The sequence below is a fragment of the Brevibacillus sp. SIMBA_040 genome, assembly GCF_046535075.1.
GTDB lineage: Bacteria > Bacillota > Bacilli > Brevibacillales > Brevibacillaceae > Brevibacillus.
The window spans coordinates 1-57,671 of the sequence record NZ_JAWRXI010000013.1 but is presented as its reverse complement, the minus strand read 5'-3'; the positions used below and the strand labels follow the sequence as shown (position 1 = coordinate 57,671).

Genomic DNA, 57,671 nt, shown 5'->3' with positions numbered 1-57,671 from the left:
GATCATGTTATCCATATGCTGAATACTGATCTGGCTGCATGTGAAGCCGTCCATCTTTCGGATGACTTCCAAACACTCCTTTCAGGTAAGCCTTCATATTCCATTTTGGTAGACTCCATTTCTTGTGCACGTAAATCGTCATCAATCCATACATTTTGACTCAACCTATTATTTGGGCTACAATTCTATTAATACCATTCGTATCTACAAGAAAGGAGTAGTCCATCCATGAAGAAAAAGTCTCTAAGCTTTATATCTTTTGGATATGGATACTCTACTGCTGTTTTTTTCTAGAATTCATTTTTACGGGAGAAGTCTGTCTAAAAATGAATAGTGAAAATGGCAGATAACTTTAGAATGCGAGGTAATGGAAAATGGAAAATGCAAAAATCATTAGGAAAAACCCTGCAGGTATGTATAGCCCAGTAGGTAACTACACTCATATTACAAAAATTCCACGAAATGCAGAGTTGTTTGTTACTTCTGGTCAAATCGGGGCAGATCAAAATGGTGAGTTACCCGATAATATGAACGCACAAATCGAGAATACTTTTAACAATATACAAACCGTATTACACTCAGAGGAATTAGCAGCAGAGAATATTATCAAAGTAAATATATGGGCTACGCAAAAAATCGATTGGGATTATCTTTATGCAAAATGGGAGGAGTTGTTCGGGAGTAATTATCCGGCAATGACGATTGGTTATCTTTCTGAATTAGGATTACCAGAAATAAAAATAGAAATTGAAATATGGGCAGCTAGAGTCTAAAACTACTTGCACCCCATCTAACCCACGTAAAAGTCATGATTTTTTACGTGGGTTTTTTGCTGATTTTTTTAGGAGGCCAGTAAAAAAAGCGCAACCCTGTTAAGGCTGCGCATAATTGTTTCCTACCTATTAAATGTAACGTTCTCTTCTCTTTGATCAAAAGTGATTGTTGTTTCACTTGGTTTTGTTTTGGCAATCTGCTTTCCATTTCTAAAGGAATGCGTAACGACCGCTTGCTTGCGAATGGCTTCATATTCATTTTCTGCAGACAAGACAATGAAATTAGCTGGTTTGCCTTCCTCAATTCCGTAAGTCTCTTCAATGTGCAGTGTTTTGGCACTGTTTTTCGTGATTAAATCAATGGAATTGACAATTTGCTCATAGCCCATTAATTGCGAAGCATGGATGCCCATATGCAAGACTTGAAGCATATTTCCTGTTCCCAGCGGATACCATGGGTCAAAAATATCGTCGTGGCCAAAGCAAATATTTAGCCCAGCTTCCTGCAACTCTTTTACCCGTGTCAGACCTCTTCTTTTTGGATACGTATCAAATCGCCCTTGAAGGTGAATATTCACTAGTGGGTTCGATACAAAATTAATGGAAGAAAGCTTTAACAGGCGGAATAATTTATACGTATAGGCATCATTGTAAGAGCCCATTGCCGTTGTATGGCTCGCTGTTGTACGAGTACCAATTCCACGTTCGTATGCCTCTTTTGCCACAACCTCAACAAAGCGTGATTGTTCATCATCGATTTCATCGCAATGAATGTCAACTAATCGATTATACTTTTCAGCGAGGTCAAAGACTATTTTTAATGAATCCACACCATATTCTCTCGTAAATTCAAAATGAGGAATACCACCGACTACATCTGCGCCCATCTTCAATGATTCCTCAAGCAACTCGAACCCATTTGGATAGGAAAGAATCCCTTCTTGTGGAAACGCAACAAGCTGAATATCTACGAAGGATGCTAATTCTTCCTTTACTTCCAGCATTGCTTGCAGGGCTGTGAGCTCTGGATCAGTTACATCTACATGTGTACGGACGTGCTGAATCCCTTGAGCAATTTGCCATTTTAGCGCCGTTTTCGCTCTTGTTTTCACATCGTCCCTTGTTAATGTTTCTTTTCGCTGCGACCATCTTTGAATCCCTTCGAACAAGGTGCCACTGATATTCCACTCCGGTTCACCGGCTGTTAATGTTGTATCCAAATGGATATGCGGCTCAATGAACGGTGGGAGGACAAGAGAACCATTCACATCTATCACTTCTTTGCCTTCCACATCTCCGAGTTCCTGCGTCACTTTATTGAACTTGCCGTCTTCTAGTAATAAGTGCCAAAGCCCTTCTTTCCCTCTAAGCTTTGCATTTTTAATTATCATTGATTACACCGCCACTTTCATTTATTTTACTCATCGATGATTTTTCCTGAGGCAGACATTTCATCACAACGACATAAATAATGGCAGACCCTAATAATCCATTGATTGGAGGGATGCCTGGTGCAAATTTTGCAATGACAACTCCACATACCCATGCGACAATTGCAACCCAATTAACTGCTTTGAAAGTCATCGTTTCAAATGGTTGGTATTTTCCACGCTTTAAAATAAAGTAATCTGCGAGTACAATCGCTCCAATCGATGGCAGCGTGGAGCCTAGGATCGTCAAAAAGCCAACAAAGTTATTATAAAGCCACATAGCTGCAATTGTACCGACAATTCCGTTAAAGACAACTACTTTATGCTTCGATATTTTCGTAATATTGGCGAAGCCTAACCCTGAAGCGTATAACGCACTATCATTTGTCGTCCAAATATTTAAGCCGAGAACAATGATCGCAGGGATAATGAGCCCCTGTAAAAACATGATATCCGAGACATCCGCTTTCCCAAAAGCAATGGCCCCTACAGCACCAAACAAAAACATCAGTGAGTTCCCAAGAAAGAACGCAATCACAATCGCCGTCACGGCTGAACGCGATGTCTTGGCAAAACGGGCAAAGTCAGGCGTAAGCGTACCACCACTAATAAATGAGCCGATACAAATGGTTAATGCTGCTGCAAGACCAATTGTCTCAGTTGGTTGATAGGCGAGCAATCCCTGAAGCCCCCCAATTGTTCCAGCTGCATCAACCATAGAATAACTCCCGAAAATAGCAATTGCGGGAACGGCGACAAATCCTAATACGGTTAAAGCCTTCATCCCAAAAATAGCTGACGCTGTCATCATTAATCCTAAAATCGCAATTAAAACATACACATTAATCCCAGTTGCTTTTTCAACGGGAACAGCAAACATCGCAAGTCCGACACCAAACCACCCTACTTGTGTTGTTGCTAATAAAAAGGAAGATAAATACGAGCCTTTTTCACCAAATGCATATTTCGTCAACAAATGGGTGGATAACCCCGTTTTTGCTGCAATATAAGCCAATGAACCTGTATATAGACCCAGGATCAGGTTACCTGTTATTACGATCCAAATAAACTGGACAAACGTTAACCCGCTTCCTAATGTCCCTCCAGACCACATGCTTGCTGAAAAGAAAGTGAAAGAGAGCATGACCGCAAGAATCTTCCAAAATCCATTACGACTCGCCTGAGGCACCGCCTGAAACGAAAATTCCTTATCTACGTTTGACATACCAATTCCCCCCGATAAGTTAGTTGATTAGAAACTGGTACCGAAGGAAACTTCGATTACTTTAGACGATTAGGAAAAATGAAAAAGCCTCTTGCCAATACCTGACAAGAAGCTTTTTCAACATAAATGAACGTTGGATATCCCATAGGCTACCCAAGCAATGATCATTTTTTCCGCTGTCCTTGTCAGCCTCTCTGGACTGAATTAAAGGTACCAGTATGTAATTATCGTATATTATTGCATAAAAATGTTTGTCTGTCATTTGAAAAATTCTTTTTTGTGGAATTGTTTTATGTGGGGTGAAAAAGTGGTGTATGAGATAGATCCGAATCCCGAAAATTTCATAATGAGCAACACACAGTACTTCACATGTGTCGAGTGTGTTTCAGCACACTTTAGAAGATTGCATTGTAGCATCTACCTTCAACTTAGATCTCTGATTTACTACTGTTCGTGATTCTATTCACCGTATTGCGTCTCGGTATAACATTTTAAAAAAGGTCGAAGTACGATTTGTTATATTAAATTAAAGGCAAGCTTCATTATAATCTGATGGAGCTTGCCTTTACCATTGCTACTATCCTTTATATCGTTTCCAATTTTAACAAGAATAGGTTTTTACTTTACCTCTTGCAACTGATGGTCTCTTTGTTCTTTAATAAACCTTGTTATAAATTCAACAATGTATTCAATGTCTTCATCACCATTAACCACAACATTGTTTTTAATGAATTTAATGTACTTGTTGATTTCCTTTTCATCTTCCTTAAACAATGCCAAGAATTGAATAACAAAACCCACAAATGATACTGCAATGTCTAGTATTTTCGAAAACTCACTTGATTTTAAAATTTCCGAGTACGCAAATACTGTGCTTCTGTTAATTCTGTATGTTTTATTTATATCCAGAATTCTTCTAATAGAACATTTGTTAATAAGTCTCTCAAATTCATTCCTAACTTCAGGATAGTCCGTCACTAATGAGGACATATAATATCTGGTCTTACCAACATACTTGTCCATAAATTTTATGAAATGGCTAGCCGCTTTATCAAAATCATCTGCTGTTATTTCGTCCTTGATTCTTTTTAACATCCCAATATATACGGGTGGAAAGGTTTTGTAATCGGCATCTTTACCCATTCTTAAAAATGGTTTAATTCCATCGATACCATTTTTTTTGTAACAATAAAAGATGTCATCTGCATCAAAACTTATAAACTCAACCTTGTAATTTCGAAGTTTCGCAATTGACATTGCTACCAATTCTCTTGTTGAAGGTTTATTTTGCTTGAAATAATGGAAAAACGTATTGATATCAATTAAGTATCTGGGGTTGAACTCTCTGTATACAAGTATTTCTGTATTTAAAAAAGGTACTTTTAGTTGTTCAGATAATGCAATACAGTCAAGAATATCATCTGGCAACAATTGACTCGAATCTGACTTAATTTTAATTCGCACATCAACTGGAACCTCTCTAATATTTAATGATTCGTTTATATGTGTAAGAATATTTTTTGAAGCACTTCTCATAATTTCTGATTGTCTTTTCTTAATAATTGTTATTGCGTTAAACGGTATTAGAACTTCCTTAAAAGAATCTAGTAAAGTCAAAGCACCAGCTTCAGATAATATTGCTAAGGTATTGGCATCAACCAAGATTTTATCGTCAATTTTGTTGGCTTCTTCAAATGCTTTATATACATCTCCACTAGAAACTTGAATATTAGTAAATGGATAATGATTAAACATGAGCATTTCTTCTATTCCAGTTCCTACTAACGTATTATATGCTGCAATTCCAAATATTCCTTGACTAAAGAACCTATTAATTTCGGTTAAATCTCTATCACCAGTTACAGCTTTTAATTTCTTAAGTAGTTCCTCTCCACTCTCGTTAACTGAATGTTCAATGAGCTTAAACCATGTTGGACTAGGATTCTTAGCATGATATTCTCCCATATATTTAAAGGCATCTTCAGTTCTAGCGTTATCCATGCAGAATGCAGTGTAATATTGGTGATATGGCGAATCTAAATCATTCTGAGAATATTCCTTAATCTCTTCAAGTTTGTTAAATGCTTCTACTAGATCGCCTTTCTCCTTTAAAATAATCGAATAATAAATGTAGTATAGTTCAGGCTTATCTAACATCATAGGTTGAACTTGTTCAAGATACCATTCAGCATCATATAAGGAATTGCTATTTAGTTTTATTTCTACTGCTTTCATCAAATCATTGTAATTATTACTAATTTTAAATAACTCATAGTGAGCTTTTGCTGTCTTATCAAATTCCCCTTTAAAGGTAAAATAATTAACTTCTAGGATTAATTTATTTATCGGAGATAATATTTCTAAATTGCTATTCTCATAATCATTAAAGAATTTATCATATTGTTCCATTTTAAGCCAATGCATTAATTTATTAAAAATAACAAAAGGCACTTGGAACCCAATAATACTGTAGTTCCCTTGATCAACTTTTTCAAAAAATTCGTTCAGTTCTTCAGTCAAATTATATTCAAGAAGCAGTACAAGCATATCAAATAAAACAAATGAATTGACTACCACCAGTTTTAGTTTCTGAATTTCTTCAATTACTCTATCTTTTTCATTTCGCTTATAAAGAAACTGTATATAGTTCATCCAGAGAATTTCATCATTATTATCTTTGTTAAATTTCTTATAGTAATGAAGATATCTATCCCATTGATTATCTTCTTTCAATGCATTTAATAAAGCAAGTTGAAGGACTTTAACATCTTGATGGTCATTTTCAAGTGCTGAAACCAGCAATTCAATTCCAGCGGTATAGTCTTTTTTGTTTTCATAGTAGATAGCTTGATACTTTACTTTCTCAAAGTCATCAAGATAACTAAAAGTATCCTCATTGTAGATACCATTGATGACTTCAGCTTCAATAACATGTTTTAAAACATCAGGTTTCGATAAGTCAATGAACTCCTCACAATGACCCCTTATCTCAAGAATAACTTGGTGTTTATTAGTAATAGAAAGAATATTAAATAGATATGGAAGTACCATTCTTGCTATTGTAGGTAAAGTATGGCTATTCCTAGCCTGATATATCGACTCGAATTTGTCCTTTGCTTTACCCAATTGAATGAAATCAATATTATCAAGCGTCGTCGACCCATCATCTTTCATTACCTTTACTGATTCAAAATACTCACAAACTGCGATACCAATTTCTTTGGAAAGGCTTTTGCTGAATTTATTTGATTCAATATAATTTTCTTTTGCATAACTAAAATCCTGATAATTAAACGCTACATCGCCTAAATTTGCATGTATGATCGCTTTATCTTTGATTCCATGTCCATCTTTGTTAAGCAACTCAATTAATAGCTTTCTAGCTTCTTCGTAAGGTATATCTTTATTTGAGGCTTTTAATAAAATGCCTGCAGTTATGGCATTTATATAATTTGTATTTGCTTTAATAGCCTTTTCATTAAGAATAATAGTTTTTCTAATTCTCTTTTGTTATAATGCCAAATAGACAATAAGTAATAATAACGATGAATTTCTTTAATGTCCTCACCTAATGCTTCAATTTTATTTGCCCAATATTTAATCGTTGTTTCATCAGCATCATTGTTTATATGGCAATTCAACAATCCATTGTATATTAAAAATCTCTCATCTTTTGAATAAAATTTAAAATCTGATGATCCTATTAACTCTTCATATTTTTCAATCGCCAACTGATTTTTTCCATCAGATATTAATTCTTCAATGGGATAAATCTTCTCTTTAAGTGCTATCTTAATTTCATCTTTAATAATGGTTTCATACTTAGTATCTGCACTTGCTTCACCGTAACTGTTAAAGTTAAATTGATTATACTGTTTTGCATATATGGAATTTGACATGTCAATGTTTCCACTTATCGTCTTAGGCTTGACATTGTACTGTGTCATTTCCTTTTTATTAATTAAGTTATATAGGAAGTCTTTAATAAATCTCATATTTCACCTCGTTTTATTTCTTATTACTCTCATGCGTATCCTTTTCAATGGTATATTGACTTTTACTCATATCAATTTTCCCAGATTTTGTTTTTGGTTTGATATTAATAACATTCCTCTTTGATACAATAAAAAATCCAGCAACTGCACAAATAACCGTTATCAATATGCCAATCAACGCTTCGTTACTCACTACGAGCTCTCCTTTAAAAATCATATTGCTAAATTTTTATATTAAATACACTTTTAATAATTCTACAAATTGGATATGTAAAAACCAACTATATATTATATTTTTTATTATTTTGTTTTCATCTATTATAATAAATGATTTTCAAATCCATCCCTTTACCCCTACTTATACCATGCAAAGTTCCTTAAATCATCGTAACAGCAGTGTGTCTAACTTTACAAAACTAAATCCCAGCCATCCTTACTGGAGGAGTGCTACCGCCCCAACCAATCTGTGTGAAGTCATACGTCCTTTTGATACGAGGTAGAGAAAATAAGAGAAGTTTATTCTAAATGATCTAAACGATAAACGATTACACTTTTTTACTTTCGTATACCGCTGTCCCTCAATTAAAATATTAGAATTATCGACATACCCTAGCAAAGGCTTCTTGAAAGATCTTGATCCTTTAAAGTAATCTTATACATCACTATCTGCTCTATTACCTAATTTAACTATTAAAAAATAGTAACACAGGAAGAATTAAATGTTCAATTGCCCATGAATTTTTCAATCATATAACGTACAATTTCTGTACTAATTAATCAGTTTAAACAAAAATTTTTCACCCTCACTTATGATAAGGTTCCCCCCGACTAATCCGAAACGCCCGATAAACCTGCTCAAGTAGAACCAGCCTCACCAGCTGATGCGGAAACGTCATCTTGGAAAACGACAACAACGCATCCGCCCGCTTCAATACCTGCTCAGTCAGCCCCAGCGACCCGCCAATCACAAACGCAATCTGACTGCGCCCATGCAGAGCGAGCTTATCCATCTCCGCAGACAGCTTTTCCGATGACCACATCTGCCCATCAATCGCAAGCGCGATCACGTACTGGTCCTGCTTGATCTGCGCTAGGATGCGTTCTCCTTCCTTGCGCTTGACCTGCTCCATCTCTGCCGCGCTCATTTCCTCGGGCGCTTTTTCGTCGTTCACCTCTACGACCTGCAGCTTGCAGTAAGCTGACAAACGCTTGCTATATTCATCAATACCCTCACGCAAATACTTTTCCTTGAGTTTCCCTACGGTAATAATCGTAATCTGCACGTTTTCCTACATTCCTTTCTCTCGCAGTAGCGCGATCTGCCCAGGCACTCCACAAACCCGGCAACGCTTCTCTACCTTATCACCCTCAACCGCCTGTGCCGCATACGTATCAGGCGCTACCTCATAATCATTGACGTACTCGTCCAGCTCCTGGTCAAAATGCTCCATGCAGGCAAACCGCACCGGGAATTCCTCCTGCAGCTCAACCTCTTTTCCTTCTATATAAATGCTTTTCATCATCTGTTCCATGTTGTCCAATCCTCTTTTCCGTTCATTCTCACATCGCTTCCTATTCTACCCCAGTACAAAAAGAAAACAAGCTCCACACTCTCCCCACGCAAAAAAAGAGAGCGCCGATTACAGCTCGACGCTCACAAGGGTGATCTATTTAAAATAGATAGAGGGGGGAACAAAAAATTTATGGAAACGGGACAAAGTCCCGGGGTTGGTACAGATCAACGCTTTACATCCAGTTGAGTTATTGCTGCGGTGTTTTGGTCAGCTTGACTGTCGCGGTTTTCTTCACACCATCGCGATAGTACGTAATCTCCACAGAGTCACCTGGCTTTTTGTTCAAGGTCAGGAACTTGCGCAGCTGCGCGCCATTTGCGATATCCTTGTTATCCAGCTTGGTGATGACATCGTACTGTCTGAGGCCCACTTCGCCTGCTGGAGAGAATTTGCCAACCTCGCCTTGAACGACTACCCCTGCTTGCACTTCGTCAGGCAGATTCAAGGTTTCTTTCCAGTTGTAGCGCGGTACATTGGTCAGGTCGAACGGTTGCACACCCAGATAAGCGCGCTCCAGCTTGCCTTTTTCCATCAGCTCGCTGACGATGCCTTTTACATCATTGATCGGGAGAGCGAAGCCCAAGCCTTCCACACCGGTTTTGGAAATCTTCAGTGTGTTAATCCCGATGACCTGTCCCTGGATATTGACCAAGGCACCACCGCTGTTACCTGGGTTGATCGCGGCATCGGTTTGCAGAACATCCAGCTCCCAGTCGTCTTGACCATCGTCATTGAAGTCCATTGGCATCGAGCGTTCCAGTGAACTAATGATACCTTGTGTGACGGTACGTGAGAATTTCATGCCAAGCGGGTTACCAATAGCGATTGCTGGCTCACCTACTTGCAGTGTGGAGGAGTCCCCCAGCTCTGCTACTGTTGTTACTTTGGCGCCGTCGATCTCCAGTACAGCCAGATCGGCATATGGGTCAGCTCCCAAGACTTTCGCTTCTACCTTTTCACCCGTTGGCAAAGCGATTTCCAGCTTTTGCGCTTGATCAATAACGTGGTAGTTCGTGATGATGTGGGCTTTGCCACCCTTTTTCTCAAAGATAACGCCAGAACCTTCGCCCTGCTCGACATCTTGCGTATTGTTAAACCAATTGCTTCGCGTCCGGCCAATATTGATGACCCCTACCACCGCATTCTCCACTTTTTTCACAGCATCCACAGTGCCCGTCTCTACCTTGACGGATACTGGCTGTGCAAACAGGTTCGCTGCGGGGTTGCTCATCACATTGGTCGCCCCCGGCTTAACCATATTGATATATCCGGAATTGGAGAGAGTCGGGAGCATGAGCAGAACGACCATTCCCCCAATTACCGCCGACGTAACTGACGTCATGATTAGACGACCAGCGCCTCCCGTACGTCGTTTTTTCCGTTCTACGTGAGTCAAATCATCATAAAAACCCATGATTCACACTCTCCTTCCTCTACTAATATTAGGTTTACAGGTTTTTGCTGCTCTTATACGCTTTATCATTGCAGTTCACTTCTTATGGATGATATCTTGTTGCTTCTTCCTTTTGACACCCTTAGTATACGCTCGGGTTTCGGCAAAATCGCGTGAGAAATATGGAAAGGTTGTGGAATGATTAAAAGCCCCCGGAATATTCTTTCGAGGGCCTGGATATGATAGATTAAAAGCTTTTCCTACTTGCAAGAGAAGAAAGGATTGATAGAAATGAAAGAGGTTCAGCTCATTGCCAAGCTGGCAGACCTGCAAGAAGTGGACTACCACAATACGCTTGTCCTGCACGCCCTCATCGAGCTTCTCGTCGAGAAAGGACTGCTGACGCACGAAGAACTGACTACCAAAGTACATGCACTTGATTCGCAATTATCCTTTCAGATCGATTTGGCTTCCAAGCTGTCCGAGACGATCCATTATCGTCAGGTCCAAATCAAACCAATCTCATAGCTCTTCCAGCTTTGTAGGACGATCCGGGTAGGTGTCACGCAGATGCACATCGTTACCTACAGACAAGCCCCGCTCTTCCAGAATGTTTTTCACTGTCAGTCGAGCCAGATCAATCATGTTATTTTCTTTGCTCAAATGGGCCAGGTACACACGCTCAGCGCCACCATTCAAACAATCCAGCAAGGCATCGCCAGCTGCTTCATTGGACAAGTGACCAACATCACTCAAAATTCGCCGCTTGATGCTCCATGGATATTGCGACATGCGGAGCAGCCCAACATCGTGATTCGACTCAAACACATAAGCATCCGCCCCACGTATCGTCTCCTTGATCCGATCACTGACATAGCCCAAATCCGTTGCCACACTCAGCTTTTTCTTCCCTTGGTAAAAGCAGAAGCCCATCGGCTCCGCCGCATCGTGCGAAATGCCAAAAGACTCGATGCCCAAATCCACCAGCTCCTGCTTTTCCCCTACTGCAAACAAACGACGCTGGTCTTCTTTGATCGTGCCGATTTGACCGTCCAGCTCAGACCACGTTTTTTGATTCGCATAAATCGGCAGGCCGTACCGTCTTGCCATCACGCCGACCCCTTTGATATGGTCGACGTGCTCATGCGTGACGAGAATGGCGCTCAGGTCGGCGGGGTTCACTCCGATTGTCTGGAGTGCCGCTTCGGCCTGCTTCCCTGTAATCCCCACATCAATCAGTACAGAGACGCGGTCAGTTGCCACGTAGATGGCATTGCCCGTGCTTCCGCTTGCCAACACACTAAATCTCACCCATCATCCCTCTTCCCGTATCGTTCCCTGTTGCTTCTCTTTTTGAATCTCGTCTTGATTACCGTTGTGATACTACCTGTCTCTCCAGCGCACCCGTAAACGCATTGACATAATGCGACTTCCCATCGTGGATCACGCGCCAGACAGGAGCCAGCGTCTGAACGTCAGCGTCATACGAACCAAAATAACCGAGACTCACACTCTCGATGCGTTCACCTGGTTGGATCACCTGCTTCTCTACCAAAGAACGAAGCGCCGAATAACCAGAGAGAACCTGTCCCTGACGCCCACCTGGCTGCTCTCTGATGTAGAAATAGGTTTGTCTGTAACCGAGAATCGACCCATTATCCAAGTACACTTCCAACGGTGCGACAAACACTGGCATTTTATTGTACATCTGCCAATACAACAGACGTGTTTGATTCGATCGATTCATGTCTGCCGAATACTGATCTCCGTACATCAATCGCTGCCCAATTTGACGCAAGATTTCATTTGGCGTGATCTGCCCGCGAAATTGCAGCGGCGGGTCTAGCTTCGCCGCCAGCGCCATCTTTTCCACCGTCGCTTGAAGACCGGGCAGCTCCTGTAACGAAATAGGATTAATCCCCACATACTCAGCATTTAGGTTCATCATTTCCGGTGTATCCTGTGGGATCTCGGTCGCCAAGGTAATGTTTTGTTGAGTCAAGTATAACTCCATGTTCCATTTTTCCCCTTGAGCCACTTCCTTGTCGCTCCAAAAGCTAATTCTCGCTTCATACACCTGATAGCCGAGAAACAAATCGAGAAGAAGAAAGGCCCAGATGAGGATCGTTTTGGTTCTACTCCAATCCATTCACCTTTCCCCCTCCCTGAGTGGTATTCGCAGGAATGTACATGGTAGGCTGGTTGGCCATTTCTACAACCCAAACGGGCATCAGGTCTACAAATTCATCCTCGACCTCCGTTTGATAGGCCAAATAGGCATTCGTTACTCGCTCGGTATCTCCCAACTTCTTGTCCCTGATCATCTGGTACAGCTCTGGTCCGGACATCACGGTCCACTCTTTGTTCGAGATGTACCTGTCTAAATCTACGAGCGATCGGGTCATCGTCGAAACTTGCCCTGCCTCTGAAGTAATTTGAATCGTATCGATTTGTGTAGTGCCACTCATGCTTACAAACGGATACGCGCCCATATATTGGCGGAACGTGATTAAGTCTTTGTCATTGTAGCTCTTCTTGATCTTTTCAAAGTGATAATCATCGAGCCAGCCCAAATGCTTGTTTATGAAAGTGACGGCCCCTTGGACCTTTTCCTGATCAGACAACTCCTGTGCTCGCACCTGATACGCCGGATCGGTAAAAGTAATCGCTTTTTGCTCGGATCGCAATTGAATCGATCGGCTGCCATCTGTAAAAATAACGGTTTTATCCCGCTCCATGATTTGCCTGACCAACGACTGGTCGATAAAATATGCTTCCATTAGCCGTTCATTCGAGACAGGTACGTAGCTGTAGCGGAACTGCTGCATGCGTCCTTGGTATTTCGGCAAATAGTAAATGTTCCAAAACGGTGCAGCACCTTCCAAAGCGGAATAATTCCGATCTGGACGTACAATTTTCATAATTTGTTCCGGCATCGAGCTTCCTGCGGCCAAGTATGAGTCACGCAAATCCTTTGGAGAAATGGAAGTCCGCGAACGCATCATGCGTCCTTCCTCCGTGGAAAGAAACAGCGCATAGACGACGTCCTCGTCCTTTTCATAGTACAGCCACAATCGGTCAATTCCCTTCATCCGGTTGTCATACTCATCGCGAAAGGTCACTAATCGCCCAATAATGGACAATGGTAACGTACTTCTGAACCGTACCTCCAGCCCCATCTTTTCCCGGGCAATTTCCCCCCATTTTTCATTCGAGATCATAAATGGCGTGAAATCGAGGAAAATCCATTTGGGCATTTCCCTCACAATCATGCTGTATGGAGCATCGGTTGAGATCGCTTTTGTATGACGTTCCTCTCCATAGTGAAAAATGACTGATTCAGGAGTCACCAGCTGCTCTAGCTGTTTTTCCTGAACGGGCTTCGACTCGGTGTACTGCGCTGGTTGTATGAATTGAAACTTGGGCTGATTCGTCCACAGCATCGCGGTCAGGCAAAAGCTGGTGAGCACCAGCAGATTGAGTAACACGGTTTTGGCAGGCTCTAGCATCCGCTTCATCCCGTTTTACCTCCTTGGGCAAATGGCACCCAGAACGTTACGGTCGTCCCTACATTCCATTCGCTTGTAATCTCAATATCCGCACCGTGTGCCTGCACTAATTCCCGGGCAATAGCCAGTCCCAGCCCGGTACCGCCCTGTCCGCGCGAACGTGCTTTGTCGACTCGGTAAAAGCGTTCAAAAATCCGCTTCAAGTCACGACTTGGGATGCCAATTCCCGTATCCTTGATGGAAATGTACACGCGATTTTGATAGTGGTTTGCCTTGGCAGAAAGAACAACCTTACCACCTTGAGCTGTATACTTGATCGCATTGGACAACAGATTATCCAACACTTGATTGATCGCATCCAAATCGATATAAGCAGCTGGCAGCTTGGTCGGTACATCGAGGCCCAGCTGTACCTCCTGCTGCTCACTAAACATCGAGAACCGATCGGCGGCATAGCGAAGCAAGCGAGTAAGATCGGCTTCCTTGCAGTGCAGCCGTATGCCTTGCGAGTCGAATCGAGAAAGCTGTAGCAAGTCATTGACGAGCCTGATCATTCTCTCCGTCTCTGACATCGTGACGCGCAAAAACCGATTGGATAGCTCAGGTTCTTCTACCGCTCCATCGAGCAAGGCTTCCACGTAGCTTTTGATCGTCGTGAGTGGGGTACGCAGCTCATGGGATACGTTTGCTACAAACTCCCTGCGATGTTGCTCTAGGCGCTGCTGCTCCGTTACATCAGCTACGACCGCGATGATCCCACCCTTTTTGCCACTATCATGCTGCAAGGGGGTAAACGTCACACGAAAAATGACTTCATCCTTATTCGGAAGCATCATTTCGATAAACAACGGCTCCTCCTGCTTGTGCAGAGGCATCTCTTCCTCGGGCGGCAAACTTAACAGATCATGCAAGGTCCGCTTGTTACGCAGTACGTCCCTCGTTTTTATCTGCAGCATTTCTTCGGCTGCACGGTTAAACAAAATGATCTGCCCATTCCGGTCGGCAGCGATCACGCCATCGGTCATGTTGCTCAATATCCCTGCCAGCTTTTCACGTTCCTCTTCTTGCTGCAAAATAGCTTCCTGAAGGCGCAGCGTCATATGGTTAAACGCCATGCCTAGCTGACCGATCTCATCCCCGCTATATACCCTTACATTGCTGTTAAAGTCACCATCTGCCACGGCTCTAGCTTGGCGTGTCATTTCTTTGACCGGCTTCGTAATCGTTCTCGCCAGCACGACTCCCAGACCCGCCGTAATGATCAGAGCAAACATGGTGCCAGTCGCCAAAATCCCGTTCATCTTGCGGATGGTTGTGTAGGTCCCTTCCATCGAAGCAACCATGTACACAGCCCCATATACAATCTGATCGCCTTTGACCGGCAGTACCAACACTTTTACACGGGCACCTGTCCGGGGATCAATCCGCATCGACTCACTGCGTGTTCCCAGCAAAGCACTGGTCACTTCCGGCTGTGACGTCCGTTGACCAATCGTGCGCTTGTCTTCAGTTGTGCTAACTACTGTTCCTGTTTGGTCAATCACCTGCACATTGGCACCATTGATCTTTACGAGGTTGTTAATCAGGTTGTCGATATCCTGGCGGTTCTGTTCGGCGCTTTGTTCCTTCCCGTCTCGTGGACGCAGGTCGCCCTCCAGCAAGGTTGCCAGCAGGCTCGCCTGCCCGTTTAACGCCTCAGAAAAGTTATTTATGTAATAACTCTCTACTTCCCGGGCAAAGTACGCTCCGATGAATTGCATCGCAAGCAAAATCAGCAACATGTAGATGACAACCATTTTCCATTGAATCGTTTTGAACAACTGCTGTATGACACTGATGAACCGCCTCATCCAGGCTGGCCTCCCACGCCCGGGTTACGCAAGGTGTAGCCCAAGCCACGGCGTGTAATGATGTATTTGGGTTGACTCGGATCGTCCTCGATCTTTTCGCGCAAACGACGTATGGTTACATCCACAGTACGGACATCACCAAAATAGTCGAAGCCCCAAACGGATTGAAGCAGATGCTCACGTGTCAATACCTGTCCCTGATGACGGGTCAAATAAACTAAGAGCTCAAACTCACGATGAGTCAGCTCCAGCTGCTCTCCAACTTTTTCCACGGTATACGAATGCAGATCGATTTCTATCTCATGGACTCGCAACAGATGCTGGCTATCCCGTTCTTCCAGTTTTGGCTGATTTCTGCGCAGATGCGCCTTTACCCGAGCAACGAGCTCACGGGTGCTAAACGGCTTGGTGACGTAATCATCCGCACCGAGCTCGAGCCCCAATACCTTATCCAGCTCTGAATCCTTTGCCGTTAGCATAATGATCGGCACATCATAGGTTTGGCGAACCGCGCGGCATACTTCCATCCCGTCACGTCCTGGCAGCATCACATCAAGTAAAATCAAATCCGGCCTTTCGTCTTGCACGATGAGCAGTGCTTCCTCACCATCGTAGGCGCACACGACTTGGTAGCCTTCTTTTTCAAAGGTAAATTTCAAAATATCAGCGATTGGTTTTTCATCGTCTACGACGAGGAGTTTTGCCATCCCGCTCCCTCCTTTTCTCACTTAAGGGATTCCACCTGAGGAGCTTCTATTCCTCTACAATACACCATGTCCAGCCCGTAAAGAAGCCCCTTGGAAATGAGTACCTGTCAGGCCACGAAAAAAAGGGCACCCATGAGAGAGTGTCCCTTTTTGCTTCCAAAAATTACTTGTCTATTTTAAGAAACGCATTGGGTTCTGAACTCGTCCATTCTGATGAACCTCAAAATGGAGATGGACACCTGTGGAGTCGCCTGTGGAACCCTTCACGCCAATTTTCTTTCCTTGTTCAACAACATCGCCGACTTTTACGTTAATGGTGCTCAAATGACCGTACAAAGTCTGCATGCCGTTTCCGTGGTCGATGACGACTGCCTTTCCGTAATCGCCGTCCCATCCAGCCAGTGTGACACGACCGTTGTCTGCTGCCAGTACAGAACCGGAACCGGCAATATCGATACCTTTGTGCAATCTGCCCCAACGTGTACCAAAGCCACTGCTGATGTAGCCTTTTGCTGGCCAGCTCAGACGGCCTGTCCCACGTGAAGGGATCACTTTTGTGCCGCGCTCCATAATTTTCGCTACAGGCTGTGTAATCACGTCCTGCTTGACGATTTTGCGGTCGACAACTTGTCCATTTTCTTTCACGATTTCATACTGGACCATTTTGCTGCCGTCGCGCCCCTCTTGAATCACTTTCGTTTCGCCTTTTGGCAGCTTTTCATTGTTATTGATTTGGGTAGTAAAAGCAACAGTCTCTTGCTGCGACAGCTCTTCTTTCACCTGCACAGTTACGAGTGGACGAATCGCTGTAACGTTAAGTTGTTGCCCCAATTGCAGCAACGTATTTTCCGTAACACCAGGGTTGTTGGCATAAATATCTTTCGAGGTAATTCCGTACTTTTTGGCAATGCAACCGATGCAATCACCCTCAACTACCGTATGCTTCATATCCTGGAAAGTACCCTTTACGAGCAGCTCCTCCAGTTTTTCGGCAGGCAAAATTTGAGCTGCAGTAACTGATTCCGCCTGCATCTCTACGTTTTCCTTGAAGGTTACTTCTTTGATCGGGTTAGCCTGAACAGCCGATGTGGATGCTGCAACTACTGCCTTTTTTGCATTTCCACCTGGAACTCCCGAGTATTTTTCTTTCACGTGAGCAAGCACTTCGTCCGCAGTCGCCTGATCCGGCAAGTATCCGATTGCTTTGCCGTCAACCACTACCTTCACTGCCTGAACCTTGATATCTGCAATATCGGAGAGTGCCTTAACAGCTGCGTCATTGTCAAATGGCGCCTTGTACTTGGTCTCTTCCTGGAACGTTATGTAATCCGCTAGCGTCAGACTCAGACCGTTCTTTGCCTTTTCCTCTTCCAGCTTGCTATTCGTCCAGTTGTGAATCACGTCTGGATTGTTTACTACGCCGATTTCTTTGCCGTTAACGATTACGTGGTATACAGATGTGATGTTGCTTGTGTAGTAATATTGTGCAGATGCCCCGGCTGCTACTGTTACGAGCAGTCCCGCTGCAACGGAAACGCAAAGTTTTTTATGTTCTTGGACGTAAGAGCTTGTACGTTTCATAGTACGTTTCGCCAGATCACTGCAATCTCGAACGATTCGTTCTGACCGTTCCTGCAGCTTGGCCTTCCATTCAGACCATTGCATAACTTGTCCCTCCTGAAAACAGACACAGCTTTCTCGTTTCTATTTCCTGAAAATTTTTAATATACCGAATAGGTCGTATATCCCAAAATTTAGTTTCCATTTATCTGCCAAATTGCCTAAAGAAACCAACTATGTCGACTTTACCATAAATTTGCCGACAACATCAAGTGTAAATTGCCGTCGAATAAAAAATGCGGGAAAGCGTCACGATATGTACATACAAATGGGTGGTTTTATCATAAATGGAGGCTGATTTCCTTGAAGGAACGAAACATTTTAGCTGGTTTTCATACAGAAGACGAAGCAGGGAAGGCAAAGGAGGCTCTTCAACAAGCTGGTTTTTCCATCATTTCAATCGACAGAGTTGGACAATTTCCCGGTGATGGAAACGAGCGCATCATGAACCCGATTACCGGAGAAATTCCCTCGCTAGGAAATCTCACATTGGCTGGCGATTTTCCAAGTGGTCGGGATGCAAGTGTTCTTGCAGCTGTAGACCCGGATGCAAGTGGCATGGCAGATCGTGGTGATGACAATATGAACCGTAGCGTATTACTTACGGCTGTCGTACCTGAGGAGCGAGGAGACGAAGCGACTGAGATCATTACTTCTTGCGGAGGAATGATCTAACAGAGCTTTCCCTTTCAACAAATAATAGCCATCTTCCCTACGAACAGGAAAGATGGCTTATTTCGTTGTGCTCATCTAGGGCTCACACCTCTTGCATAGAAGTAATGTCTCGTAGGGCAAGTCGGCGGATGGTCGTTTTTTCGGCATCGTTTTGCTGCTTGTATGTGGTAATAAAGCAAAGGTATCCGTTGTTAAAATGAGTCATGGTTCCCTTGATCACGACGCCATTAAACATTTTGACCTGTACGTTTTTCCCTAGCAGCTTCTTGGCCTTTTGGTCGAATCCCATCATCATGATCACCTCTTTGATTTCTGCCTATGACAAAGCATATGCCCAGAGGGTGTCGTTTTGTGTCTGTCCGCCCAAAAAAGGAAAAGCTGTCGACAATTCGACAGCTTTTTTTATAACCTATGACCTACTTTTATCCGTAAATACCACGTACGATAACCGTTTGTTCACGATCTGGTCCTACAGAGAAGATCGACATAGGGATACCAGTCAATTGGGTAATACGTTCGATGTAGTGACGTGCGTTTTCCGGCAAATCATTGAGATTGCGTACGCCTGTGATGTCTTCGCTCCAGCCTGGAAGCTCTTCATATACTGGCTCGCATTTTGCCAGCATATTGAGGTTCGCTGGGAAAGACTCGATGATTTCGCCATTGTATTTGTACGCTGTGCAAATACGCAGCGATTCAATTCCAGACAGGGTGTCCAGCTTGGTGATAGCCAAACCAGTGATACCGCTGACACGACGCGCATGGCGAACAACCACGCTGTCAAACCAGCCAACACGACGTGCACGTCCAGTCGTTGTACCGTACTCAGCACCAACCTCACGAATGTGGTCGCCAGTCGCATCAGAAAGCTCAGTCAGGAACGGCCCATCGCCGACACGGGTAGTGTATGCTTTTGCTACACCAATTACTTGATTGATTTTCGTCGGTCCTACACCGGAACCGATTGTTACGCCCCCAGCAATCGGGTTGGAAGACGTTACATATGGATAAGTACCTTGATCGATATCGAGCAGCACGCCCTGCGCACCTTCAAACAGAACGCGGTTGCCACGGTCAATCGAATCATTCAGTACAACAGATGTATCAGTTACGTATGGACGGATGATTTCGGCAAGAGCCAAGTATTCGTCGAGTACTTCTTGCAGTTCAAAACCAGTTGTGTTGTACAGCTTTTCAAGCAACAGGTTTTTCTCAGCGAGATTGCGCTCCAGCTTGCGAGCAAACTCTTCTTTGTCCATCAAATCAGCAATGCGAATACCGATCCGAGCTGCTTTATCCATGTATGCAGGACCAATCCCTTTACGGGTGGTACCGATTTTATTCGCACCGCGGCTATCCTCTTCTACGCCATCCAATTTGATATGGTACGGCATAATAACATGCGCGCGATCGCTAATTTTCAAGTTGTTTGTTGTGAAGCCAAAGCTGTGAATGTACTCCAGCTCTTTCACTAGCGCTTTCGGGTCGATTACCATACCGTTACCGATTACGCAGATCTTGTCTGTATAAAAAATTCCGGATGGAATCAGATGAAGTTTGTATTTGTTGCCACCAAAAATAATGGTGTGACCTGCGTTGTTACCACCTTGGTAACGAGCTACTACTTCAGCACTTTCAGCCAAGTAATCTGTAATTTTACCTTTACCTTCATCGCCCCACTGGGTTCCGACGACAACGACTGTTGACATCGAAAAACACCTCCTGATATAATCATGTCCTTTTGGGCCTGAAACAATCTAAGTGTACTAAACGATTTCCCACATGTCAACGGAAAATACGAACATTTGAATAGTGGAAAGATTATATGTTCGGTAATTTATCATTCTTTCAGAAACCTTTTCAACGCCGCTACCATCAGCCTCAGTATATGCATTCCCAAGCATTGGGAAAATAGCCACATGACATTGGCAAGCAGTGGATATTTCGCATAAGAAAACCTGGCTACGCCATGACTTTTGGCAGAGCTCTGCTTCCGCACGAAAAAAGCCGGATTTCTCCGGCCCTCTTTTTCCACTTATTGTCCCGCAGCATTACGAAAGCGATGATCCAAGCTCACGAATTTATTGAATTCCTTCAAAAACGCCAGCTCCACCGTTCCGGTAGGGCCGTTACGCTGTTTGGCGATGATGACCTCAATCACGTTTTTGTTTTCCGTTTCTTTGTCGTAATAGTCATCACGGTAAAGGAACGCTACGATATCCGCATCCTGCTCAATCGATCCGGATTCACGGATATCAGACATCATCGGCCGTTTGTCTTGACGCTGCTCTACCCCACGACTGAGCTGTGACAAAGCAATCACAGGAACATTCAATTCACGGGCAATCCCTTTTAACGTACGTGAGATTTCCGATACTTCCTGCTGACGGTTGTCTCCTTTGCCACGACCATGAATTAGCTGCAGATAATCGATCAATATCATTCCTAATCCGCGCTCGGCTTGTAGTCGACGACATTTGGCCCGGATGTCCTGCACCGTAACCCCTGGCGTATCATCGATATAAATCGGTGCCTTTGCCAGAGTTCCAATCGCCATCGTCAGCTTTTGCCAATCATCCTCTTCCAATGCTCCAGAACGCATCCGGGATGCATCGAGGTTCCCTTCCGCACAAATCATACGTTGTACCAGCTGAGAGGCACCCATCTCCAATGAAAAGATGGCTACTGTTTCACCCGCCCGTGCAGCTACGTTTTGCGCGACATTCAGAGCAAAGGCCGTTTTCCCTACAGAAGGACGGGCCGCCAAGATAATCAGGTCACTTCGCTGAAAGCCAGCTGTCATCTTGTCCAAATCGGTATATCCGGTGGGAATCCCCGTGATATCCCCTCGCCGCTGACTCAAAATCTCAATGCGCTCGTAGGTTTCTAGCAGTACGTCCCGAATCGCCTGAAAACCGCCGCTATTACGGTTTTGACCGATTTCCATGATGTACTTCTCGGCATCGGCTACGATTTCGGTAACGTCATCCTCACGGGAGTATCCGTCATTGGCAATCTTCGTTGCTGTATGAATCAATCGCCGTAAAAGCGATTTTTCTTCTACGATCTTCGCGTAGTATTCGATATTCGCTGCTGTCGGAACAGAGCTGGCGATTTCCGTAATATACGTCACACCGCCCACTTCTTCGAGCAGCTTGTGATCCGATAAATCAGCCGTCACTGTTACCAGGTCGACAGGCTCACCTTTTTCGTACAGGTCCACCATCGTTTGAAAGATGCGCTGGTGCGCTGTCTTATAAAAATCCTCCGGGCGGAGAATCTCAATGGCCGTGGTTAGAGCTTCCTTTGACAAGAACACAGCACCCAGTACCGATTGTTCTGCTTCCTTGTTCTGCGGCGGCACACGATCCAAAAACAGGTCGCTCACGTCACACCTCCCAGTAATCCGGCATTATTCTTCTACGACGTGTACTTTGAGTGTCGCGGTTACTTCATTGTGCAGCTTTGCTTTAATTTGCGTCACACCGAGGGAACGAATCGCTTCCATCTCCAGCTTACGCTTGTCTACCTTGATCTGGAACTGCTCTTCCAGAGCTTGTGCTACCTGCTTGCTAGAAATCGCTCCAAACAGACGACCGCCTTCGCCTGCTTTTCCTTTAATTTTCACAGTCAGTTCGCCGAATTTAGCTGCCAGCTCCTGTGCTTCCTGCTTTTCTTGCTCTTTGCGCTTTTCTTCGCTGCGCTTTTGTGCATCGAGCGTTTTTACATTACTATCCGTTGCTTCCTTTACCAATTTTTTCGGCAACAGGAAGTTGCGTACATATCCTTCAGAAAGGTCTTTTACCTCACCTTTTTTTCCTTGGCCTTTTACATCTTGAAGAAAAATGACTTTCATCATCGTTTCCCCCTTTTCATATTGGCCTAAACGACCGTATCAATGGCTTCTTTCAAGCGTTTTACTGCTTCCTTCAAGGAACTGCCCTCTATTTGTGTCGCGGCTCCAGTCAAATGACCGCCTCCGCCCAAGAGTTCCATGATCGACTGTACGTTGATGTCACCCAAGGAGCGGCCGCTAATCAAGATAGTTCCATCGGATCGCTCTGCCACCACGAACGAGGCTTGAATACCTGACAAGGTAAGCAGCTGTTCCGCAGCCTGAGCGACTTGAACCTGCGTATAATCCTCAGAAGGATCGCCCACAGCAATCGCCATATTATCCCGATACGTTTCGGTATTCATGATGATGCGTGCGCGCTTTACATATTGATTCAGATCTTCTTTTAACAAACGTTGTACCGCGGCTGTATCTGCTCCGTTGCGTCTGAGGAACGAAGCGGCTTCAAACGTACGAGAGCCTGTGCGGAAAGCAAAGCTTTTCGTATCCACTACGATCCCCGCGAGCAAAGCAGTCGCAATCAGGTTGTCGATATTCAGACGCTCGCTCTGATATTGCAGCAGCTCTGTTACCAGCTCGGACGTAGACGAAGCGTACGGCTCGAGATACAACAGGACAGGCTCAATGAATTCCTCTGAACGTCTGTGATGGTCAATGACCACAATTCGCCCGGTTTCACCCAGCAGCTTTGGCTCAATCACGAGTGATGGACGATGGGTATCAACAACTACGAGCAAAGTACGTCCGGTGATCAGTCGAATCGCTTGCTCCGGTGTGACAAACGTGTCAGCCAATTCTTCATTGGCATAGATTTCTCTCATCAATCGTTCAACCGAATTATTGCCCTCGTCCATGACGATGTACGCTGCCTTGTTATGCAGCTGAACTGCCTTTAGTACCCCCAAGGAGGCACCGATGGAATCCATGTCAGGCTGTTTGTGACCCATAACGATCACATGCTCAGCCTCGTGGATCAAATCACGCAGAGCATGGGCAATGACGCGTGCCCGGACGCGTGTCCGCTTCTCCACCGCATTGGATTTACCACCGTAAAACGTCAGCTTGTTCCCAACCTTGACCGCACTTTGGTCGCCACCACGGCCCAAAGCAATGTCCAGGCTGGACTGCGCCATTTGCCCCAATTCGATATACGTGCTGGCAGCTGCCCCTACCCCGATACTGAGCGTAATCGGAATTTTGTTATCAGCAGTCATCTCCCGCACTACATCCAAAATGTCAAAGCGCGTTTCTTCCAATTTATCAAGCGCTTCCCGCTCCATCAGCGCCAAAAACTTGTCGGCCGTGATTCGGCGAAGATATATGCCATGTTTGTTGGCCCACTCAGTAATCACGCCTGCAACACTCGTAGATAGAAGTGTGCGGCTCTGATCATCCATTACTTGTCCAATCTCGTCCAGGTTATCGAGATGAATAATGGCTAGAGCGGCTTTTTCACGATGGTAACGCGTCGTCAGTTCTTTAAAATCCGTAATGTCCTTAAAATACAAAAGACGCTCATCGGACCGAACCAACACCTCGTATACCCGTTCGTTGTAAGTAAATTCCAGACGTTTTTGTTCTGGCTTCCAATTCAGTTGGGGAAATACGTCTTGAAGCGACTTCCCAATCAACAGTTCATCCCCGGACATGTGTGTCATGAATGGGTTAACCCACTCAATTGCCTTTTCCTCATTGTATAGAAGAATTCCGATCGGCAGCTCCGAGATGACACCTTCTCCTGCCTTCTTCACACGATGTGTGACCGTAGCCAAGTACAGGCGCAAATCCCGTTGGAATCCCTTTTCGGCTTGAAGGGCATAAATTACAAGGCCAATCAAGCAGACAATGCCGATCGCCCCGTACATCCAATGGTGCAGGGTCAAAATTCCCAATAACAACAAGCTAAAGCTAAGTGCCAGGACCATGTGCATCCCGTACCAACGCTTTAACAGGAATTTGGGCATTTCCTCAGCCCCTCTTCACTCTTGTTTCCAATTTATCCCGCAAACGAATACCTAGGTCAAATATCCCTACTAGACACAGTATAGTGGCTAGAGGCTGAAAAATAAATAGACAGACGACAAGCACTGGAGTCAATCTCTTCCATCCATACAAATAAGCTGCAAACAAGCAGAAACTGAGACCTTGAAGGGTGAAAACAGCGTCCAACATGATTTTTACATTGAGGATCGCACTTTTCCAAAACGTCCCCTCTATACTACCACTAAACACGAGCAAGCTGATCATCGCGATAAAATAGTAGTACAAAAGTGACCTAGGGAATGTCCATTCGCGGATTGGTTTTAATGCGGGTACCGGCTTGCGCAGTCGTTTTCCGATTAGACGTGCCAATCCATGAACAACAAAACTAAACATAAAGCTTGCCATGACAAATGAAGATGGCAATCCCATCTTGGCAACCGCTACAGCCTCATCGTACTGCTCCTGAGACATAAAGGAAGGTTTGAATTGGGCAGCCTGCTTCATCAGCGCGCCAAAATCGATGTGCAAGCCAAAAACCATAAAAGCAAGCATAAACACGATACTTAAAAATACGATACCTGCTCCTGAGGCAATCGCAGGAAGTGCCGTCCCCCGCTTCCTATAAGCCATCCCCATTACTGCACCCATAATCGCCAACAGAAGAGCGTAGATGGCGAAGAATGGATCTGTGACGATCCACCCAAGAAATCCAAAAGCGAGGCAGATCCACACCATGCTAGACGCAGTCATGCTCATGGCCAATAGTAAAAATGGCAGAGGGACCAAAAATACGGCTACTGCACCCAGCAGCGTATATTTAGTCAGAAACAACAGCACAAGTGCGGTTCCCAGCATAAGAGAGCTTTCAACCAGTTGCTTTGTTTTTGAAGGCATTTGAGCACCTCATTTTAAGTAACAAAAAATATGGAAAAAAGAGGGCCACGCAATTGTGTCCCCCTTTTTATAGCTTGTGTCAATTATTCAGTCGTGTAAGGCAGAAGCGCTACTTGACGGGAGCGCTTGATTGCGATTGTCAGTGCGCGTTGATACTTCGCGGAAGTACCAGTCACACGACGTGGCAAGATTTTACCACGCTCGCTGATGAATTTTTTGAGCAGATCAACATCTTTATAGTCGATGTGCTTGATTTTGTTGACTTTAAAGAAGCATACTTTACGACGCTTATTAGGACGTCCTTTGCGTGCCATAATAGTCCCTCCTTCTTAGGAATGTGAAAGTTTTACGATTTTTAAAACGGCAAGTCATCATCCGAAATGTTGATCGGCTTGCCTGCACTCGCGAAGGGATCGCCAAACGGATCAAAGTCGTTGTTTCTCTGACCGGACGGCTTGTTACCACCGCCAAATCCTGGTCCTGGATCGTATCCGGAATTATCTCCGCCGCCCTCATTGCCTCGACCGCCCAAAAATTGAACGTTCTCCGCAACGACCTCCGTTACGTATACCCGTTTTCCTTCTTTATTATCATAGGAACGTGTTTGCATACGTCCCTCGATGGCTGCTTGTCTCCCTTTACGCAAATAGCTCGCGCACAGGTCGGCAAGTTTTTGCCAAGCGACAATATTAATGAAGTCGGTTTCTTTTTCACCCGCCTGATTGGTGCGGGGACGATTAACAGCAACGGTAAAAGTAGCAACGGCAACGCCATTTGGCGTGTAGCGAAGTTCTGGATCTTTCGTCAGGTTGCCGATGAGAATGACTTTATTCATCTTGGTTCCCCCTCTGATCGCGACAATGATTACTTCTCATCACGAACGAACATAAAGCGGATTACATCGTCATTGATTTTCATCAGACGCTCAGCTTCCGCTACTGCATCGGAATTCGCTTTGAAGTTCATCAAAACGTAATAACCTTCACGGAACTTATTGATTTCGTACGCAAGACGGCGTTTACCCATTTCTTGAAGCTTGGTGATTTCGCCACCGTAGTTAGTCACAACATCGCTGTAACGAGCTACATTGGATTTCACTTTCTCTTCTTCAAGGTCTGGACGCAATACATACATTACTTCGTATTGACGCATACCTTTTCACCTCCTTATGGACTTTGCGGCCCTATTGGGCAAGGAGCGAGTGCTTAAAAACGAAACGCATAAAACATGCACTCCATAAATACTCGCATTATCGTATTATAGCAAAGTGACTCTCTCGAAGCAAGATTTTCGTTTTATACATTGAAACGGAAATGCATAACATCTCCATCAGCTACCACGTACTCTTTCCCTTCAAGACGGTACTTCCCGCGCTCACGAGCTGCTGCTACGGAACCAGCATCTACCAGATCGTTATAAGCAATGACTTCTGCACGAATAAAGCCGCGCTCAAAGTCAGTATGAATCACACCTGCTGCTCCAGGAGCCTTCATGCCTTGGCGAATCGTCCATGCGCGAACTTCCTGTACACCAGCTGTAAAGTACGTAACCAGACCAAGCAGCTCATAAGCTGCACGAATCAGGCGATCCAGTCCGGACTCGGAAAGACCCAGCTCCTCAAGGAACATCTCCTTGTCTTCTCCGTCCAGCTCAGCAATTTCTGCTTCTACTTTGGCACTGATGACAACTACTTGTGCGCCTTCTTTTGCTGCGTGCTCACGAACAGCGATCACGTGCGGATTTGTATCAGCATCGTGAATTCCGTTTTCAGCTACGTTGCATACATACAGCATCGGTTTGATGGTCAAAAGGTGCAAATCGCGAATCCATTTGCGTTCATCATCATCTAATTCAACGCTGCGTGCTGCTTCGCCTTCTTCAAAAGCTGCCTTCAGGCGCTCCAAAACATCCAGCTCCTGCTTGGATTCCTTGTCACCAGACTTCACTTTGCGTGCGATCCGATCGATACGGCGCTCTACGGAATCGAGGTCGGCAAAGATTAGCTCGAGATTGATGGTTTCCATATCGCTCAGTGGATCGACACGGCCAGATACGTGTGTAATATTCTCATCCTCGAAGCAGCGAACTACGTGAGCAATCGCATCTACTTCACGGATGTGACCAAGGAACTGGTTTCCGAGTCCTTCGCCTCTGCTTGCCCCTTTTACCAGACCAGCAATGTCTACGAACTCAAATGCAGTCGGAACTACTTTGTTTGGAACAACAATTTCTGTCAGCTTTTCCAGACGTGGATCTGGTACTTCTACGATTCCCACGTTCGGGTCAATCGTACAGAACGGGTAGTTCGCGGATTCCGCACCCGCCTGTGTAATGGCATTAAACAATGTCGATTTTCCTACGTTAGGAAGACCGACAATCCCGCAAGATGCACCCATCTATATACACTCCCTTATCAACATCATGACATCCTATTAAGTATATAGATTTGGTTTTAAGAATACAATTGTCTCCTTGTGGTAACGCTGGCTGTTCATTCAAGCACTTGCCATCCATCTCGCCTGTCTACCAAAGCATAGCCCAAGCTGGTGGGACAAAAAAAGAAATGCTAGACTATGAAGACGAGGTGAATAGGAATGAAGCTCTCCCTTTTTGGAGCTACCGGGCGCGTCGGCAGCCATATTCTCGCCAATGCTCTCAAAGATGGACATGAAGTAACCGCATTGGTTCGGTCTTTGGACAAGCTCACTGATCCGCCCGTAGGTCACTTGCGCATCCTAGCAGGAAATGTTCTGCAGGAAGGCGATGTAGCTCTCGCCATACGCGGAGCAGATGCTGTCATCAGTGCTTTGGGGACGGACAAGTCGACTACCTTATCAGAAGGTATACCGCTCATTATTCATGCTATGAAGCAAGAAGGAGTTTCTCGGATCATTACTGTCGGTACGGCTGGCATTTTGCAGAGCAGAGTCTCTCCAGAGCTTTTGCGTTATCAATCCAGTGAGTCGAGACAAAAATTGACGCGTGCGGCGGAGGAGCATCACAAAGCCTTTACGCTGCTTGAGCAATCTGGCCTCGAGTGGACGATTGTTTGCCCTACGTATTTACCGGATGGCGTCTATACAGGCACATATCGGGTAGAAGCAAATTACTTGCCTGTCGACGGTGCGCAAATCTCGGTTCCTGACACCGCCGAGTTCACGTATAAGCAGCTGTTCAGTATGGAACATGTTCGGACTCGAGTCGGCATCGCTTATTAAGTTTCATCATAAAATCAGATACACCAAAAGGCCCCCTTCCAATTGAAAGGGAGCCTTCTTGATTTTGCCTCTTACTTCTCGTTGACCAGCTTTTCCAGCTCGTTCAACGTTTCCTCAAAAATCTCCATCGCCTGCTCAATTGGCTTGGATGTAGACATATCTACTCCCGCTGCCTTCAGTACCTCGATTGGCGGTGCAGAGTTACCTGCCTCCAGGAAGTTCGTACGGATACGATCTACGGCTGGCTGGCCCTCGTCCATGATTTGCTTCGCGAGTGCCTGTGACGCGGCAAAGCTCGTCGAGTATTGATACACATAGTACTGATAGTTGAAGAAGTGAGAGACACGCGCCCATTCCATAGCGATTTCGTCATCAGACACCATGTCTTTGCCGTAGTACTTTTTGTTGATGTCCAGGTAAATCTTCTTGATCGCCTCTGCGTTGAGCGATTCTCCCGCTTGCTCCTTGTCGTGGATCGCTTTTTCAAACTCGGCAAACTGAGTCTGGCGAAACAAGGTCGAACGGAAGTTTTCCAGATAGTGATTCAAGAGATACATCTTCTCTTCTTTGGTCTTCGCCTTTGCATACATGCTCTTAAATAGCAACGTCTCGTTCATTGTAGATGCAACCTCAGCTGTAAACGTCGGATAGTTCGACGAGATGTACGGCTGATTTTTATTCGTATAATACGATTGCATCGCATGTCCCATCTCATGCGCGATCGTATAGACATCATCGAGCGTTCCCTGGTGGTTCAAGAGAACATACGGATGCGTGTCATACGCGCCCCACTGATAAGCACCTGTCCGTTTGTCATCTGTCGAGTACACATCGACCCAGCCAGCATCCAGACCTTCAGCCAGTACCTTTACATATTCGTCGCCCATCGCTGCAAGACCATCGACAACCATTTTCTTCCCTTCATCAATGGAAATGTACTTGTCTTCAGACGGTACGATCGGAACATAAATGTCATACATGTGCAGTTCGTTTACACCGAGCATTTTCTTTTTCAAGGAAATGTAACGGTGTAAAAGTGGCAGATTGTCATTTACGGTATCAATCAGCTCATCGTATACCTTGGTTGGGATATTATTTGGAGTCAAGCTGGCTTCCAATGCCGATTTGTATTTACGAGCATCGGCATAAAAATTATCTCCCTTTACCTTGGCAGCCAATGTTTGCGCGAATGTATCCTGGAAGCCGATCAATGAGCTGTAGTATGCTTTGAACGCATCTCTACGCACTCGCTGATCCTTGCTCTCCATGTAAGAAATGAAATTGGCGCGGGTCAGCTGTACTTCCTTGCCGCTCTCATCCTTGATTTTCGGGAACTTCACGTCCTTAGAAAGCATGCCGTAAATATTGTTTGGCGAACTCCCAAGTGGAGATGATTTCGCCAAAAGCTGCTCCATCTCTGTAGAAAGAGCATGTGGCTTGGTACGAAGCATGTCCTCTAAGAACAGCTTGTACGGCGCTACGCTTTTGTCAGCGAGCAAGCTCTTCATTTTGGCGTCAGGAATGGCTACAATCTCAGGCTGAATCCATGCTGTTTTTTCGGAAACCAGTGTGTACATTTTTTCAGCGCGGTCAGCCAAATTTTGCAGCTCTGAATTGGCTGAGTTCACATCAAGCGCCATGTTTGCGTATACATACGCTTTGTCATTCAGACGCATCATTTCGATGTAGTCTTCGATCGCCTTTACCAGCGCACTTGCGGAGCTTCCCAGCTTGCCCTGGTGCTTGGTGAAAGCATTTGCCATCGCTTCGACCTTGTTCACATCTTTTTCCCAGTCTTGGACGGTCCCGTAAATATGATTGAGTTTCCATTTGTATTGGTCAGGTATCTCTGATCGATCTTTGTAGTTTGGTGCTTTTTCCGCAGCAAAGGCTACTGCTGGTGAGCTGTACGGAATAAAGGGCACCGCTACGGTAGTCAATGCAATCGCTAAAGCCGTGAGAGAAGCAAACGCACGTTTTTTCAAGTCAAAATCGCCCCTTTTCGTCTTTATATATCTTTTCCAATTTCTAGATAATGTAATTACGTGATATATGTATGAAACTCCTTCTTATTAATAAAAATATTTTAAATATTTATTAAGAACAGTCAATTTATCCAGAGACAATTGAATTTTGTGGATAAAACTGTGGATAACTCATCATTTATCCTCTGCTCGTCCCCACTTCAACTATCCACAGCTTATTTTTCGACAAAAAGTTGTCCACATTTTCTGTGGATAGCTTGTGTATAACTTATTTTCCCTTGAACCAGGGCATCCGCCCATACCTCTTTCCCCGTTCCGACATAGCATGAGTATTGAAACTAGGGTAGGAGGTGTTAGCAAGTGGGTATCTTTAACGGCTTCGACGATTTCGCGTTGATCCTGGTTCTCTTCATCCTTCTCGTTATCGTAGGTTGTGACTGCGACTAAGCTTCCCGCTGCGATCCTGGCCTATCTCACCGAAGGTAAGCTTGCATGAGAATGCAGCCTTACCTTCACCACCAAACATAGATCATTTACAGATCGCATAGTCGATAGGTAATGATCTGTCACGACATCTGTACAATCACCGGGAGATATATTTGATCGTACAAAAAAAAGGATGCGCCAACTCGGCTGCATCCCTTTTTCCTTATTTCGTTGCACCTGTGGAAAACCGGGACGATTGGGACGGGTTCATGTTCCCCTCTGCATCCTTTAGTTGACCACCGATGAGATTGATTTGATAGCTGGTATGTGGCAGCCACGACGCTCCCTTAGGTTTTACCGTAATCGTTCGCTTGCTCTTGTTCCATGTAACCGTATGTGGAATAACAGTGCCCTTGGCATCCTTCACCTGGATGAGACCAGCTGCTGTTTTGCTGGACAGAATCGTTCCATCTTTCAGGAAAACATCCTCTGCAAATTGCAGCGTTATTTTCTCCTGAAGCTTCACCTGCTTCGCCCCATCCCCCGGCAAGATCACCGCTTTGGGAGGGATTTGATCCACAGGCTTCTTTGTAGAAAACGTACTGTTGACTTCTGGATTGAGCTGACCCTTTGTGTCCTTCAGCTTCTTTTCCAGCAGTGTAACCTTATAAGTTTGACCCGCTTCCAAATTTCCAACCGGATCTACTGTCACGCTGCGATTTGTCTTGTTCCATTTTGCCGTAAAGGAGATCTTCTTTTTCTTCGTATCCGTTAGTTGAATCGCGGATACAAGTGCTTTTTCGGTTATTTCTTTATTGCTTGCTAACTTGATCTGCTGAGAAAAGGACAGTGTTATGACTGATTCAGGGTCGATCTGAGCAGCATTATTCGTCGGAGTTATCCTAACTACCCAATCGCTCTCCCCCTTGGCCCACGCAGACTGTGTCATCAGCAGCAAAAGTCCCAGCACACTTATGAAATGCAACCATCTGATACCCATCCACTTCTTCATCCCACACCTCCTGTTTTACGGTCAAACTCCTCCATCAGCATCGGCGGCTTTCTGACCGATTACAGGCATTGTAGGAAAAGACAGACGGGTTGTTCAAAAAAATTTTTGAATCAAGACTCTGACTCCTCCTCGGAGTGAATCAAGATTTTCTTCAGTTTTCGTTCAAATTCCAGACGTGGAATCATCACACTATGATCACAGCCGGTGCACTTGATGCGCACGTCCATCCCCATGCGGATAACCTTCCATGCATTCGTTCCGCACGGATGCGGCTTTTTCATCTGAACGACATCCCCCAGTCCAAACTGCTTCCGTTCCATTCTCTCTTTCTCCTCCCTGATCTACGCTTGTCCTTTTCCTGGCATCGCGACAATTTTGGGATATGGTATCTGGATGCCACGCTTGGTAAATTCGGTTCTGATCATCGCACGCAGGTTACGATTAACCCCATGGTGAGTATTTGGCTTACATTCCGCCGTCACACGCAAGATGACCTCCGATGGCCCCAAAGCTTGCACGCCTAATATTTGAGGCTCCCCTACGATATCTTGCAATTCAGTTTGTGCCAGCTGCAAAACTTCCTTCAGCACCTGCTCTACTTGATTCAGGTTTTCTTCATATGCTACCGAGACATCTACGACGGAAAGTGTATTTTGCAACGAAAAATTGGTCACTTGTGTAATCATTCCGTTGGGGAAAATGTGTACCTCGCCAGTCCAACTGCGGACACGAGTTATCCGCAAGCCGATCTCCTGAACCGTTCCCGTCATATTGTTAATCGTTACGACATCTCCAACGGCAAACTGATCCTCAAAGATAATAAAGAAACCGGTAATGATATCCCGTACCAAGCTCTGCGCTCCGAAACCAACTGCCAGTCCCAGCACCCCTGCACTCACCAATACCGGTTTTAAATCAATCCCCAGCAGTTGGAGTATCATCAGGATCGCCAGGAAATAGAGCGTATAACGCACGATGTTGTTGACCAGTACGCGCATCGTATCCACTCGGCGTTGGTCCATCTGTATCTTGCTGCCCTTTCGGTGCTGAAAAATGCGATTGACTGCCGCTTGCACAACTGATAACACAATACGTGAAATCAAGATGATCGCAGCGATTTTTAACAAGACCATTCCTATGTTTACCCACATATCGGCGTCTGTTACATAGCCGTATACCTGTGTATAGATGGTCTCAAAAAAACCTTCTTTTTTCATTCCTCCCGCTCCTTTTGGTTCCCATCCTCATCAATTTCCCGATAGAAATCCGAAAACTGGCGAAAATAGCCTCGTACTACCACTTGTTGTTCTTCCATGATTGTTTTTGCTTGTGAGTAATCTGGCATTGGAAACTCAATGGAAAGCGCACAGCCTGCCGTTATCTCTTTTGGCGTCGGTCTTGTGTCTATATCGATGTCCGCATATTCCAAAAGCATCTCTGCCCGCAAGGCTTGCTGTGTGGAATCGAATGCGATCAGTACGGTCTTTCCCCCCATTCATCTCCCTCCCTTATCTGACGTGTCCATTTTTGGCAGCAATGGCACCTGTCTTGCTTCTCTTCTTATTGTACTCGTTCAACTTTCCTCTTACCAGTTTCGCTGATTTTTCAAAACTTCCGTAACCTTCCCATTAGCTGGTATAAAAATGACTTCTCGGTACTATACTGTGAATACTCTTCAAATCTTTGAATCAAGACCGCAAGAGTGGAGGTAGCCATGAATACATTTGATAATAGCAAAGAATGTTTTTTGCCACCCTTTAAAGTGGAATACCGAAGTGATGACGCAGATGAACATCTGGCACAACACCTTGCGCAACGCTTTCGAAGTGCACCGTACGAAGATGATATTGTCATTGTATGTATTGGGACAGACCGTTCTACGGGAGATGCCCTCGGCCCTCTCGTTGGAACAAAGCTGCAAACAAAGACAACCCGTCATTTGCAAGTATACGGAACATTGGACGATCCGGTTCATGCCATGAATCTGAAAGAAAAAATGGAGCTTATTCAGGACGCTCATTCAAAGTCCACGATAATTGCGATTGATGCCTGTCTGGGACAATTCAGCCACGTCGGCAATATCAACGTAATTAACGGCCCTTTGAAGCCAGGTGCCGGCGTAAAAAAGGAGCTTCCCCCAGTCGGAACCTTTCATATAACTGGCATTGTCAATGTGGGTGGCTTTATGGAGTACTTTGTGCTGCAAAATACGCGTCTCGCTGTTGTCATGAACATGGCAGAAATCATTGCTTCCGGAATCTCAAAGGCAGCGATGATTACCACCACGCAAAGCAGACTGGACAGCGTACTTCACGACTCATAAAATCAATGCATCATACACGTATAGAGCCTGTGTCAGACGATTTTCCCCGTCAGACTTGTTTTCTCCTCTTTCTCAGGTGAACAGGTCTTTTTTCTTTGTTTGTATTCTCTGTATCTGCCGCTTTTGCATCCGGTGCTTCTTTCGTCCTGCCCTTAATGGCGATCGACCCCTTTTATCCACAAATAGCTTGTCTTGCTGCCAGTATATCTACGATTATAGGTGTCTCCCTCACCAGCTCTCCATCCGCATGAACAAATAACGGTCTCTCTGCCTGGATAGTAACATGGTGACCCGAGTAAAATTTCACGCCGGGATGAGTACCATGTGTCCCACTAAAAATTTTGGGAAACGCGAGCAGCAATTGCAGTCGGCTGACATTATGTACAACACAAATTTTCATTTCCCCATCATCTGGTGATGCACCCGGACAGATGAGCATTCCTCCTCCGTAATTCGGTAGTCGTTTCCTGAACCAGCAGCTACATGACCGAACACACACTTTTGACCTGACTTTTGAATACCATTGATCACTTCATGAACCGTACCATCGCCGCCTACTGCTATTAATTTTTTTACTCCCTCTTTTTGTATCAGCTCGATTGCTAATTTTTGAGCCTGCCCCCTCCTGTATGTCTGCCTCATAAGAAAATGAGCTCTTTTCCCCTGTAGCGCCTGCTCTAGCTGCTCCCAAACTTTTTTTCCTTTTCCGTTCCCTGATACTGGATTGACGATAAAGCCCAACATACGTTTTTCCGCTCCCCGTTGCTGCTTTCCCATTTGTTTGCGGATATTATCGCATGTCTTACTCGATTTTTTTAGAAACTTCTACAAATAATCATTCCTTTTTCTACATTCACACGGTTCTTACTCCCTTTCTTTTTCCCGTAAACGGATATATCGCGCACTCTATGACTTTTCACCTGTTTATTTGTTTCATGGTTAGTAACTCTGTCCATTCCATGCCTTTTGGCAGATTCGCTGTTGCACTTATATCTGCACAAAAAAAGCCCTTTCTGATTGAAAGAGCTTTCGACTTATTTATGCAAATAGCTTCGAGAACCACTCCATAAATGGAACCCCTAATGCAGCAATCAATAAAGCGGGCAGCATGTTTGCTACGTTTATTTTTTTGATTTCCAAGACATTGATGCCAATTGCGATAATCATTAAACCACCGACAGCCGTCAATTCTACTAGCATGGCGTTCAGCATCGTTTGGCTCACGATACCGGAAATTTGGGTGGACAGAAGCGCAATCAAGCCTTGATATACAAAAACCGGAATAGCTGAGAACAAAACGCCGATTCCAAGCGTTGAAGTAAAAATAATTGCAGAAAACCCGTCTATCAACGCCTTTGTATACAAAATATCGTGATTATCGCGCAATCCACTATCCATGGCACCCAATACACCCATAGCCCCGATGCAGTAAACTAAAGTGGTTGTTACAAATCCAGTAGCAATGCCGCCTTCTTTTCCTTTGCCGATCTTGCGCTCCAACCAGTGTCCGAGTCTGTTTAAGCCTTTTTCAATCCCTATCAACTCTCCGATAATGGAACCCAATACGATGCTGATGATAACCAGCAAAAAGTTGTCAGAGCCAAAGCTCATTTTGATGCCCAAAACGATAACAGCCAAGCCAATTCCTTGCATGACTGTTTTCCGAATGGAATCAGGTATACGGGTCAAAAGACATCCTAACAAGGAACCAACCACGATAGCCGCCGCATTGACCAGGGTCCCCAACAAGATCACGTTTGTTTCCTCCCACAGATGCCTTACGCAAACGCAGATGAAATTTCTTTTACTGCGTCAATAAGCGCCTCTACGTCTTTGTCTGAGTTAAATATCCCGAAGCTGGCGCGAACTGCTCCTCGCTGTTCCGTACCTGCTGTTTGATGACCAAGTGGTGTGCAATGATAGCCAGATCTCGTTGCGATGCCGTACTGCTGATCAAGGATAAAAGACACCTCAGAGGCATCCACTTCTCCTACATTAAACGCTACGACACCTACTCGTTCGGTCTCTATTCCTGGTCCATATACCTGTACGCCAGGAATCTCTTGCAGCTGGGCAATCGTCTGCTTTACCAAATCCCACTCGTGCTGATGAATGTTCTCCACACCTTTTTCCATTACAAAAGAAACGCCTGCCTGCAACCCGGCCAATCCGACTGTATTTACTGTTCCACTTTCATAGCGATCAGGTCTGGTTGTTGGCTGTTCGATTGCCTCTGACTGACTGCCTGTCCCGCCATGAATGAGCGGTACCAGATCAATGTCGTTATGAACGTACAAGCCACCTGTTCCTTGAGGTCCATACAAGCCTTTATGCCCAGGAAAAGCAAGCATATCGATATGCATTTCCTCTACGTGAATCGGCAATACTCCAGCGGACTGAGAAGCATCTACCAGGAATGTAATTCCCCGCTCTTTTGCTAGCTTGCCCAGCTCAGCTACAGGAAGAATTACGCCGGTCAAATTGGAGGCATGACTCACAACGAGCAGACGTGTATTCGGCTGAATTGCCTTTGCAAAATCCTCTACATAAAAATGATGGTCATCCCTTGGTTCAATAAATACAGCCTCTACCTGACTTGTTTTACGCATGAACTCAATAGGACGCCTCACAGAATTATGCTCCACTAAAGAAGAAATGACGTGATCACCAGGCTTCAAAAATCCTTTAATCGCCTGGTTTAGCGCCTGCGTCGCATTTAGATAAAAAAAGAGGTTATTCGGGTTTTGAATCCCAAACAACCGCGATAACTGCACCCGTGTACGAAACACGGTTTTGCTTGCTTTCATCGCCAGCGTATGCCCGCCTCTGCCGGGATTGGCGGCATAATCTTCTATAGCCTCAGCCATCATGTCTTTGACAGCAGGCGGCTTCGGCCAGGTAGAAGCTGCGTTATCCAAATAAATGATCGCCATGACTACCTCCTACGCTCACTTCTCCGCATTTAGTAAATCTACGATTCGTTGCAAATCTTCCTGTGAATAAAAATCAATTTCGATTTTCCCGCGTTTCGATCCTTTTTTAATTTTAACCGAGGTTCCAAAACGGCTACGCAGCCGTTCCTCTATTGCAATCAAAACAGGCTCGTTTTTCGCTGGCTTTTTCCTTTTTGTTTCACGTGAAACACTCAATTGCTTCACCAGTTCTTCTAATTGTCTGACGCTCAGCTCTTTTTCAACAACATCCTTGGCGAGCTGCTGCTGTGCTTTTTCGTCCGTTACTGTAAGCAAAGCACGTGCATGACCCATAGACAAGTCAGCAGCGGAGACCATTTTGCGAATACCCTCTGGCAATTGCAACAAGCGCAGCATATTGGCGACATGCGGTCTGCTCTTCCCGATCTTTTTCGCTAGCTGATCTTGGGTGTAATCGTGATAAGCAATCAGCTTCTCATATGCTTCTGCTTCTTCCAATGGATTGAGATTCTCACGTTGCAAATTTTCGATGAGAGCGATTTCCATCAACTGTTGATCCGTATACGCCTTCACTACTACTGGGACCTGCTTCAGTCCAGCTAGCTTTGCAGCCCGTAACCGTCTTTCACCCGCTACCAGTTCAAACCCCTTAATACTTTTCCGTACAATCAGAGGTTGGATAATCCCGTGCTCCTTAATGGACCCTGCTAATTCATCAATAGCTGATTGTTCGAATTCCTTACGGGGCTGATACGGGTTGGGACGAATCTCACTCACGGAAACTTCTTTTACTTGTTCCCCTTCTTCAATGAGATTGGACGTAATAAGTGCATTCAGCCCTTTTCCCAAACCTCTACTCATACCCCTACCACTTCCTTCGCCAAGTCAGTATAGACCTCCGCACCTCTTGAGCGTGGATCGTACGTAATAATGGCTTGTCCGTGTGATGGCGCTTCACTCAAGCGAACATTCCGTGGAATAATCGTTTTGTATACCTTTTCTTGGAAGTACTTTTTCACTTCTTCAATGACCTGGATTCCCAGATTTGTACGTGCATCAAGCATTGTCAAAACGACGCCCTCAATCGCCAACTGTGAGTTGAGATGTTTTTGTACCAAACGGATCGTATTTAACAATTGGCTCAAACCTTCAAGCGCATAGTACTCACACTGAATAGGGATCAGCACCGAATCAGCCGCGGTCAGGGAATTGACAGTCAAAATGCCCAATGAAGGAGGGCAGTCAATAATGACGTAATCATACTTGTCCTTTACAACCTCTAACGCCTTTTTCAAACGAACTTCCCGCGATATGGTAGGAACAAGCTCAATTTCTGCGCCTGCCAATTGAATGGTGGCAGGAATGATCATCAGGCCTTCGATGTCAGTAGGCAGAGTGGCATCGACCGGGCTGATGTCGTTAATCAGTACGTCATAAATGCAGTACCGCACATCGGCTTTATTAACCCCGATCCCGCTGGTTGCATTCCCCTGTGGATCAATATCGACCAGCAGCACCTTTTTCCCCAATGCGGCCAAACAAGCACTTAGATTGACGGACGTAGTCGTCTTCCCGACGCCGCCTTTCTGGTTCGCAACCGCAATGATTTTACCCAACTTCTCCACCTCTTTTTTTCATGTAAGAAAAGTAGAGATCGTTCAACTCTCATCTCTTCTTTCCCTTATCACTCTCCAGAACACGCTGCTCATTGCTTTGGCGAATTCTTTTCGAAAAATGACTGCAATTTCGCTTCTCGTCCACTACACATTAATACGTATAACTTCTTGCTTAGGAAACACATCTACCCGTTCCGTTCGGAGAAATCTTTCTGGCAGAAACGATTCGTTGTCTATTCGATCCTCTTTTCGTGGATCTTTATTTAGAAAGCACCCGTGCTATCGGAAAACAAAGAATTCTATCGATATTTCCCATGTTACCAGATTTGACGCTTGCCCGTACGCTGTTTTTTTGATAAAGAGCCAATTTGTCCATTATTTTTGTACGAACAGATGCCTTCGTCCCCTTTTTTACAATCCTGCTTCGCAATTTCGGTAACAAACTTTACCAGATACGATTTCTTCCTTATATAATGCTGAAAAAAATGCTGCGAATCACTCGGACTCTTTCTCCTTATCCGCTAGACCTACAAGCATGAGGGAAAATAGCTCGCTAACAAAGGGACTCCTGCATTATTTGACCAAAAAGAAAAGCGACCTTGTCGCTAGTGTTCACCTTGTATGGGCCAGAACGCCTCGAATCACGTTCCTATTATTTCCCCGCTTCTTTATTTTTCGGGATGCGAATGGTGAACTGATAAAATTCATCATGATCCTCTTCATCAGTTTCAACAGTCAAGCCAGTTTGGATGACCATATCAATTGATTGACGCACAGTATTGATCGCAATCCGTGCATCTCTGGAAAATGCTTTCCACCGCGGCTTTTGTTCCTTTTCTTTCTTCGGATTGTCTGCAACCTCCAAAAGCTGTTTGACACGAACCTCAGTCTGCTTGACGTTCCATTCCCGCTCGATGATCTCTATCAGAACCTTGATTTGCAGCTCGGCATCTTTAAGCGGAATCAGTGCTCTTGCATGTCGTTCCGTCACTTGTCGAGCTAACAAGGCATCTTGGATTTCCTGCGGCAAATGAAGCAATCGTAGCTTGTTGGCAATTGTAGATTGTCCTTTGCCTAATCGTTGTGCGAGGCTTTCTTGCGTCAAATTGTGCAGATCAATCAATTTTTGATAGGCAACTGCCTCTTCAATCGCTGTCAATCCTTCACGCTGCAAATTCTCAATCAATGCGATAGAGGCTGTTTGTGCATCATTAAAATCTTTGACAATCGCAGGAATTCGCTCCATGCCCAATTTTTTTGTTGCACGCAAACGCCGTTCCCCAGCGATCAATTCGTATTGACCGTCGCGCATCCGTACAACGATCGGTTGAATCAATCCATGAGTCCGAATGGTTTGACACAACTCATCAATTTTCTCGTCATCAAACACAGTTCGAGGCTGATACGGATTAGGTACAATTTCCTCTACTGGTATTTGCTTGATTTCTTCGTTTTCAGTTTTGTCGGTCAACCCGAAAATCCGAGAAAATGAATCTTTAACTGCCATAGAAAATCCCCCACTTCTACCCGTTCCATCCATGCTAGTTCTAAATACATAATGCTTCTTTCATGAAACGTAAGAAAACCTCTATCGAGGCCTCCTCAAAGAGGAGCGACCGCGTTTAGCGGAAAGTTATCATGCGCTCCAGTAAAAAACGCTATCGTGGCCGTCCCTGAGGTGAGCGCCGCGTTTTAGTGTAGAGTTTTTATGCGTTCCAGAAAGTTGTAGCAAATTATTTTCATGCTGTGGAGCACTTGATCCTTGTTACACGTTTTTGAAAGCTTGGATACGTTATGCCCTTTGGTTGAGCGCTGATGTATTTCTAAGAGGTCTCTACGAGTGACTCCTATACATTCATATCGGTCAAATACCAAAAAGAAATAAATAGCTCGTCCACTTCGATAGCTTCTCATACAATAGCTGATTGTCTTCCTTGCTTTTTTGGTCCTCCCAGATAAAAAAGTAAACACATAGCTTTTTAAATAGCTATCCATGTGCGTTTCCTAGTACTCCTCTTTACCCGAGTTTTCATCATGACGAACTAAAGTATGCCAAGCTCCTGACAACACTTCTTTTCGCGATTCCCAGTGCCATAAAGCAGCACAAAGCCACTTCTTCTCTTCTCCGTTTCGCCAAGCATTCCAAAACGAAAGTAAAAAACCTCTATCGAGGCCTTCTCAAGGAGGGCGACCGCGTTTTAGTGAAAGGTTTTTACCGAAGTTATGCCGGATGCGGACGCTGAGGCATCTTGTTATGCGTTTCAGAAAGTTTAAGCAAGATTACTTTCATACGATGAAGAACATAAACTTACTTACACGTAAAAAAGAATGACCTACAACTCTTGTACTAGATTCATTTGTCTTTGTCGTATTGAACATCGGTCCGTTGCTTTTTAGGCATAGCTTTCCTAGCCCTACTTACCTATCGCAGCACAGCTCCCCCTTGCCCATCCTGCAAAAAAGTAACTTTTTCTTTAACCAACGTCTTAGTTTCACGAATTCGATTCTTCTCAGTTTCTTTATCAATATGTAATTCTTCAAGATTCGCCCAATTCCTGCTACTGAAAAACGTTTCACGTGAAACATCAATCGTGATCATCATCAAAAAAACCAGCGTGGCTCCGCCTTTTCTCCCGCTCTTCTTGCCCTATACTTTCATCAGACGGATGTGAAATCTTGGTGACATGAAAAAGCCGCGGGAATAAACGATGAAAATCCAATGTCAGATAAGCAAAAAACGCTGCAACGATAGCCGTTATATACATACCTGCGCTAAACATTAATCCAATCGCTGAAGCCACCCACATTCCGGCTGCTGTCGTCAAGCCTTTGACTGATCCGTTGTATTTTATAATGGTTCCTGCCCCCAAAAAGCCCATTCCTGTAACAACCTGAGCGGCAACCCTCCCCGGATCATGATTCATTCCGCTAGAAGAAAAACCATAAATAGAAGCTAGTCCAAACAAACAAGAACCAAAACAGACAAGACTGTACGTCCGAAATCCTGCCGCTCTTTGCCGACTCACATCCTTAATGAATCGTTCCCGTTCCCACCCCATGATCGCTCCAGCGAGAAATGCCAAAAACAAACGCAGCAAAATCGTCGGTGGTGCTCCAAAACGATCTATCGAGGACGACTTCTGGGTAAACATGTGTAAAATTTATTGATACCGTAATCCAAAAGAAAAGATCGCAGCCCTTTTAATGACCAGGCTACGATCTTCCTCATTTCTGCCACTGCTTCGACTTACATAAGCGGCTTTTTGGCAGGAACTCCTGCTTTACGCGGGTACCCCTTTGGCGTTGCTTCTATTTTTTCGATGACCACGATATTTCTTTCTCCAGCATCCTCTAACAGCTGGAATGTCTCTACTTTCCGAGTCTTTCCACCGAGCGTCTTGATTGCCTTCTTTGCTTCATTCAATTCTGGCGTAATCTCTGCTCCTTTCAGAGCAACGAAATGACCACCTACTCTTGCAAAAGGAAGGCAAAACTCAGAAAGCAGATTCAGACGAGCTACTGCACGGGCTATCACTAAATCAAAGCCTTCACGATACGCTGGCTCCTGCCCACGATCCTCCGCACGTCCATGAACGGGATGAACATTTTCAAGCCCCAATTCATTTGCTACATGTGTGAGAAAGCTCATGCGCTTATTTAAAGAATCGATGATCGTCATTTTCAGATGGGGAAAGCATATTTTCAAAGGAATACTCGGAAACCCTGCTCCTCCACCGATATCCACCACTGTTTGCACTTTATCAAAAGGAAAGTAGAAAGCCGGGGTAATCGAATCATAAAAATGCTTAATGTATACCTGGCCCTCTTCTGTAATTCCCGTCAAATTCATCTTTTCGTTCCATTCTACGAGTAAACGAAAAAAATGGTCAAACTGCTCTTTTTGGCGATCTGTTAGAGAAATGCCTTGAGCCGCAAGCTCCTGGGCAAATTGTTCTTTGGTCATGTGCTCTTCTCCTTACTCTGCCGCTCCCACGCGATTATACTGCTCCAAATACACCATCAACACGGAAATGTCTGCGGGAGTAACCCCGGAGATACGCGCTGCCTGACCAATGTTTAACGGACGAATTCGAGTCATATTCTCACGTGATTCCTTGGACATACCCGAAATTTGGTGGTAGTCGATGTTTTCAGGAATACGACGTTCCTCCATCTTTTTCATCCGTTCTACTTGCTGCAAGGACTTGCGAATGTATCCATCGTACTTAATTTGAATTTCAACCTGCTCGATGACATCCTCTGGCAACGGTTCTGGAGCTGGTGCCATTTGCATAATGTGGCTGTAATTGATTTCTGGTCGACGTAGCAGCTGTGCCAGCTCAATAACCTCCGTCAATTCCGGAGAGCCAGCAGCAGTCAACACTTCCTGCACGTGTGCCAAGTCAGGACGTACACGTGTATTCATTACGCGTTCCTTTTCCAGTTCAATCAACGCCCGTTTTTGCTCAAAACGCTTGTAGCGATCTTCGCCGATTAGACCGATTTCATGTCCGATGTCTGTAAGACGCAAATCCGCATTGTCATGGCGTAATAACAAGCGATACTCTGCACGGGAAGTAAGCAAACGGTATGGCTCATGCGTACCTTTGGTCACGAGATCATCAATCAAAACACCGATGTATGCCTCATCTCTACCCAAGATGACAGGCTCTTTCCCCTGAACACGGCGAGCCGCATTGATTCCAGCCATCAAGCCCTGTGCCGCTGCTTCCTCGTAACCCGAAGTCCCGTTAATTTGACCAGCAGTAAAGAGTCCTGGCAAGAGCTTGGTTTCTAGTGAGGGCCACAGCTGCGTAGGTACGACTGCATCGTATTCAATCGCATAGCCTGGGCGCATCATTTTGACTTCTTCCATACCTGTCATCGAGCGCAGCATAGAAAGCTGTACATCCTCCGGCAAGCTGGTAGACAAGCCTTGTACGTACATTTCTTCCGTATTGCGTCCCTCTGGCTCCAGGAAGATTTGATGACGAGGTTTGTCGTTGAAGCGTACTACTTTATCTTCAATCGATGGGCAATAGCGTGGTCCCGTACCCTCAATCATACCCGAGTACATCGGCGCTCGATGCAGATTGTTGGTAATTAAACCGTGTGTTTCTTCGTTTGTATAAGTCAGCCAGCAAGGAAGCTGATCCGTAATAAATTCAGTCGTTTCATAAGAAAACGCACGTGGCATCTCATCGCCAGGCTGAATCTCCATTTTCGAGAAATCTACGCTATTTTTGTGAATGCGCGGTGGTGTTCCTGTTTTGAAACGAGTCATTTCAAATCCGAGCTCTTTCAAATGATACGCCAGACGAATCGACGGACGCATGTTGTTCGGTCCGCTTTCATATTGCAAATCACCCAAGATGATTTTTCCACGCAAATACGTTCCAGTGGTCAAAACGACCGCTTTTGCCATATAGCGTGCACCTGATTGGGTCAAAACCCCTTCACATACGCCATCGTTAACGATTAATTCTTCGACCATCGCCTGGCGCAAAATCAGGTTTGGTGTATTTTCAATCGTTTTTTTCATTTCATGCTGATACGCGAATTTGTCGGCCTGCGCGCGCAATGCATGCACAGCTGGTCCTTTTCCCGTATTGAGCATACGCATTTGAATATGGGTTTTGTCTGTATTGCGCCCCATTTCTCCACCGAGTGCGTCCAATTCTCTCACGACATGACCTTTTGCCGGACCACCGACAGAAGGATTACATGGCATAAACGCCACCGCGTCCAGATTGATTGTCAAAAGCAGCGTATTACACCCCATCCGTGCTGCTGCCAGTGCCGCTTCAGCTCCCGCATGACCAGCCCCAATCACGATGACGTCAAACGAGCCGGCTTCATACGTAGGTACAACATTCATTTTTTCTCCTCCTCCTTACTTGTGAGAACTACGTCGAGTTAACCTTCCTTCGAACAAGACTACGTACCCTTTGGGTGCTCCTTACTTGTGAGAACTACGTCGAGTTAACTTTCTTTCGAACAAGACTACGTGCCCTTTGGGTGCTCCTTACTTGTGAGAACTACGTCGAGTTAACTTTCCTTCGAACAAGACTATCTATATTACTTACCCAGACAGAACTGGGAGAAAATCTGGTCGATCAAATCCTCGCCGACACTCTCGCCGATGACCTCGCCGAGCAGCTCCCATGCCTTTTTAATGTCGATTTGAATCATATCAACCGGCATCAGATCATCAATTCCTGCCAGTGCATCATCGATTGCACGATCCGCCTGACGGAGTAGCTGAATATGACGAGCATTGCTCACATACGTCAAATCATCCTGCTGCACACGGCCACTGAAGAAAATATCCCCGATCGCCTGCTCCAGAAGGTCAATACCGGTCTCCTGACGAGCTGATGTCATGATTAACGGCTGCTGCGGGAAATGTTTTTTCACTTCTTCCATGTCGACTTTTTGCGGCAAATCGAATTTATTTACTATGACAATCACATGGAATCCTTTGGCGGCTTCAAAAATCGCATAATCATCGCGGCTAAGCGGCTCATTGTAATTGATGACAAGCAGGACGAGATCCGCTTTTTGCAAAAGCTGTCTGGACTTCTCTACGCCGATCTTCTCGACGATATCCTCCGTATCACGGATTCCCGCTGTGTCAATCAAGCGAAGCGGAACACCGCGCACATTGACATACTCTTCAATCACATCACGAGTCGTTCCGGCCACATCTGTGACAATCGCTTTTTCTTCCTGAACCAGACTGTTTAATAAAGAAGATTTTCCTACGTTTGGCCGTCCAATAATGGCTGTCGAAAGACCTTCACGCAAGATTTTCCCTTGCTTCGCAGTCTGTAGCAGTCGCTGGATCTCCTCTTTTACCTCTACACACTTTCCTCGCAAGAAGTTTTGTGTGAATTCCTCGACGTCATGCTCCGGATAATCCAACGTCACTTCTATATGAGCCATAGCTTCGATCAGATTTTGGCGCAGCTGTCGAATCAGTCTGGAGAGCTTTCCCTCCACCTGATTGAGCGCGACCTTCATCGCCCTGTCTGTCTTCGCCCGAATCAAATCAATAACAGCCTCTGCTTGGGACAAATCGACACGTCCATTTAAAAACGCCCGCTTTGTAAACTCTCCAGGCTCTGCCAATCTGGCACCATTGTCCAAGATCAGCTCCAACACCTTCTCCACGGACACGATTCCTCCGTGACAGTTTACCTCTACGACATCCTCCCGCGTAAAAGTCCGCGGTGCCTTCATCACAGAAACCAGCACCTCTTCCACTCGTTCATCTGTCTGTGGATCATACAAGTGCCCGTAGTGAATGGTATGGCTGTCCACAGTGGACAACTGCTGTTTTCCTTTGTATATCTTATCCACAACTTCGATCGCCTCCGGTCCACTTACCCGGATCACAGCAATACCGCCTTCACCCATCGGTGTCGCGACCGCCGCTATCGTATCGAATTTCATGCTATTCACCTCTAGCTTTCCACTAAAAACAAGTCAGCCACTAACTTACTAGCTTAACAGATCGCCCTCAAAAATTCCAAAAGAAAGTGCAGATTTTACGGCCCCGGCGATCGCCCAATAGCAAAAAGCAACCCTGCGCCTCAAGGTTGCTGCCACACGTTTGTTATCCACAGTATGATCTTTTTCTTCCTTCTCCAATCCTAACACGGATTATCCACAGTGGATAACATCAAATACAGATAAAAAAGGCAAAAATTTGTTGCGTGTAAGATCAAAAAAATATTCTATCCTGTCTGTTGTGCCGATAAGTCTTATCCATGCAAAAAAAAGAAGCCTAACGAGAGGCTTCTTTTGGTCCGATGACGATATATCGATTGGGTTCGTCTCCTTCGCTAAAGGTAACCACATCTGTTCTTTTTTGTAAAAAGGCATGGATTACTTTTCGCTCAGCTGCTGACATGGGCTCCAAACGTACATCACGTTTGGTAGAAAGGGCTTTTTTGGCCACTCGATCTGCCAGCTGCTCCAACGTTTCTTTGCGACGTAGCCGGTAATTTTCAGCGTCCAACGTGATGCGCACATGTTTCACCGCATGACGGTTCGCTACGACGTTTACGAGATACTGTAATGAATCAAGAGTTTGTCCCCTACGGCCAATAATGATTCCCAGATTGGTTCCCTGGATGTCAAACAGCATGCCCTCTTCAGTTGAACGTGTCTCCACTTTGGCATTTACCTTCATGTTTGACAGTACATCTTGAAGAAAGTCACGTCCCTGTGCAACCGGATCAAAGTGAAATTCGACCTCCACTTTGGCGTCCTTGGCCCCAATCAATCCAAACAAACCTCTGCTTGGTTCCTCCAGAACACGGACACTTGCCTTTTCACGCGGCACACCCAATTCCAGCAAAGCTTTCTGCACAGCATCGTCTATCGTTTTTGCCGTAGCAACCACCTTTTTCACTTGGAGGCTCCCCCCTTAGGAACAGGCTTATTACTACTATCGCGGTACAGGAAGTACGTTTGCACGATAGTAAACAGGTTACCATACACCCAGTACAGAGACAGAGCAGAAGGCAACGTAACTGCAATCGCCAGAATCATAAGCGGCATCATGACAATCATCATTTGCATTTGCGGATTGCCTTGTGTAGCCTGACCCATCATTTTGGACTGCAGATAGGTCGTAATTGCCGCAACGATCGGCAAGATATAGTACGGGTCTTTTTCACCCAAGGTCAGCCACAGGAAGCTCTGTTCCTTAATGGCTTCTGTACGGATGATCGCATGGTAGAACGCAATCAGGATTGGCATTTGTACCAGCATAGGCAAGCAACCAGCCAATGGATTGACGCCATTCTTTTGGAAAATCGCCATTGTTTCTTGTTGCGCTTTTTGTGGATCGTTCTTGTACTTCTCACGGATTTTTTGCATCTCAGGCTGAAGCTCTTGCATTTTCTTCGAGCTCTTGATTTGCTTCACCATCAGGGGCAGTACAATCAGACGAATGATGACTGTAGCTACCAGAATACCAAATCCGTAGTTGTTACCGAGGATTAATGCGCTCTCACTAATCAACCAGGACAGAGGATAGACTAAATACTTGTCCCAAAAGCCGGTTGCGTCAGGGCCGATTGGCGCAGCTGTCTGTGGGTTACAGCCCGACAACACTAGAACCAGCAAGGTCAGCATAAGAATGCTGAGGGTGCGTCTACTCAAGGGTGATCCTCCTTTTCCCCGCTTCAATTGAGGTATGATTATTTGCGTTGATCCGGGACTGGATCAAACCCGCCCGGGTGGAACGGATGGCATTTAAGGATGCGACGAAGTGCCAACCATCCTCCCCTCCACGGACCAAATCGACGAATCGACTCGATAGCGTAGTGGGAACAGGTGGGCGCGAACCTGCATGACGGTGGTTTCAGTGGAGAAATAAACAGCTGGTATCCACGAATCAACCCAACCATGATTTTCGCCAACATCGCTTCACCCTCTTTTTCCATTATGTACGGGTGCCTGTTTGATCACTTTGGCTCGTTTCATGACGTGCAATAGTGACTGCTCAATGGCTTCAAGGGTCATCTTTTCCACTCCTGGTCTCGCTATGATGACGAGATCAAGACCGCGTGGAATGACGGTTTCCAGACGTGCTACCGCCTCGCGTATGAGCCGCTTGACCCTGTTACGTATAACGGCGTTGCCAATTTTTTTGCTGACGGAAATCCCTGCGCGAAAAGCGTCTTGTCCCTCTTGCTTGGCTGAATACAGGACAAATTGCTTATTGGCTGCAGAGCTCCCTCGTTGAAACACTGCTTGAAAGTGCTCATTTTTTTTGAGCCGGTGTGAACGATGCAAGGTAAACAACCCCTAACATCACAATTATAGTAGAAAACATAAACAGCATCTACCAGTATATCCTTGTTTCGTTCACTTTTTTCCCATAAGTAGCTTCGGTTTAAAAGAAAATGAGAAAAACGCAAGAAAAGACACCCTCGGATTAGCCAATTCTAGCTAGAAATTCGTCGCTAATAGTATGTATCCGCTGAATTAACCCCACGTTTGCTTCTAAAAAACCGAGTTTTTGGAGCGCAAAAGAAAGCTCTGTGGGAAGAGACTCCCAGTGCTCCTCCAGCCAGCGATCAGAATCGACACAAAGATACAGCCAGATTGCTTCCGAAAACAACAGGAACCATGCGTCCTCTTCCTCTTCTTTTCGATTCATGCGCTCTACCTTTTTGCTCAGCAGCACATCATTACGCGGGTCAAGTGCAAACAGGCTCTCATCCTTCTGTGAAAGCAGATAATCCCGATAGGTGGAAATCAGCTTCAACCTACTCTGAAGATCCTGCCTGCCCTCGAAGCTTTCCTTAATAAGTCGCTCTATGTCATCCGCTTGGCCGCATTCTTTCATCATCTGATAAAGCGCACGATCTGCTACTGTCCCCCTGCAAAAATAAGCAAACAACTGTACAGCTTCGATCCAGCTGGCCCATGCCGCCAAAAAAGCGGAGTAGCCCCGTCCCAGAGAAAGCGCCTGCTTCGCCCCAGCCCGATACTCCTCTATGATCCTCTTTCCTTGGGCTAGCATTTTGCTCTTGCCCTCTTCGGAATCAAGATAGTCGCACATAGCGTGCAGCCAAGCCAAATAGCGCCCATCAGGGTCGTGAATCAGTCTCGCTTCTTTTATATAGCGCCATAACCACGGATTTTCGTATACGGCTTCATTCGTCGGTACCGGATGAATATGAAGCTGAATAATCTGTCCTCTGAACCAGCAATTCTCACTCGTGTGGTCACTTATCCCCTCTACGATGATGTTCAGGTCGAGATCACTGTAAGCATCTGCCTCTCCTCTTCCGACTGATCCTCCCGCATACGCACAAAGCAAACCAGGAAAAGCTTTTTCAGCTAAGAAGTCTTTGGCTGTTAAAACAAAAAAGTCGGTAAAATTCTCGTTCCGCTCCATGGATTCCCCCTGCCTCTGCTGCAACCTTTCAGTAGCTAGGTAATTAAACTCCTCCAAAAGGGTTCAACATCATTGCAGGACTTCCTCTTTCACATGAACAAAGAATTTTCCGACTTAAATCGCAAACAAAAAGGCCACTGAAAGCGTGGCCTAAGCGGAAAGAACTTTTCTACCTCGTTGACGACGAGCAGCCAAAATTTTGCGGCCATTTTTCGTGCTCATGCGCTTACGGAATCCATGATCCTTTTTGCGCTTACGGTTGTTAGGATTAAATGTTGGTCTCATTACTATACACCTCCGCCTTGCACAGACATTCTTTTGCATTATAAAAACATATACCTAAAAAGTCAAGTGACAGTGGAATTCATTTACCAAGGCAAATATCCCCACAAAACTATTTCCCGGGTCTGTGGATATCATTTTATCCACAAAAACAAGATTCGACAAGTTTATCTACAGCTTGTACACAAAATATGGACATGTGCATATGTACTGAGCACCAGAGGTTGTGTTTGTGGATAAGTATGAAAAAACCATTGATACCATGCGTTATATCTGTTATTATGTTTTTGTTTTGATGCGTGAATAACTTCTGAAGGTAAAATAGGTTTTCCACAGCATGTGGATAAGTTTGTGGACAGATTCCCTCCTGTGTGTATTTTCTTACTCACAAGGGTGCGGATAACCGTCTGCTTTTTTTCTCTTCTCCGGGCGTAATCCCTTTTTTTCGACTATTTTTATCCACAGTCGACAACCATCGACCATGTTGACAAATAGGTCGCACATAGCACAATTTTGCACTTTTTTCGTTATATTTATGTTCGATGAAATCATTTTACGGATGGACCAAAAGGAGGGATTCTGGTTGGATGCAGCGATTAGCGAGCTATGGCGCAAAGTTTTGGCCAAGATAGAAAAATCGCTAAGCAAACCCAGTTTTGATACCTGGCTGAAGGCGACGAAAGCAACTACGTTAGAAGAAGATGCATTGATAGTCGTAGCACCCAATGACTTTGCAAGAGATTGGCTCGAAACCAGGTACGCTCAACTGATTACCGATACACTATATGAAGTAACTGGTATCAATATGAAGGTAAAATTCGTCGTTTTGCAGAATCCAGACCCCGCATTTGCCGATGAACAGCCTAGCCCACGGGTAAAAGCCAGTACTCCACCTACTGCTGCGGATGATCAACCGCCCAGTATATTGAATCCCAAATACACCTTTGACACGTTCGTCATTGGCTCCGGGAACAGATTTGCTCATGCGGCATCGCTAGCAGTCGCAGAAGCTCCAGCAAAAGCATATAATCCCCTCTTTATTTACGGGGGTGTCGGACTCGGCAAGACCCACTTGATGCACGCAATTGGACATTATGTCATTCAGCACAATCCTTCGGCGAAAGTGGTCTATTTGTCATCTGAGAAATTTACCAATGAGTTCATCAACTCGATTCGGGATAACAAGGCCGTCGAGTTCCGCAATAAATACCGGAGCGTGGATGTCCTTTTAATTGATGATATTCAGTTCCTAGCTGGAAAAGAGTCTACCCAAGAAGAATTTTTCCATACATTCAATGCTCTGCACGAGGAAAGCAAGCAGATCATCATCTCCTCTGACCGGCCTCCAAAGGAGATCCCGACGCTAGAGGATCGTCTGCGCTCCAGATTTGAATGGGGTCTTATCACGGATATCCAGCCACCGGATTTAGAGACACGGATCGCCATTTTACGCAAAAAGGCGAAGGCGGAGAACCTGGACATTCCTAATGAGGTAATGGCGTACATCGCTAACCAGATTGATAGCAATATTCGCGAGCTGGAGGGTGCTTTGATTCGTGTCGTTGCCTACTCTTCCTTGATCAATCGCGATATTGATACGCAGTTGGCTGCCGAAGCATTGAAAGATATCATCCCGTCTTCTCGCCCGCGTGTTATCACGATCATTGACATTCAGCGAGCTGTGGGAGAAGCATATAGTCTCAAGCTGGAAGATTTTAAAGCGAAAAAACGGACCAAAACCGTTGCTTTCCCAAGACAAATCGCGATGTATCTTTCCAGAGAGCTGACAGATGCATCCCTACCTAAAATCGGAGACGAATTCGGCGGGCGTGACCACACAACGGTCATCCATGCTCATGAAAAAATCTCTCGTGCCTTAGCTAGTGATCCGCAAATGCAGACAACGATTCAATCGCTCATTGAAAAATTAAAAGCACACCACTAAACCTGTGAATAACGCAAAAAGCCTATACACAACTTACCCACATGTGTATAGGCTCTCTTTTACGTATTCGATCCACATATCCACAAATCCACAGGCCCTATTACTACTTCTGTTAAAAAGATATATCCTAATAAGATATGAAAGAGGCGCAGCCATTATGCACGAACTCGTAAAAAATGGCGCCAACAAAGAGGGAGGAACAATCGATGCACATTACCGTTCAGCGAGACAAGCTGTCAAACGCCGTATCGCATGTCAGCAAAGCGGTTTCCAGCCGAACAACTATTCCGATTTTGACCGGGATCAAGATAAAAACGGATGATGAAGGACTTACTCTGACAGCAAGTGATTCTGATGTATCCATTGAGGTTCAAATTCCTTTGGAAGAAGCAGGAGAATGGGGAGTTACGATTCACAAACCAGGTAGCATCGTGCTGACAGCTCGCATTTTCAGTGAAATCGTACGCAAGCTGCCAAGCAGCGAAATTCACATCCAAGTAGATGATCGCTTGGTTACGCAAATCCGTTCGGGGCAAGCTGAATTTACAATCAACGGGATGGATGCAAGTGAATTCCCTCAATTGCCACACCTGGAAGAGGATAAAGTATTCAGTGTTCCCTGTGATCTTTTGAAAGCGATGATTCGACAAACCGTTTTTGGTGTTTCGACATCTGAGATGCGTCCAATTTTGACTGGCTTGATGTGGTCGCTTGATCAAGGACAGCTGCGCTTTGTTGCTACAGATAGCCACCGTTTGGCTAGTCGTACTGCAATGGTGGAATGCCCTGAGGACCTTTCCTTCCATAACGTCGTTGTACCGGGTAAAAGTTGCAATGAGTTGGTAAAAATATTGGATGATGACCAAAATCCAGCTGATATCGTTGTAGCAGAAAACCAGATTTTGGTGAAATCGAAACATATTCTATTCTACTCCCGTCTGTTGGAAGGAACCTATCCAGACACGACAAGAATCATTCCACAAGGCAGCAAAACAGAAATTACAGTTAGCACAAAAGAGTTGCTGCAATCGATCGAGCGCGCTTCGTTGCTCAGCCGCGAAGGTAAATCAAATGTCGTAAAACTGGTTACTTTATCGGATGGCACTGTCGAAATTACTTCAAATGCGCCTGAAATCGGGAAAGTAACGGATATTTTGATGCCAAAAGCGATGAACGGTGAAGAACTCAAGATCTCCTTCAACGCCAAATATATGATTGACGCGCTCCGTGCAATTGACAGCACAGAAATTAAAGCAAGCTTTACTGGCCCGATGAGTCCATTCGTCATTCGCCCAACTGACCATGACTGGATGCTGCATTTGATTCTGCCAGTCCGTACCTACTAAGCATTTTTTCGTAAAAGACTGTTTTTACGTAAAAGAAAGGAGCCAAGCCATGGGTGAGGTTTCCATTAAGACCGACTATATAACTCTTGGACAATTTTTGAAGCTGGCGGAAGTCATTGACACAGGCGGTATGGCCAAAGCATTTTTGGCTGAAGTGCCGATCCAGATTAACGGTGAGCTGGACAACCGTCGTGGCCGCAAGCTATATCCTGGCGATGAAGTGGCGATTGAAGGCTTTGGCCGCTATCAGGTGGTACGCCGCTGAGAGGAGAGCGTGATTCTTGTTTCTCAAGAACCTGTCGCTAACCAACTATCGCAATTACGAATCGTTGTCCCTGTCTTTTGATGGGCAGATTCAGCTGTTTATCGGCAATAACGCACAAGGGAAAACCAATGTTCTCGAATCCATATACGTTTTGGCTCTGGCCAAATCCCATCGTACGCCCCGAGATAAGGAGCTGATCGGGTGGGAGGCTGATTATGCCGCTATCCGTAGCGATGTTCTTCGTCGCTACGGTTCTGTTCGTTTGGAGCTGCAGTTGACAGCGAAGGGAAAGCGGGCCAAAATCAACGGAATGGAGCAGCAGAAGCTTAGTGCCTATGTTGGAGCTTTGAATGTAGTCATGTTTGCCCCGGAGGATTTGTCCATTGTAAAAGGAGCGCCTGCTCAGCGCAGACGCTTTATTGACATGGAAATAGGACAGGTCTCACCGACATATCTATATTATTTGAGCAATTACAACAAGGTGCTTGCCCAGCGGAATCAGCTATTGAAGGATTTAGGTATGAAAAAAAGTAACTCGCTGGAAATGCTGGTAATTTGGAATACCCAATTAGCGGATTTAGCTGTAAAATTGTTACGAAAGCGTTTTGAGTTTATTCGGAAGCTGGAGACGTGGGCACAGGAAATCCACACTGGCATTACCGATGGTAGGGAAATGCTCTCTTTGCATTACGAAAACTCTTCGCCTGTTACGGAAGAGATGTCAGCGGACCAGGCTGTTGACCACCTGTTGGCTGCTTATGAAGGGGTTCGGGACCGAGAGATCATGCGGGGAAGCACCATGATTGGGCCACACCGTGATGATTTTTCACTTAAAGTGAACGGCATGGATGTACAGACGTATGGGTCGCAGGGGCAACAGCGTACCAGTGCTCTGTCCATCAAATTGGCTGAAATCGAGCTAATAAAAGAAGAAGTGGGTGAATACCCGGTTCTTTTGTTGGATGATGTCTTGTCAGAGTTGGATGAACATCGACAAACCCTGTTACTCGAAACCATTCAGGATCGGGTACAGACGTTTGTAAGCACAACGGGTGTGGAAGGCTTAAAGCATCAGGTTCTCCAGCAAGCCTCTCGTTTTTATGTGAAGGAAGGGAAAATCTCGGGAGAAAGGTAGGGGATCAGGGATGTTTATTCACATTGGTGGAGATACTGTGGTGAGCACGAAGGAAGTAATTTCCATTCTGGATCATCAGACGGTGAAATCCTCGAAAATCAATAAGGCTTTCTTGCTTGAAAAACGGAAGACGGTTGTTGATCATAGTGAGGAAGAAACCAAGTCGTATGTAATCACCCAAGACGCCATATACTGTTCACCTATTTCTTCTCTGACGCTAAAGCGACGCGCTCAGTTCGTGGACAGCTTGGATCAGGTTCCCTTAGTACAAGCTGAAGTGGAGGAGTTGAGTTAAGTAGTGGATCAAGTGACGACGAAAGATACAAACTACGATGCTAGTCAGATTCAGGTACTGGAAGGGTTAGAGGCAGTTCGGAAACGTCCCGGCATGTACATCGGTTCGACCAGTAGCCGCGGTTTGCATCACCTGGTATGGGAGATTGTCGACAACGCCATCGACGAAGCGCTTGCCGGTTACTGTGACGATATTTTGGTAGTCATTCAGCCGGACAACTCCATAGCTGTAACCGATAATGGCCGGGGGATTCCTACCGGTATTCATGAAAAGACGGGGAAATCAACTGTAGAAACTGTTTTGACCGTTTTGCACGCCGGCGGTAAGTTCGGCGGTGGCGGATACAAGGTTTCCGGTGGTCTTCATGGCGTAGGTAGCTCGGTTGTGAACGCGCTATCCGAGTGGATGGACGTTGAGGTCAAACAAAACGGCAACATTTATCACATGCGTTTTAGAGTAGGTGCTCCTGAAGCTGACCTCGCTATCGTAGGTGAAACGGAAGAGTCGGGTACCAAGGTTACGTTTAAACCGGACCCGACTATCTTTACCGAAACCACGGTTTTTGAATACGACATTTTGCAAAAACGTATTCGTGAGCTGGCATTCCTGAACAAAGGATTGCGAATTACACTAAGAGATGCACGTCCTGAACAGGAGCGGGAGGAATCGTTCCATTACGAAGGCGGTATCGTACAATTCGTTGAGTACCTGAACAAGAACAGGGAAGCATTGCACGATGAGGTTATTTATTGTGAAGGAGAAAAAGATGGCTTGCTGGTCGAAGTCGCTATTCAATACAACGATAGCTACGTCAGCAATATCTACTCTTTTGCCAACAATATTAATACACACGAGGGTGGAACTCACGAAACAGGCTTTAAAACAGCCCTTACTCGTGTAATCAACGACTATAGCCGTAAGTTTAATTTTTTGAAGGAAAAGGATCAGAATCTCTCTGGTGACGATGTCCGTGAAGGCATTACCGCAATCATTTCCGTGAAGATTCAAGAACCTCAATTTGAAGGGCAAACGAAAACAAAGCTGGGCAACTCGGAAGCGCGCAGCATTACAGAGTCTGTTTTTGGCGATCGTTTCAACAGCTTCATGGAGGAAAATCCGGGGATTGCCAAGAAGGTCGTCGAAAAAGCTTTGATGGCTGCAAGAGCGCGTGAAGCTGCTAAGAAGGCTCGTGAAATGACTCGCCGCAAAAGCGCACTGGAAGTCAGCGCTTTGCCGGGTAAATTGGCGGATTGCTCTTCTAAAGACGCGTCTGAGTCCGAGCTGTTCATCGTAGAGGGAGACTCTGCGGGTGGATCGGCCAAGTCTGGCCGCGATCGTCATTTCCAGGCGATCCTGCCTTTGCGTGGTAAAGTTTTGAACGTGGAAAAAGCGCGTTTGGACAAAATTCTTGGTAATAATGAGATTCGCATGATCATTACTGCACTTGGTACTGGGGTCGGCGAAGATTTTGATATTACGAAAGCGCGCTATCACAAGGTAGTGATCATGACGGATGCCGATGTCGACGGATCTCACATCCGCACGCTTCTTTTGACCTTCTTCTACCGTTACATGAGACAGCTCATTGAAGCGGGGTATATTTATATCGCGCAGCCGCCTCTCTTTAGTATCAAACAAGGTAAACAGCTGCACTATGCTTATACCGACAAGCAGCGTGATGAGATTCTCGCAACGCTGAAGACAATGCCGAAGCCAAACATCCAACGCTATAAAGGATTGGGTGAGATGAACGCGGATCAACTATGGGAAACAACCATGGACCCTAACATGCGCACGCTCCTGCAAGTGAATCTGGAGGATGCCATGGAGTCCGATATGGTCTTTGAAACTCTCATGGGTGATGAAGTAGAGCCTCGTAGAGAATTCATTGAGCAGTACGCTTCAACTGTACGCGATCTGGATATTTAATCATGTAGGAAGACTCAGCTGTTCTAGCGGTTTATTCTGATACATGCTAGGATAGCTGAGTTTCTTTTTTCGTGTTTATGACCTTCAGAAAATTTTTTAGTTGTGCCGGATAAAAAAATCAGAAATTCTATTGCAATGAAATAAATTCTATGCTAGATTATATTCCTAGAAGGAACACGGGCCTATAGCTCAGTTGGTTAGAGCGCACGCCTGATAAGCGTGAGGTCGGCTGTTCGAGTCAGCCTAGGCCCACCATTTATCTTACCTTACATAAGTATTTGGCATTACCTTTCACGGGGCTGTAGCTCAGTTGGGAGAGCGCCTGCCTTGCAAGCAGGAGGTCATCGGTTCGATCCCGTTCAGCTCCACCACATATTATTCCTCGGTAGCTCAGTTGGTAGAGCAATCGGCTGTTAACCGATCGGTCGGCGGTTCGAGTCCGTCCCGAGGAGCCACTTTCACACTTTATGTAGCTTATAATCTTGGCCCGTTGGTGAAGCGGTTTAACACAGCAGCCTTTCACGCTGTCATACAGGGGTTCGAATCCCCTACGGGT

General features: G+C 45.2%; 59 protein-coding genes and 3 tRNA genes (1 of these 62 running past the window's edge). 15 read left to right on the top strand and 47 right to left on the bottom strand.

Annotation, left to right across the window (positions count from 1 at the left end; translation table 11 throughout):
- A protein-coding gene (locus SB752_RS21430; RefSeq protein ID WP_410717573.1) for a hypothetical protein crosses the window boundary here: on the bottom strand, positions 1–72 show its 5' portion. It extends 213 nt beyond the left edge of the window; only the first 72 of its 285 coding nucleotides appear in the window; its start codon is at positions 70–72; the stop codon falls past the left edge of the window.
- Between the two features lie 302 nt (positions 73–374).
- Here SB752_RS21430 and SB752_RS21425 point away from each other — a divergent pair, with 302 nt between their 5' ends.
- On the top strand, positions 375–773 hold the full coding sequence (locus tag SB752_RS21425; protein ID WP_410717572.1) for a RidA family protein: 399 nt from the start codon (positions 375–377) through the stop codon (positions 771–773).
- A gap of 122 nt (positions 774–895) precedes the next feature.
- Here the strand turns inward: SB752_RS21425 and SB752_RS21420 are convergent, their stop codons facing one another.
- The 8 genes from SB752_RS21420 to SB752_RS21385 all read right to left on the bottom strand — a co-directional run bounded on the left by SB752_RS21420 (position 896) and on the right by SB752_RS21385 (position 10,411).
- Positions 896–2,164 (bottom strand): cytosine deaminase, encoded by a 1,269-nt coding sequence (locus SB752_RS21420; RefSeq protein ID WP_410717571.1) that lies wholly within the window; start codon positions 2,162–2,164, stop codon positions 896–898.
- Positions 2,154–3,428: a cytosine permease gene (gene codB, locus SB752_RS21415; RefSeq protein WP_289142200.1), complete on the bottom strand. Its 1,275-nt coding sequence runs from the start codon at positions 3,426–3,428 to the stop codon at positions 2,154–2,156. The genes SB752_RS21420 and codB overlap by 11 nt, the downstream gene beginning before the upstream one ends.
- 618 nt (positions 3,429–4,046) lie before the next feature.
- Positions 4,047–6,791 carry a tetratricopeptide repeat protein gene (locus tag SB752_RS21410; RefSeq protein WP_410717570.1) on the bottom strand — a complete coding sequence of 915 codons (2,745 nt, stop codon included), beginning with the start codon at positions 6,789–6,791 and terminating at the stop codon, positions 4,047–4,049.
- A gap of 80 nt (positions 6,792–6,871) precedes the next feature.
- Positions 6,872–7,423, bottom strand: a complete 552-nt coding sequence (locus tag SB752_RS21405; protein WP_410717569.1) for a hypothetical protein — start codon at positions 7,421–7,423, stop codon at positions 6,872–6,874.
- 13 nt (positions 7,424–7,436) lie between these two features.
- A complete protein-coding gene (locus SB752_RS21400) occupies positions 7,437–7,616 on the bottom strand; it encodes a hypothetical protein (RefSeq protein WP_410717568.1) in 180 nt (59 codons plus the stop codon).
- 610 nt (positions 7,617–8,226) lie between these two features.
- Complete coding sequence (gene rlmH / locus SB752_RS21395) at positions 8,227–8,706, bottom strand: 23S rRNA (pseudouridine(1915)-N(3))-methyltransferase RlmH (protein WP_410717567.1); 480 nt, start codon at positions 8,704–8,706, stop codon at positions 8,227–8,229.
- A 6-nt stretch (positions 8,707–8,712) separates the two neighbouring features.
- A complete protein-coding gene (locus SB752_RS21390) occupies positions 8,713–8,955 on the bottom strand; it encodes a CxxH/CxxC protein (protein ID WP_410717566.1) in 243 nt (80 codons plus the stop codon).
- 229 nt (positions 8,956–9,184) lie between these two features.
- Positions 9,185–10,411, bottom strand: coding sequence for a S1C family serine protease (locus SB752_RS21385; RefSeq protein WP_410717565.1), 1,227 nt, complete (start codon positions 10,409–10,411; stop codon positions 9,185–9,187).
- Between the two features lie 270 nt (positions 10,412–10,681).
- On the opposite strand from SB752_RS21385, the gene SB752_RS21380 reads away from it, so the two are divergent.
- The gene (locus tag SB752_RS21380) at positions 10,682–10,918 is read left to right on the top strand and encodes a hypothetical protein (RefSeq protein ID WP_410717564.1); all 237 of its coding nucleotides are present in this window, start codon (positions 10,682–10,684) and stop codon (positions 10,916–10,918) included.
- Here SB752_RS21380 and SB752_RS21375 read toward each other — a convergent pair.
- From SB752_RS21375 to SB752_RS21350, 6 genes are all read right to left on the bottom strand, one after another.
- A complete protein-coding gene (locus SB752_RS21375; protein ID WP_410717563.1) occupies positions 10,913–11,701 on the bottom strand; it encodes an MBL fold metallo-hydrolase in 789 nt (262 codons plus the stop codon). The two genes, SB752_RS21380 and SB752_RS21375, sit on opposite strands and share 6 nt — an antisense overlap.
- Before the next feature lie 58 nt (positions 11,702–11,759).
- Positions 11,760–12,539, bottom strand: coding sequence for a two-component system regulatory protein YycI (locus SB752_RS21370; protein ID WP_410717562.1), 780 nt, complete (start codon positions 12,537–12,539; stop codon positions 11,760–11,762).
- Positions 12,526–13,908, bottom strand: coding sequence for a YycH family regulatory protein (locus tag SB752_RS21365; RefSeq protein ID WP_410717561.1), 1,383 nt, complete (start codon positions 13,906–13,908; stop codon positions 12,526–12,528). Before SB752_RS21365 ends, SB752_RS21370 begins: the two co-directional genes overlap by 14 nt.
- Positions 13,905–15,728, bottom strand: coding sequence for a cell wall metabolism sensor histidine kinase WalK (gene walK / locus SB752_RS21360; RefSeq protein WP_410717651.1), 1,824 nt, complete (start codon positions 15,726–15,728; stop codon positions 13,905–13,907). The genes SB752_RS21365 and walK overlap by 4 nt, the downstream gene beginning before the upstream one ends.
- A gap of 17 nt (positions 15,729–15,745) precedes the next feature.
- Positions 15,746–16,456 carry a response regulator YycF gene (yycF, locus tag SB752_RS21355; protein ID WP_410717560.1) on the bottom strand — a complete coding sequence of 237 codons (711 nt, stop codon included), beginning with the start codon at positions 16,454–16,456 and terminating at the stop codon, positions 15,746–15,748.
- Positions 16,457–16,627: 171 nt separating this feature from the next.
- Positions 16,628–18,121 (bottom strand): LysM peptidoglycan-binding domain-containing M23 family metallopeptidase, encoded by a 1,494-nt coding sequence (locus SB752_RS21350; protein ID WP_410717559.1) that lies wholly within the window; start codon positions 18,119–18,121, stop codon positions 16,628–16,630.
- Between the two features lie 258 nt (positions 18,122–18,379).
- Between SB752_RS21350 and SB752_RS21345 the strand changes: the two genes are divergently transcribed.
- A complete protein-coding gene (locus SB752_RS21345; protein ID WP_486304120.1) occupies positions 18,380–18,751 on the top strand; it encodes a hypothetical protein in 372 nt (123 codons plus the stop codon).
- 82 nt (positions 18,752–18,833) lie between these two features.
- On the opposite strand, the gene SB752_RS21340 is transcribed toward SB752_RS21345, so the two are convergent.
- The 10 genes from SB752_RS21340 to ychF all read right to left on the bottom strand — a co-directional run bounded on the left by SB752_RS21340 (position 18,834) and on the right by ychF (position 27,880).
- A complete protein-coding gene (locus SB752_RS21340; RefSeq protein ID WP_201264846.1) occupies positions 18,834–19,040 on the bottom strand; it encodes a hypothetical protein in 207 nt (68 codons plus the stop codon).
- Positions 19,041–19,173: 133 nt separating this feature from the next.
- Positions 19,174–20,460 carry an adenylosuccinate synthase gene (locus tag SB752_RS21335; RefSeq protein ID WP_410717557.1) on the bottom strand — a complete coding sequence of 429 codons (1,287 nt, stop codon included), beginning with the start codon at positions 20,458–20,460 and terminating at the stop codon, positions 19,174–19,176.
- Positions 20,461–20,786: 326 nt separating this feature from the next.
- Positions 20,787–22,139 carry a replicative DNA helicase gene (gene dnaB / locus SB752_RS21330; protein WP_410717556.1) on the bottom strand — a complete coding sequence of 451 codons (1,353 nt, stop codon included), beginning with the start codon at positions 22,137–22,139 and terminating at the stop codon, positions 20,787–20,789.
- Between the two features lie 24 nt (positions 22,140–22,163).
- Positions 22,164–22,607, bottom strand: a complete 444-nt coding sequence (rplI, locus tag SB752_RS21325) for a 50S ribosomal protein L9 (protein WP_410717650.1) — start codon at positions 22,605–22,607, stop codon at positions 22,164–22,166.
- A 26-nt stretch (positions 22,608–22,633) separates the two neighbouring features.
- Positions 22,634–24,571 carry a DHH family phosphoesterase gene (locus tag SB752_RS21320; RefSeq protein ID WP_410717555.1) on the bottom strand — a complete coding sequence of 646 codons (1,938 nt, stop codon included), beginning with the start codon at positions 24,569–24,571 and terminating at the stop codon, positions 22,634–22,636.
- A gap of 4 nt (positions 24,572–24,575) precedes the next feature.
- On the bottom strand, positions 24,576–25,484 hold the full coding sequence (locus SB752_RS21315) for a DUF2232 domain-containing protein (RefSeq protein ID WP_410717554.1): 909 nt from the start codon (positions 25,482–25,484) through the stop codon (positions 24,576–24,578).
- An 83-nt stretch (positions 25,485–25,567) separates the two neighbouring features.
- Positions 25,568–25,798 (bottom strand): 30S ribosomal protein S18, encoded by a 231-nt coding sequence (rpsR, locus tag SB752_RS21310; protein ID WP_049740480.1) that lies wholly within the window; start codon positions 25,796–25,798, stop codon positions 25,568–25,570.
- A 41-nt stretch (positions 25,799–25,839) separates the two neighbouring features.
- Complete coding sequence (locus SB752_RS21305; RefSeq protein WP_049740479.1) at positions 25,840–26,319, bottom strand: single-stranded DNA-binding protein; 480 nt, start codon at positions 26,317–26,319, stop codon at positions 25,840–25,842.
- A gap of 29 nt (positions 26,320–26,348) precedes the next feature.
- Complete coding sequence (gene rpsF / locus SB752_RS21300) at positions 26,349–26,636, bottom strand: 30S ribosomal protein S6 (RefSeq protein WP_049740478.1); 288 nt, start codon at positions 26,634–26,636, stop codon at positions 26,349–26,351.
- A 143-nt stretch (positions 26,637–26,779) separates the two neighbouring features.
- Positions 26,780–27,880, bottom strand: a complete 1,101-nt coding sequence (gene ychF / locus SB752_RS21295) for a redox-regulated ATPase YchF (protein WP_213023824.1) — start codon at positions 27,878–27,880, stop codon at positions 26,780–26,782.
- Positions 27,881–28,078: 198 nt separating this feature from the next.
- Between ychF and SB752_RS21290 the strand changes: the two genes are divergently transcribed.
- Entirely contained in the window at positions 28,079–28,702 is a 624-nt protein-coding gene (locus tag SB752_RS21290) for an NAD(P)-dependent oxidoreductase (protein WP_410717553.1), read from the top strand.
- Positions 28,703–28,773: 71 nt separating this feature from the next.
- Here SB752_RS21290 and pepF read toward each other — a convergent pair whose 3' ends face one another.
- On the bottom strand, positions 28,774–30,687 hold the full coding sequence (gene pepF, locus SB752_RS21285; RefSeq protein WP_410717552.1) for an oligoendopeptidase F: 1,914 nt from the start codon (positions 30,685–30,687) through the stop codon (positions 28,774–28,776).
- A 360-nt stretch (positions 30,688–31,047) separates the two neighbouring features.
- Here pepF and SB752_RS21280 point away from each other — a divergent pair, with 360 nt between their 5' ends.
- Positions 31,048–31,134 carry a YjcZ family sporulation protein gene (locus tag SB752_RS21280; protein WP_017246824.1) on the top strand — a complete coding sequence of 29 codons (87 nt, stop codon included), beginning with the start codon at positions 31,048–31,050 and terminating at the stop codon, positions 31,132–31,134.
- Positions 31,135–31,336: 202 nt separating this feature from the next.
- On the opposite strand, the gene SB752_RS21275 is transcribed toward SB752_RS21280, so the two are convergent.
- The 4 genes from SB752_RS21275 to SB752_RS21260 form a co-directional block, all read right to left on the bottom strand.
- A complete protein-coding gene (locus SB752_RS21275; protein WP_410717551.1) occupies positions 31,337–32,125 on the bottom strand; it encodes an Ig-like domain-containing domain in 789 nt (262 codons plus the stop codon).
- A gap of 110 nt (positions 32,126–32,235) precedes the next feature.
- Positions 32,236–32,445 (bottom strand): DUF951 domain-containing protein, encoded by a 210-nt coding sequence (locus tag SB752_RS21270; protein WP_410717550.1) that lies wholly within the window; start codon positions 32,443–32,445, stop codon positions 32,236–32,238.
- A 21-nt stretch (positions 32,446–32,466) separates the two neighbouring features.
- Positions 32,467–33,342, bottom strand: a complete 876-nt coding sequence (locus SB752_RS21265) for a mechanosensitive ion channel family protein (RefSeq protein WP_410717549.1) — start codon at positions 33,340–33,342, stop codon at positions 32,467–32,469.
- On the bottom strand, positions 33,339–33,620 hold the full coding sequence (locus tag SB752_RS21260; protein WP_103105029.1) for a putative Se/S carrier protein: 282 nt from the start codon (positions 33,618–33,620) through the stop codon (positions 33,339–33,341). The genes SB752_RS21265 and SB752_RS21260 overlap by 4 nt, the downstream gene beginning before the upstream one ends.
- A gap of 219 nt (positions 33,621–33,839) precedes the next feature.
- On the opposite strand from SB752_RS21260, the gene yyaC reads away from it, so the two are divergent.
- Positions 33,840–34,448: a spore protease YyaC gene (gene yyaC, locus SB752_RS21255; protein WP_410717548.1), complete on the top strand. Its 609-nt coding sequence runs from the start codon at positions 33,840–33,842 to the stop codon at positions 34,446–34,448.
- Between the two features lie 172 nt (positions 34,449–34,620).
- Here yyaC and SB752_RS21250 read toward each other — a convergent pair whose 3' ends face one another.
- From SB752_RS21250 to rpmH, 17 genes are all read right to left on the bottom strand, one after another.
- Positions 34,621–34,848: a hypothetical protein gene (locus SB752_RS21250; RefSeq protein WP_410717547.1), complete on the bottom strand. Its 228-nt coding sequence runs from the start codon at positions 34,846–34,848 to the stop codon at positions 34,621–34,623.
- Entirely contained in the window at positions 34,845–35,192 is a 348-nt protein-coding gene (locus SB752_RS21245; RefSeq protein WP_410717546.1) for a diacylglycerol/lipid kinase family protein, read from the bottom strand. The genes SB752_RS21250 and SB752_RS21245 overlap by 4 nt, the downstream gene beginning before the upstream one ends.
- A 294-nt stretch (positions 35,193–35,486) precedes the next feature.
- Complete coding sequence (locus tag SB752_RS21240) at positions 35,487–36,203, bottom strand: DUF554 domain-containing protein (protein WP_410717545.1); 717 nt, start codon at positions 36,201–36,203, stop codon at positions 35,487–35,489.
- Between the two features lie 23 nt (positions 36,204–36,226).
- A complete protein-coding gene (locus SB752_RS21235) occupies positions 36,227–37,381 on the bottom strand; it encodes an aminotransferase class V-fold PLP-dependent enzyme (protein WP_410717544.1) in 1,155 nt (384 codons plus the stop codon).
- A 15-nt stretch (positions 37,382–37,396) separates the two neighbouring features.
- A complete protein-coding gene (locus SB752_RS21230) occupies positions 37,397–38,242 on the bottom strand; it encodes a ParB/RepB/Spo0J family partition protein (protein WP_410717543.1) in 846 nt (281 codons plus the stop codon).
- A complete protein-coding gene (locus SB752_RS21225) occupies positions 38,239–38,997 on the bottom strand; it encodes a ParA family protein (RefSeq protein ID WP_049740466.1) in 759 nt (252 codons plus the stop codon). Before SB752_RS21225 ends, SB752_RS21230 begins: the two co-directional genes overlap by 4 nt.
- Before the next feature lie 652 nt (positions 38,998–39,649).
- The gene (gene noc / locus SB752_RS21220; RefSeq protein ID WP_410717542.1) at positions 39,650–40,504 is read right to left on the bottom strand and encodes a nucleoid occlusion protein; all 855 of its coding nucleotides are present in this window, start codon (positions 40,502–40,504) and stop codon (positions 39,650–39,652) included.
- Between the two features lie 1,078 nt (positions 40,505–41,582).
- On the bottom strand, positions 41,583–42,149 hold the full coding sequence (locus tag SB752_RS21215; RefSeq protein ID WP_410717541.1) for an MgtC/SapB family protein: 567 nt from the start codon (positions 42,147–42,149) through the stop codon (positions 41,583–41,585).
- Between the two features lie 95 nt (positions 42,150–42,244).
- Entirely contained in the window at positions 42,245–42,961 is a 717-nt protein-coding gene (gene rsmG / locus SB752_RS21210; RefSeq protein ID WP_410717540.1) for a 16S rRNA (guanine(527)-N(7))-methyltransferase RsmG, read from the bottom strand.
- A 12-nt stretch (positions 42,962–42,973) separates the two neighbouring features.
- Positions 42,974–44,875 (bottom strand): tRNA uridine-5-carboxymethylaminomethyl(34) synthesis enzyme MnmG, encoded by a 1,902-nt coding sequence (gene mnmG / locus SB752_RS21205; RefSeq protein WP_410717539.1) that lies wholly within the window; start codon positions 44,873–44,875, stop codon positions 42,974–42,976.
- A 200-nt stretch (positions 44,876–45,075) separates the two neighbouring features.
- Positions 45,076–46,452 (bottom strand): tRNA uridine-5-carboxymethylaminomethyl(34) synthesis GTPase MnmE, encoded by a 1,377-nt coding sequence (gene mnmE / locus SB752_RS21200; protein WP_410717538.1) that lies wholly within the window; start codon positions 46,450–46,452, stop codon positions 45,076–45,078.
- A 334-nt stretch (positions 46,453–46,786) separates the two neighbouring features.
- Positions 46,787–47,416 carry an RNA-binding cell elongation regulator Jag/EloR gene (gene jag, locus SB752_RS21195; protein ID WP_410717537.1) on the bottom strand — a complete coding sequence of 210 codons (630 nt, stop codon included), beginning with the start codon at positions 47,414–47,416 and terminating at the stop codon, positions 46,787–46,789.
- The gene (gene yidC / locus SB752_RS21190; RefSeq protein WP_410717536.1) at positions 47,413–48,171 is read right to left on the bottom strand and encodes a membrane protein insertase YidC; all 759 of its coding nucleotides are present in this window, start codon (positions 48,169–48,171) and stop codon (positions 47,413–47,415) included. The genes jag and yidC overlap by 4 nt, the downstream gene beginning before the upstream one ends.
- 38 nt (positions 48,172–48,209) lie before the next feature.
- Positions 48,210–48,434, bottom strand: coding sequence for a membrane protein insertion efficiency factor YidD (gene yidD, locus SB752_RS21185; RefSeq protein ID WP_312114402.1), 225 nt, complete (start codon positions 48,432–48,434; stop codon positions 48,210–48,212).
- A gap of 4 nt (positions 48,435–48,438) precedes the next feature.
- Positions 48,439–48,807: a ribonuclease P protein component gene (rnpA, locus tag SB752_RS21180; RefSeq protein WP_289142723.1), complete on the bottom strand. Its 369-nt coding sequence runs from the start codon at positions 48,805–48,807 to the stop codon at positions 48,439–48,441.
- A gap of 142 nt (positions 48,808–48,949) precedes the next feature.
- Positions 48,950–49,918, bottom strand: a complete 969-nt coding sequence (locus SB752_RS21175; protein ID WP_410717535.1) for a hypothetical protein — start codon at positions 49,916–49,918, stop codon at positions 48,950–48,952.
- A 150-nt stretch (positions 49,919–50,068) separates the two neighbouring features.
- Positions 50,069–50,203 carry a 50S ribosomal protein L34 gene (gene rpmH / locus SB752_RS21170; protein ID WP_084766016.1) on the bottom strand — a complete coding sequence of 45 codons (135 nt, stop codon included), beginning with the start codon at positions 50,201–50,203 and terminating at the stop codon, positions 50,069–50,071.
- Between the two features lie 580 nt (positions 50,204–50,783).
- Here rpmH and dnaA point away from each other — a divergent pair.
- The 9 genes from dnaA (at position 50,784) to SB752_RS21125 (ending at position 57,570) form a co-directional block, all read left to right on the top strand.
- A complete protein-coding gene (gene dnaA, locus SB752_RS21165) occupies positions 50,784–52,145 on the top strand; it encodes a chromosomal replication initiator protein DnaA (protein WP_410717534.1) in 1,362 nt (453 codons plus the stop codon).
- 206 nt (positions 52,146–52,351) lie between these two features.
- Positions 52,352–53,491 (top strand): DNA polymerase III subunit beta, encoded by a 1,140-nt coding sequence (dnaN, locus tag SB752_RS21160; protein WP_410717533.1) that lies wholly within the window; start codon positions 52,352–52,354, stop codon positions 53,489–53,491.
- A 49-nt stretch (positions 53,492–53,540) separates the two neighbouring features.
- Positions 53,541–53,756, top strand: coding sequence for a S4 domain-containing protein YaaA (gene yaaA / locus SB752_RS21155; protein ID WP_103105050.1), 216 nt, complete (start codon positions 53,541–53,543; stop codon positions 53,754–53,756).
- A 16-nt stretch (positions 53,757–53,772) separates the two neighbouring features.
- On the top strand, positions 53,773–54,891 hold the full coding sequence (gene recF, locus SB752_RS21150) for a DNA replication/repair protein RecF (RefSeq protein ID WP_410717532.1): 1,119 nt from the start codon (positions 53,773–53,775) through the stop codon (positions 54,889–54,891).
- Between the two features lie 10 nt (positions 54,892–54,901).
- A complete protein-coding gene (remB, locus tag SB752_RS21145; protein WP_103105052.1) occupies positions 54,902–55,186 on the top strand; it encodes an extracellular matrix regulator RemB in 285 nt (94 codons plus the stop codon).
- Positions 55,187–55,189: 3 nt separating this feature from the next.
- A complete protein-coding gene (gene gyrB, locus SB752_RS21140) occupies positions 55,190–57,115 on the top strand; it encodes a DNA topoisomerase (ATP-hydrolyzing) subunit B (protein WP_410717531.1) in 1,926 nt (641 codons plus the stop codon).
- 178 nt (positions 57,116–57,293) lie between these two features.
- Positions 57,294–57,370, top strand: a tRNA-Ile gene (locus tag SB752_RS21135).
- Positions 57,371–57,410: 40 nt separating this feature from the next.
- A tRNA-Ala gene (locus tag SB752_RS21130) sits at positions 57,411–57,486 on the top strand.
- An 8-nt stretch (positions 57,487–57,494) separates the two neighbouring features.
- A tRNA-Asn gene (locus SB752_RS21125) sits at positions 57,495–57,570 on the top strand.
- Positions 57,571–57,671: the final 101 nt, after the last annotated feature.

Coding starts and splice junctions, on each gene's coding strand:
- SB752_RS21390 (WP_410717566.1), bottom strand. CDS start 8,955: ATGGAACAGATGATGAAAAGCATTTATATAGAAGGAAAAGAGGTTGAG.
- SB752_RS21425 (WP_410717572.1), top strand. CDS start 375: ATGGAAAATGCAAAAATCATTAGGAAAAACCCTGCAGGTATGTATAGC.
- SB752_RS21365 (WP_410717561.1), bottom strand. CDS start 13,908: ATGAAGCGGATGCTAGAGCCTGCCAAAACCGTGTTACTCAATCTGCTG.
- SB752_RS21350 (WP_410717559.1), bottom strand. CDS start 18,121: ATGCAATGGTCTGAATGGAAGGCCAAGCTGCAGGAACGGTCAGAACGA.
- SB752_RS21315 (WP_410717554.1), bottom strand. CDS start 25,484: ATGCCTTCAAAAACAAAGCAACTGGTTGAAAGCTCTCTTATGCTGGGA.
- SB752_RS21385 (WP_410717565.1), bottom strand. CDS start 10,411: ATGGGTTTTTATGATGATTTGACTCACGTAGAACGGAAAAAACGACGT.
- SB752_RS21420 (WP_410717571.1), bottom strand. CDS start 2,164: ATGATAATTAAAAATGCAAAGCTTAGAGGGAAAGAAGGGCTTTGGCAC.
- SB752_RS21405 (WP_410717569.1), bottom strand. CDS start 7,423: ATGAGATTTATTAAAGACTTCCTATATAACTTAATTAATAAAAAGGAA.
- SB752_RS21320 (WP_410717555.1), bottom strand. CDS start 24,571: ATGCCCAAATTCCTGTTAAAGCGTTGGTACGGGATGCACATGGTCCTG.
- codB (WP_289142200.1), bottom strand. CDS start 3,428: ATGTCAAACGTAGATAAGGAATTTTCGTTTCAGGCGGTGCCTCAGGCG.
- SB752_RS21340 (WP_201264846.1), bottom strand. CDS start 19,040: ATGGGATTCGACCAAAAGGCCAAGAAGCTGCTAGGGAAAAACGTACAG.
- SB752_RS21335 (WP_410717557.1), bottom strand. CDS start 20,460: ATGTCAACAGTCGTTGTCGTCGGAACCCAGTGGGGCGATGAAGGTAAA.
- SB752_RS21230 (WP_410717543.1), bottom strand. CDS start 38,242: ATGAGTAGAGGTTTGGGAAAAGGGCTGAATGCACTTATTACGTCCAAT.
- SB752_RS21270 (WP_410717550.1), bottom strand. CDS start 32,445: ATGGAACGGAAGCAGTTTGGACTGGGGGATGTCGTTCAGATGAAAAAG.
- rpsR (WP_049740480.1), bottom strand. CDS start 25,798: ATGGCACGCAAAGGACGTCCTAATAAGCGTCGTAAAGTATGCTTCTTT.
- SB752_RS21175 (WP_410717535.1), bottom strand. CDS start 49,918: ATGGAGCGGAACGAGAATTTTACCGACTTTTTTGTTTTAACAGCCAAA.
- SB752_RS21260 (WP_103105029.1), bottom strand. CDS start 33,620: ATGGGGGGAAAGACCGTACTGATCGCATTCGATTCCACACAGCAAGCC.
- SB752_RS21305 (WP_049740479.1), bottom strand. CDS start 26,319: ATGAATAAAGTCATTCTCATCGGCAACCTGACGAAAGATCCAGAACTT.
- yaaA (WP_103105050.1), top strand. CDS start 53,541: ATGGGTGAGGTTTCCATTAAGACCGACTATATAACTCTTGGACAATTT.
- yidD (WP_312114402.1), bottom strand. CDS start 48,434: ATGTTGGCGAAAATCATGGTTGGGTTGATTCGTGGATACCAGCTGTTT.
- SB752_RS21250 (WP_410717547.1), bottom strand. CDS start 34,848: ATGAAAATTTGTGTTGTACATAATGTCAGCCGACTGCAATTGCTGCTC.
- SB752_RS21275 (WP_410717551.1), bottom strand. CDS start 32,125: ATGAAGAAGTGGATGGGTATCAGATGGTTGCATTTCATAAGTGTGCTG.
- yyaC (WP_410717548.1), top strand. CDS start 33,840: ATGAATACATTTGATAATAGCAAAGAATGTTTTTTGCCACCCTTTAAA.
- yycF (WP_410717560.1), bottom strand. CDS start 16,456: ATGGCAAAACTCCTCGTCGTAGACGATGAAAAACCAATCGCTGATATT.
- remB (WP_103105052.1), top strand. CDS start 54,902: ATGTTTATTCACATTGGTGGAGATACTGTGGTGAGCACGAAGGAAGTA.
- rsmG (WP_410717540.1), bottom strand. CDS start 42,961: ATGACCAAAGAACAATTTGCCCAGGAGCTTGCGGCTCAAGGCATTTCT.
- mnmG (WP_410717539.1), bottom strand. CDS start 44,875: ATGAATGTTGTACCTACGTATGAAGCCGGCTCGTTTGACGTCATCGTG.
- SB752_RS21245 (WP_410717546.1), bottom strand. CDS start 35,192: ATGTTGGGCTTTATCGTCAATCCAGTATCAGGGAACGGAAAAGGAAAA.
- ychF (WP_213023824.1), bottom strand. CDS start 27,880: ATGGGTGCATCTTGCGGGATTGTCGGTCTTCCTAACGTAGGAAAATCG.
- dnaN (WP_410717533.1), top strand. CDS start 52,352: ATGCACATTACCGTTCAGCGAGACAAGCTGTCAAACGCCGTATCGCAT.
- SB752_RS21290 (WP_410717553.1), top strand. CDS start 28,079: ATGAAGCTCTCCCTTTTTGGAGCTACCGGGCGCGTCGGCAGCCATATT.
- SB752_RS21235 (WP_410717544.1), bottom strand. CDS start 37,381: ATGGCGATCATTTATTTGGATAACGCAGCTTCTACCTGGCCGAAGCCG.
- rplI (WP_410717650.1), bottom strand. CDS start 22,607: ATGAAAGTCATTTTTCTTCAAGATGTAAAAGGCCAAGGAAAAAAAGGT.
- SB752_RS21265 (WP_410717549.1), bottom strand. CDS start 33,342: ATGAAAAAAGAAGGTTTTTTTGAGACCATCTATACACAGGTATACGGC.
- SB752_RS21370 (WP_410717562.1), bottom strand. CDS start 12,539: ATGGATTGGAGTAGAACCAAAACGATCCTCATCTGGGCCTTTCTTCTT.
- SB752_RS21380 (WP_410717564.1), top strand. CDS start 10,682: ATGAAAGAGGTTCAGCTCATTGCCAAGCTGGCAGACCTGCAAGAAGTG.
- noc (WP_410717542.1), bottom strand. CDS start 40,504: ATGGCAGTTAAAGATTCATTTTCTCGGATTTTCGGGTTGACCGACAAA.
- SB752_RS21215 (WP_410717541.1), bottom strand. CDS start 42,149: ATGTTTACCCAGAAGTCGTCCTCGATAGATCGTTTTGGAGCACCACCG.
- rpsF (WP_049740478.1), bottom strand. CDS start 26,636: ATGCGTCAATACGAAGTAATGTATGTATTGCGTCCAGACCTTGAAGAA.
- mnmE (WP_410717538.1), bottom strand. CDS start 46,452: ATGAAATTCGATACGATAGCGGCGGTCGCGACACCGATGGGTGAAGGC.
- rpmH (WP_084766016.1), bottom strand. CDS start 50,203: ATGAGACCAACATTTAATCCTAACAACCGTAAGCGCAAAAAGGATCAT.